The 57,671-nt window shown below is 34.7% G+C and carries 45 protein-coding genes and 1 tRNA gene (1 of these 46 running past the window's edge); 37 read left to right on the forward strand and 9 right to left on the reverse strand.

Annotated features, from left to right (window positions below):
• Window positions 1-721 precede the first annotated feature (721 nt).
• The 3 genes from FKR84_RS08685 (at window position 722) to FKR84_RS08695 (ending at window position 5,296) form a co-directional block, all read left to right on the forward strand.
• Window positions 722-1,945, forward strand: a complete 1,224-nt coding sequence (locus FKR84_RS08685) for a peptidoglycan DD-metalloendopeptidase family protein (protein WP_141421912.1) — start codon at window positions 722-724, stop codon at window positions 1,943-1,945.
• A gap of 150 nt (window positions 1,946-2,095) precedes the next feature.
• Window positions 2,096-4,759 carry a TonB-dependent receptor gene (locus tag FKR84_RS08690; RefSeq protein ID WP_141421913.1) on the forward strand — a complete coding sequence of 888 codons (2,664 nt, stop codon included), beginning with the start codon at window positions 2,096-2,098 and terminating at the stop codon, window positions 4,757-4,759.
• Between the two features lie 96 nt (window positions 4,760-4,855).
• Entirely contained in the window at window positions 4,856-5,296 is a 441-nt protein-coding gene (locus FKR84_RS08695; RefSeq protein ID WP_141421914.1) for a hypothetical protein, read from the forward strand.
• A gap of 300 nt (window positions 5,297-5,596) precedes the next feature.
• Here FKR84_RS08695 and FKR84_RS08700 read toward each other — a convergent pair whose 3' ends face one another.
• Window positions 5,597-6,658 (reverse strand): endonuclease/exonuclease/phosphatase family protein, encoded by a 1,062-nt coding sequence (locus tag FKR84_RS08700; RefSeq protein WP_141421915.1) that lies wholly within the window; start codon window positions 6,656-6,658, stop codon window positions 5,597-5,599.
• A gap of 136 nt (window positions 6,659-6,794) precedes the next feature.
• On the opposite strand from FKR84_RS08700, the gene FKR84_RS08705 reads away from it, so the two are divergent.
• Complete coding sequence (locus FKR84_RS08705; protein WP_141421916.1) at window positions 6,795-9,569, forward strand: carboxypeptidase-like regulatory domain-containing protein; 2,775 nt, start codon at window positions 6,795-6,797, stop codon at window positions 9,567-9,569.
• Window positions 9,570-9,598: 29 nt separating this feature from the next.
• A complete protein-coding gene (locus FKR84_RS08710) occupies window positions 9,599-10,945 on the forward strand; it encodes a DUF5689 domain-containing protein (protein ID WP_141421917.1) in 1,347 nt (448 codons plus the stop codon).
• A gap of 313 nt (window positions 10,946-11,258) precedes the next feature.
• Here FKR84_RS08710 and ahcY read toward each other — a convergent pair whose 3' ends face one another.
• The gene (gene ahcY, locus FKR84_RS08715) at window positions 11,259-12,575 is read right to left on the reverse strand and encodes an adenosylhomocysteinase (protein WP_141421918.1); all 1,317 of its coding nucleotides are present in this window, start codon (window positions 12,573-12,575) and stop codon (window positions 11,259-11,261) included.
• Between the two features lie 63 nt (window positions 12,576-12,638).
• Here ahcY and FKR84_RS08720 point away from each other — a divergent pair, with 63 nt between their 5' ends.
• The 11 genes from FKR84_RS08720 (at window position 12,639) to FKR84_RS08770 (ending at window position 20,651) form a co-directional block, all read left to right on the forward strand.
• A complete protein-coding gene (locus FKR84_RS08720) occupies window positions 12,639-13,271 on the forward strand; it encodes a 4'-phosphopantetheinyl transferase family protein (protein WP_141421919.1) in 633 nt (210 codons plus the stop codon).
• 16 nt (window positions 13,272-13,287) lie between these two features.
• Window positions 13,288-14,046, forward strand: a complete 759-nt coding sequence (locus tag FKR84_RS08725; RefSeq protein ID WP_141421920.1) for a phosphoglycerol geranylgeranyltransferase — start codon at window positions 13,288-13,290, stop codon at window positions 14,044-14,046.
• Window positions 14,003-14,263, forward strand: coding sequence for a thiamine-binding protein (locus FKR84_RS08730; RefSeq protein WP_141421921.1), 261 nt, complete (start codon window positions 14,003-14,005; stop codon window positions 14,261-14,263). The genes FKR84_RS08725 and FKR84_RS08730 overlap by 44 nt, the downstream gene beginning before the upstream one ends.
• Entirely contained in the window at window positions 14,247-14,879 is a 633-nt protein-coding gene (pnuC, locus tag FKR84_RS08735; protein ID WP_141421922.1) for a nicotinamide riboside transporter PnuC, read from the forward strand. The genes FKR84_RS08730 and pnuC overlap by 17 nt, the downstream gene beginning before the upstream one ends.
• Window positions 14,840-15,406: an AAA family ATPase gene (locus FKR84_RS08740; protein WP_141421923.1), complete on the forward strand. Its 567-nt coding sequence runs from the start codon at window positions 14,840-14,842 to the stop codon at window positions 15,404-15,406. The genes pnuC and FKR84_RS08740 overlap by 40 nt, the downstream gene beginning before the upstream one ends.
• Window positions 15,403-16,935: a DUF4301 family protein gene (locus FKR84_RS08745; RefSeq protein WP_141421924.1), complete on the forward strand. Its 1,533-nt coding sequence runs from the start codon at window positions 15,403-15,405 to the stop codon at window positions 16,933-16,935. Before FKR84_RS08740 ends, FKR84_RS08745 begins: the two co-directional genes overlap by 4 nt.
• Before the next feature lie 3 nt (window positions 16,936-16,938).
• On the forward strand, window positions 16,939-17,343 hold the full coding sequence (arfB, locus tag FKR84_RS08750) for an alternative ribosome rescue aminoacyl-tRNA hydrolase ArfB (RefSeq protein ID WP_141421925.1): 405 nt from the start codon (window positions 16,939-16,941) through the stop codon (window positions 17,341-17,343).
• 203 nt (window positions 17,344-17,546) lie between these two features.
• Window positions 17,547-17,867, forward strand: coding sequence for a hypothetical protein (locus FKR84_RS08755; RefSeq protein WP_141421926.1), 321 nt, complete (start codon window positions 17,547-17,549; stop codon window positions 17,865-17,867).
• A 56-nt stretch (window positions 17,868-17,923) separates the two neighbouring features.
• Window positions 17,924-18,247: a hypothetical protein gene (locus tag FKR84_RS08760; protein WP_141421927.1), complete on the forward strand. Its 324-nt coding sequence runs from the start codon at window positions 17,924-17,926 to the stop codon at window positions 18,245-18,247.
• Between the two features lie 142 nt (window positions 18,248-18,389).
• A complete protein-coding gene (locus FKR84_RS08765) occupies window positions 18,390-19,727 on the forward strand; it encodes a sigma-54-dependent transcriptional regulator (protein ID WP_141421928.1) in 1,338 nt (445 codons plus the stop codon).
• A 69-nt stretch (window positions 19,728-19,796) separates the two neighbouring features.
• Window positions 19,797-20,651 (forward strand): T9SS type A sorting domain-containing protein, encoded by an 855-nt coding sequence (locus tag FKR84_RS08770; protein WP_141421929.1) that lies wholly within the window; start codon window positions 19,797-19,799, stop codon window positions 20,649-20,651.
• Here the strand turns inward: FKR84_RS08770 and FKR84_RS08775 are convergent.
• Complete coding sequence (locus tag FKR84_RS08775) at window positions 20,638-23,079, reverse strand: ATP-binding response regulator (RefSeq protein WP_141421930.1); 2,442 nt, start codon at window positions 23,077-23,079, stop codon at window positions 20,638-20,640. The two genes, FKR84_RS08770 and FKR84_RS08775, sit on opposite strands and share 14 nt — an antisense overlap.
• A 292-nt stretch (window positions 23,080-23,371) precedes the next feature.
• On the opposite strand from FKR84_RS08775, the gene FKR84_RS08780 reads away from it, so the two are divergent.
• Complete coding sequence (locus tag FKR84_RS08780) at window positions 23,372-25,774, forward strand: TonB-dependent receptor (RefSeq protein ID WP_141421931.1); 2,403 nt, start codon at window positions 23,372-23,374, stop codon at window positions 25,772-25,774.
• A 43-nt stretch (window positions 25,775-25,817) separates the two neighbouring features.
• Here FKR84_RS08780 and FKR84_RS08785 read toward each other — a convergent pair whose 3' ends face one another.
• A complete protein-coding gene (locus FKR84_RS08785) occupies window positions 25,818-26,252 on the reverse strand; it encodes a hypothetical protein (RefSeq protein ID WP_141421932.1) in 435 nt (144 codons plus the stop codon).
• A gap of 121 nt (window positions 26,253-26,373) precedes the next feature.
• On the opposite strand from FKR84_RS08785, the gene greA reads away from it, so the two are divergent.
• On the forward strand, window positions 26,374-26,850 hold the full coding sequence (gene greA / locus FKR84_RS08790; protein ID WP_141421933.1) for a transcription elongation factor GreA: 477 nt from the start codon (window positions 26,374-26,376) through the stop codon (window positions 26,848-26,850).
• Window positions 26,851-26,966: 116 nt separating this feature from the next.
• On the opposite strand, the gene FKR84_RS08795 is transcribed toward greA, so the two are convergent.
• The 3 genes from FKR84_RS08795 to FKR84_RS08805 all read right to left on the reverse strand — a co-directional run bounded on the left by FKR84_RS08795 (window position 26,967) and on the right by FKR84_RS08805 (window position 34,214).
• Entirely contained in the window at window positions 26,967-31,025 is a 4,059-nt protein-coding gene (locus FKR84_RS08795; protein WP_233357721.1) for a T9SS type B sorting domain-containing protein, read from the reverse strand.
• A gap of 499 nt (window positions 31,026-31,524) precedes the next feature.
• A complete protein-coding gene (locus FKR84_RS08800) occupies window positions 31,525-31,887 on the reverse strand; it encodes a response regulator (protein WP_141421935.1) in 363 nt (120 codons plus the stop codon).
• On the reverse strand, window positions 31,884-34,214 hold the full coding sequence (locus FKR84_RS08805; RefSeq protein WP_141421936.1) for a sensor histidine kinase: 2,331 nt from the start codon (window positions 34,212-34,214) through the stop codon (window positions 31,884-31,886). Before FKR84_RS08805 ends, FKR84_RS08800 begins: the two co-directional genes overlap by 4 nt.
• Window positions 34,215-34,325: 111 nt before the next feature.
• On the opposite strand from FKR84_RS08805, the gene FKR84_RS08810 reads away from it, so the two are divergent.
• The 15 genes from FKR84_RS08810 (at window position 34,326) to FKR84_RS08880 (ending at window position 52,258) form a co-directional block, all read left to right on the forward strand.
• A complete protein-coding gene (locus tag FKR84_RS08810; protein WP_141421937.1) occupies window positions 34,326-34,661 on the forward strand; it encodes an arsenosugar biosynthesis-associated peroxidase-like protein in 336 nt (111 codons plus the stop codon).
• Window positions 34,662-34,708: 47 nt separating this feature from the next.
• On the forward strand, window positions 34,709-35,764 hold the full coding sequence (arsS, locus tag FKR84_RS08815) for an arsenosugar biosynthesis radical SAM (seleno)protein ArsS (RefSeq protein ID WP_141421938.1): 1,056 nt from the start codon (window positions 34,709-34,711) through the stop codon (window positions 35,762-35,764).
• Window positions 35,765-35,946: 182 nt separating this feature from the next.
• Window positions 35,947-36,555, forward strand: a complete 609-nt coding sequence (locus tag FKR84_RS08820) for a TIGR04282 family arsenosugar biosynthesis glycosyltransferase (RefSeq protein ID WP_141421939.1) — start codon at window positions 35,947-35,949, stop codon at window positions 36,553-36,555.
• Complete coding sequence (locus tag FKR84_RS08825; protein ID WP_141421940.1) at window positions 36,552-37,370, forward strand: purine-nucleoside phosphorylase; 819 nt, start codon at window positions 36,552-36,554, stop codon at window positions 37,368-37,370. The genes FKR84_RS08820 and FKR84_RS08825 overlap by 4 nt, the downstream gene beginning before the upstream one ends.
• A gap of 444 nt (window positions 37,371-37,814) precedes the next feature.
• The gene (locus FKR84_RS08830; protein WP_141421941.1) at window positions 37,815-39,125 is read left to right on the forward strand and encodes a tyrosine-type recombinase/integrase; all 1,311 of its coding nucleotides are present in this window, start codon (window positions 37,815-37,817) and stop codon (window positions 39,123-39,125) included.
• A gap of 9 nt (window positions 39,126-39,134) precedes the next feature.
• Window positions 39,135-40,022 (forward strand): hypothetical protein, encoded by an 888-nt coding sequence (locus FKR84_RS08835; protein WP_141421942.1) that lies wholly within the window; start codon window positions 39,135-39,137, stop codon window positions 40,020-40,022.
• 115 nt (window positions 40,023-40,137) lie between these two features.
• A complete protein-coding gene (locus FKR84_RS08840) occupies window positions 40,138-40,434 on the forward strand; it encodes a helix-turn-helix domain-containing protein (RefSeq protein WP_141421943.1) in 297 nt (98 codons plus the stop codon).
• A gap of 4 nt (window positions 40,435-40,438) precedes the next feature.
• Window positions 40,439-40,753: a MerR family transcriptional regulator gene (locus FKR84_RS08845; protein ID WP_141421944.1), complete on the forward strand. Its 315-nt coding sequence runs from the start codon at window positions 40,439-40,441 to the stop codon at window positions 40,751-40,753.
• Between the two features lie 157 nt (window positions 40,754-40,910).
• Complete coding sequence (locus FKR84_RS08850; protein WP_141421945.1) at window positions 40,911-42,272, forward strand: hypothetical protein; 1,362 nt, start codon at window positions 40,911-40,913, stop codon at window positions 42,270-42,272.
• A gap of 74 nt (window positions 42,273-42,346) precedes the next feature.
• Window positions 42,347-45,016, forward strand: a complete 2,670-nt coding sequence (locus tag FKR84_RS08855) for a class I SAM-dependent DNA methyltransferase (protein WP_141421946.1) — start codon at window positions 42,347-42,349, stop codon at window positions 45,014-45,016.
• A gap of 156 nt (window positions 45,017-45,172) precedes the next feature.
• Entirely contained in the window at window positions 45,173-45,352 is a 180-nt protein-coding gene (locus FKR84_RS08860) for a hypothetical protein (protein WP_141421947.1), read from the forward strand.
• A 223-nt stretch (window positions 45,353-45,575) separates the two neighbouring features.
• Window positions 45,576-47,228, forward strand: a complete 1,653-nt coding sequence (locus FKR84_RS08865; RefSeq protein WP_141421948.1) for an ATP-binding protein — start codon at window positions 45,576-45,578, stop codon at window positions 47,226-47,228.
• Window positions 47,229-47,326: 98 nt separating this feature from the next.
• On the forward strand, window positions 47,327-49,297 hold the full coding sequence (locus FKR84_RS08870) for a DEAD/DEAH box helicase (RefSeq protein WP_141421949.1): 1,971 nt from the start codon (window positions 47,327-47,329) through the stop codon (window positions 49,295-49,297).
• Complete coding sequence (locus FKR84_RS08875; protein WP_141421950.1) at window positions 49,290-50,492, forward strand: GIY-YIG nuclease family protein; 1,203 nt, start codon at window positions 49,290-49,292, stop codon at window positions 50,490-50,492. The genes FKR84_RS08870 and FKR84_RS08875 overlap by 8 nt, the downstream gene beginning before the upstream one ends.
• Before the next feature lie 182 nt (window positions 50,493-50,674).
• Window positions 50,675-52,258 (forward strand): hypothetical protein, encoded by a 1,584-nt coding sequence (locus FKR84_RS08880; protein ID WP_141421951.1) that lies wholly within the window; start codon window positions 50,675-50,677, stop codon window positions 52,256-52,258.
• Window positions 52,259-52,359: 101 nt separating this feature from the next.
• Here the strand turns inward: FKR84_RS08880 and FKR84_RS13375 are convergent, their stop codons facing one another.
• Window positions 52,360-52,497 (reverse strand): hypothetical protein, encoded by a 138-nt coding sequence (locus FKR84_RS13375; RefSeq protein WP_233357722.1) that lies wholly within the window; start codon window positions 52,495-52,497, stop codon window positions 52,360-52,362.
• 1,298 nt (window positions 52,498-53,795) lie between these two features.
• On the opposite strand from FKR84_RS13375, the gene FKR84_RS08885 reads away from it, so the two are divergent.
• The gene (locus tag FKR84_RS08885; RefSeq protein WP_141421952.1) at window positions 53,796-54,437 is read left to right on the forward strand and encodes a DUF6266 family protein; all 642 of its coding nucleotides are present in this window, start codon (window positions 53,796-53,798) and stop codon (window positions 54,435-54,437) included.
• 182 nt (window positions 54,438-54,619) lie between these two features.
• On the opposite strand, the gene FKR84_RS08890 is transcribed toward FKR84_RS08885, so the two are convergent.
• A tRNA-Phe gene (locus tag FKR84_RS08890) sits at window positions 54,620-54,692 on the reverse strand.
• 101 nt (window positions 54,693-54,793) lie between these two features.
• On the opposite strand from FKR84_RS08890, the gene FKR84_RS08895 reads away from it, so the two are divergent.
• The 3 genes in view from FKR84_RS08895 to FKR84_RS08905 are tightly spaced (at most 18 nt apart) and all read left to right on the forward strand, a layout consistent with a single transcriptional unit that may run on beyond the window.
• Window positions 54,794-55,528 (forward strand): type III pantothenate kinase, encoded by a 735-nt coding sequence (locus FKR84_RS08895; protein WP_141421953.1) that lies wholly within the window; start codon window positions 54,794-54,796, stop codon window positions 55,526-55,528.
• Window positions 55,528-56,766, forward strand: a complete 1,239-nt coding sequence (locus FKR84_RS08900; protein ID WP_141421954.1) for an outer membrane beta-barrel protein — start codon at window positions 55,528-55,530, stop codon at window positions 56,764-56,766. Before FKR84_RS08895 ends, FKR84_RS08900 begins: the two co-directional genes overlap by 1 nt.
• Window positions 56,767-56,784: 18 nt before the next feature.
• Window positions 56,785-57,671, forward strand: the 5' portion of a protein-coding gene (locus tag FKR84_RS08905) for a tetratricopeptide repeat protein (protein WP_141421955.1). Its footprint extends 487 nt past the window's final position; 887 of the gene's 1,374 nt are visible here — the first part of the coding sequence; the start codon lies at window positions 56,785-56,787; its stop codon lies off the right edge, out of view.

Raw genomic sequence — 57,671 nt, forward strand, 5'->3', positions numbered from 1 at the left:
ATACCGATAGTTTCTTTTGTTTCCATAATTTAGTGGTTTTAAATGGTTGCTTTGACTAACACCTTTACTAGGTAAATTGCTAAAATTCTATTTGGTCCTTGCAACCAGGTTAATAAAGAACGGGGACTAATACGGGACTAAGGCCATTAGCCTAGAGGCTTCGGAAGTTCACCCCGTTCTTTTTTTGTTTATCAACAAATTTAGACTTATCAACAAAGAAAAAAAGAAGCAAAAAAAGAAATTTTCATCATCATTATCATCCTTTTTAAAATAAGTAAATTTATGTATTGCAAACCTAAAGGACGCTTCGGGATTTGTCAATGAAAAAAATGAACAAACAAATTTTATTGAAAATAACTATTGTTGATTTTAAGTGCAAGTTTTTTTAATCGGGCAGTAATCTATTTAAGTATAATTTCTAAATGGTAAAAACGGTATTGTTTTCAATAAAGAAGAATCAATTTTTCTAAACTAAGGATATATTTGCCTCTTTGCTAACTAATGAGCGATCCAATTTAAGGGAATTCAATTAGTATATACTATATTGTAAGAGTCCACATTCAAAAAAACAATATTTTTATCTTAAAATAAATATAATAATTTGCTTTCTTTTTTGTTGTAGGGTAGAAGTATAATGAATACTTTTGCAAAAGTTTTACAGATGGAATTATAGAAATTATATCCTTTGAAAAAAACGCACAACCTAATATTACTACTCCTAATGTCTCTAGCATTCTATGCTTGCAAAGACGATAAAAAGGAGCCGAAACAAATCACCAAAGCGGAGATAGAAAAACCGGCTCCAATCCGCAAAGAATACGGCTTCACGTTAAACCAATACGATATTGTTAAAGATACGGTTAGGCCCGGAGATTTTTTTGGTGGTATTATGGATACCAATGGCGTTTCTCCCGCCCAAGTTTATAAAATTGTACAAAAGGTAAAAGATAGTTTTGATGTTGCCCGCCTTCGTGCCGGGAGACCTTATACTATTTTAAAAGAAAAAGATTCTGCCAAAAGTATAAAAGCTTTTATTTACGAAAACGACCGGGTAAATTATACTGTAATCAATTTAGAAGACTCTATCACTGCATACCGCGCCAAAAAACCCGTAACTATTAAGCGCAAAAAAGCTTCGGGTATTATAACATCTTCGCTTTCTGCGGCTATGGATAATGCCGGGTTAAGTATTTTATTGGCAGATAAACTGGCAGACATTTTTCAGTGGAAAGTAGATTTCTTTAAAATTCAAAAAGGAGACCGTTTTAAATTAATTTATAACGAAAAATATATCAACGATACGGTTTATGCCGGATTGGCCAATATAGAAGCAGCTGTTTTATCGCATTACGGCAACGATTATTATGCTTTTCAATACGGCAACGACAGTATTAGCGGTTTTCCCGAATATTATGATGATGAAGCAGAATCTTTACAAAGTTTCTTTTTAAAAGCTCCGTTAAAATTTAGCCGTATTTCTTCGCGTTATACTAAACGCCGCTTTCACCCCGTACAAAAAAGGTGGAAAGCGCACAAAGGAACAGATTATGCCGCACCCACGGGAACGCCAATTTGGTCTACTGCAGACGGCGTGGTAATAAAATCTAGTTACACGCGCGGAAACGGCAATTATGTAAAAGTAAGACATAGTGAAAAATATACAACGCAATATTTACACATGTCTAAACGCAATGCAAAAGTTGGACAACGCGTTAAACAAGGAGATATAATAGGTTTTGTAGGAAGTACCGGCTTGGCAACCGGTCCGCATGTTTGTTACAGGTTTTGGGTTTACGGAAGACAAGTAGACCCGTATAAACAAAATTTACCTAGTTCTGAGCCTTTAAAAGAATCTTTAAAACCAGATTATTTTATGGCTATAGAACCTTTAAAGAAAGAATTGGATAATATAAAGAGTATAGATAAAAAAGCTTTAGGCGTTTAGTTCCTAAGGCTTTTTTTATAAAAACATTGTTCAGTAAATAAAAAGTAAAGAAATAACTTAAACTTAATTTAATGTTTAGGTAAACAACAAACAGTAAAAAAATATTTTTTTTGCTGTGATAACCAAAAACAAATTTTAACAATTATTGAAATGAAAAAAGCCTTTTTGATGATCTTGTTTTTAACAACAAGTTTCATTTATGCTCAAACTACTATTACCGGAACGGTAAAAGATGCCGATATGGGTACACCTTTACCAGGTGCCAATGTAATGGTAAAAGGAACATCTGCTGGTACAACCACAGATTTTGACGGGAATTTCTCTTTAGAGGTAAACCAATTATCTGGAGAAATTGAGATAACTTATGTTGGCTTTAAAGCCAAAACAGTTGGCTATAGCGTACAGCAAAACCAAACACAAAATTTAGGCAGCATAGACTTAATGCCAGATGCAAGTGCTTTGGGGGAAATTGTTCTAGTAGGTCGTGGGGTAATAGATTTGGAAGATGATCGTAAAACTCCAATTGCCGTTTCTACCATTACTAAAGCTGAAATTCAGCAGCGGGCAGTGGGTAACGTAGAGTTTCCACAAATTATGAAAAATACGCCTTCTGTGTATGTTTCTAATGAGTCAGGAGGTTTTGGAGATTCTCAAATGTACGTTCGTGGTTTTGATCAAACCAATACAGCTTTCTTGTTAAACGGGCAACCAATTAACGGGATGGAAGACGGTAAAATGTACTGGTCTAACTGGGCAGGTTTATCAGATATCGCTAATGCGGTGCAAGTACAAAGAGGTCTAGGTTCTTCTAAATTGGCTATTTCTTCTGTTGGTGGTACCATAAACATTGTTACCAAAGCAACCAACCGTTCAGAAGGTGGTTTTGCAAGATTTTTAGTAGGAAACGATAGCTACTTTAAAGGTACAGTTTCTTACGATACCGGTTTAAGCGAAAGCGGCTGGGGCTTTTCTTTCTTGTTAGATTACTGGCAAGCACACGCCAAATATGCAAAAGGTACCAGAGGCCAAGGGCAAAACTATTTCTTTTCTGTAGGGAAAAAAGCCGGCGATCACAACTTCAACTTCTTGTTGACCGGTGCGCCACAATGGCACGATCAAAACTTCTCTAAAGATCAAGAACTTTATGATAAATACGGTATTAAATACAACAATAACTATGGTTATAACAACGGTGAGTATTTAAGCTTGCGTAGAAACTATTACCACAAACCGGTTATGAACTTAAACTGGGACTGGAATATTTCTGAAAAATCAGACTTATCTACCGTAGTATATGCTTCTTTTGGTAGAGGTGGTGGTACCGGCGATTACGGTAACGGTGTTCGTTACGTAGATTATGCTCCCGCTCCAGAAAATCCGTTACAAGGCGGTGCCTACATTCCGTCTAACGGAGAAATAGATTGGACGTATATTCAAAATGTAGCTAACGCAGCCATAGAGCCAGACGAAAACGGTAACCGTTATAGTAAAGGTTACGACGGTACGCTTTTAAGAGCTTCTGTAAATAACCACGCTTGGTATGGTTCTGTAATTAACTACGAGTACGATACACTTAAAAACCTTACTTTCAACGTAGGTGCAGATGTACGTTTTTACGAAGGTACTCACTTTAGACAATTAACAGATTTATTAGGTCTAGATGGTCGTGTAGAAGAGTTTGGCGGAGATCCAAACCATACAGTAACCAGCACTTTTAATCCAGACCCTTGGGCTGCTTTGTTTAACTACGCAGACGAAGACGAGCGTATAGATTACGATTACTCGGAAAATATTAACTACCAAGGTGGTTTTGGTCAAGTAGAATGGGCAAACGATGAATTTTCTGTATTTTTTCAAGGTGCAATTTCTAACCAATCTTACAAAAGAGAAGATAGGGGGAATTTTGAAGGTACCAAAGAATCTGAAACCGTTAACAAAACAGGCTACAACATAAAAGGTGGAGCTTCTTGGAGATTTGCAGAAGGCCACGCTTTTTATGTAAACTCCGGAAAATATTCTAGACAACCCTTTTTAGATAATGTATTCCCTTCTTATAGCGATAATACAGAATTAGCAGAACCTGCCGTAGATAACGAAGAGATTGTTGGTTTAGAAGCAGGTTATAAATTTGAAATGAATAACCTTCAAGTTAACTTAAACGGTTATTATACCAAGTGGGAAAACAGGTTCCAAAATGTTGGTGGGGAGTACGACCCTAATCCAGATGGCGACGGTGTACCGGAATTTGATAATGTATCTTTCTTATTTACAGATATCGCGCAACTACACAAAGGTTTAGAATTAGATGCGCAATACCGTATTACAGATGACTTGCGATTAAAAGGTTATGTAACTGTAGGCGATTGGGAATACGACGGTACTTCTCCGGTGCGTATAAGAGACAATAACAATTCAGAGTTTATTGATGAGATTAGCGCAGACCTATCAGGAACCAAAGTAGGTGGAGCTCCGCAATTTACAGGAGGTTTAGGTGTTAATTACGATGTGATACCTAAAAAACTTAACTTTGATTTAAACTGGAATTACTACGGAGAGCTTTACGGAATTGTAGACGTAGAAGATGTTGCAGAATCTACTTTAGAAGACGAAACTTACCAATCTGAAAAGTTAAGCCCATATTCTTTATTTGATTTAGGCGCTGCTTATAACTTTAACTTTGGTGATAACCGAATTCAAGTTGTAGGTAACGTATACAACCTTTTAGACTATGAATATGTTGGTCAAAAAGATAACTACGGTTATTACTACGGTAATGGTCTAACTTGGAACTTAGCTGTGAAATACCAGTTCTAAGCACTATAGTTTATTAATTAAGCCAAAAAAAGTCGCTACCATTTAGGTAGCGACTTTTTGTTTTAAAAAAGGTATCTTTGCGCAAAAACTAATATTATGTATACAGCATTTCTTCACTTACATTCTTTTTGGGCCTATTTGGTATTGTTACTTATAATTTTGGCAACCTTTAATGCTATATTTGGTTGGGCCGGTAAACGCTCTTATGCACCAAAAGATTTTAGAATCTCCTTGTTTGCTTTAATCGCAACACATATTCAGCTATTATTGGGTTTAATTTTATTCTTTGTTTCTCCGCAAGTAAGATGGTTTTCGGGAAATGTAGATATGGGAAGCATAATGAGCAATCCTACTTTACGCTTATACAATGTAGAACATCCGTTGTTAATGATTGTTGCAGTTATCTTAATAACAATTGGATACTCGCGTCATAAAAAGAAATTAGCTTCAAATCCTAAGTTTAAAAGCTTAAGTATTTTTTATAGCCTTGCGTTACTAGCTACATTAGCAATGATTCCGTGGGCGGCTTGGTTGTAAAACCATCTGTAAATAAAAACAAAAAAAGGGAGCAATTTTGCTTCCTTTTTTGTTTTTATATCTACTATGAAATCTGTTTTACCATAAGGTTCCCAAAACAAAAGAATTTAATTTTTGAACTGAAAAAAGGTTATTCCTATTGAAGAAATGGTGAATTTTTTTTGTCTTTGAACAGACTTACTTTTTTGGGCGATATAAAATATAACGGCTAATTTAAAGCTTCCGCTGAAGCGTGACAATCACACTGCGAAAAACAGTTTAAATTAGCCGTCTTGGCTGTTAGATTTATAAACCTAAATTTTAATTTACCTCTTTAATCACGTAAATGTAAACCGGAAAGTGGTCGCTATAACCGCCTGTAAAACCGCCGCCACTAAAACTTCTAAAAGGATAACCTTTATACTTACCGCGAGGATTAACCAAATAATTTGGGTTAAAAACACCGGCTTTATAATATTGATAAGTGCTGTAATCTTCTTTTAAGAAAGCTTGAGAAATAATTATTTGGTCAAATAAATCCCAACTGTCGCGATAAGCTATTGTGCCAATACCTTGCTTTTTCTGCATATTTTCCATAGGGTTATACAATTCTTTTACTTTGGTATCTTCTTTTTCGGCTTTTGCGCCCAACACTTCTTTAATGCTTGTGTTATAAGGACCATCATTAAAATCTCCCATTGTAACAATCTTAGAATAAGGATCTATAGCCATTAAAGAATCTATAATTTTTACATTAAGAGCAGCAGCTTTTTCACGTTTAGAACGGCTAGCAGCCTCGCCACCACTTCTAGAAGGCCAGTGGTTTACAATAAAATGCATTTCATCGCCGTCTAAAAGTCCGCTAACCAAGAGTTGATCTCTGGTGTGGTCTCTTTTTTCGGGATTGTTTTTACGGAAAAGTTTTAACGTGTGCGAAGAAACAGATTTTGGTTTAAAAACATCTTTACGGTAAAGCAGCGCAACGTCTATACCACGCTCGTCTGGAGAATCTTCGTGAATAATACCATAATTCTTGTCGCGCAAAACCGGTTCGTTTACTAAGTCTTCCAGCACTTTACGGTTTTCTACCTCGGCCACGCCAATAATTGCGGGAGCGTTCTTGGTAACATCTGCACCAATTTCGGCAATTACCTTGGCCATGTTTTTTAATTTCTTAGGGTAAACCTCTTCGCGCAAAGCCGCAGACATTTCCATCATTGGGCTTGCCTCGTCATATTTGGTAGGATCGTTTTCCGTATCAAAAAGGTTTTCTACATTATAAAAAGCAATGGTGTTTACTTTATAGGTTTTTTTACTTTGAGCAAAACTTAGAGAAGTAATGCAAATAAAAATTAATAATAAGGTGGTGTTTAGTTTATTCATCTTTTTTATGATATGTTAAATAAAGTTTAAAACAAATGCTACGCCAAAAGTAATTATTGTAGAGAAATAATGTAACTTTGCGGGCGGAAATTTAATTTTTCTTAACTCAAATTAAGTAGTAATGAATATTTTAAAAATGAAAAAAAGATTTTTTCTTTTAGCATTTTTACTTTGCTCAGTGGGTAATTTGCTTGCGCAACAAACTCAGGTTAAAGGTAAGGTAATTGATGCTACTACCAATGAAAATCTTCCGGATGTTGAAGTTTCTATAGAAAACTCGGCATTTAGCGTAAAAACCGCCGCAGACGGAAGTTTTAATTTTAATGCTTTTAATCTTCCTTTAGGAGAGCAAGTTATTGCTTTGCAGAAGGCCGGTTTTGTTCAAAAGCGTTTTCCTGTTACTATTAACGAAGGCGAGGTTTTAGATTTAGAAACCTTACCTTTAGAAGTAGACATTAACGAAGAAAATTATCAGATAGGCACAATTAGTCTTTCTGATAACGAGTTAGACAACGAAGAAAGCTCTGCAGATAACCTCTCTGGTTTATTGCAAGCTTCTAAAGACGTTTTCTTAAACGCTGCTGCTTATGATTTTAGCGCAACTTTCTTTAACCCGCGTGGATACGATTCTGAAAACGGAAAAGTATTAATTAACGGTATAGAAATGAACAAAATGTACAACGGTCGCCCACAATGGAGCAACTGGGGTGGTTTAAACGATGCCCAGCGTAACCAGGTTTTTTCTATGGGTTTATCTGCCAACGATTATAACTTTGGAGACTTGGCCGGTACAACCAATATAATAATGCGTGCTACCCAATACCAACAAGGCGGACGTGTTTCTTATGCTTCTTCCAACCGTAGTTACAGAGGTCGTGTTATGGCTTCGTACAATACCGGTATGATGGAAGGCGGCTGGGCATTTAGCTTTTTAGCGTCCAGACGTTTTGGCGAAGAAGGTTACCGCGATGGTTCTTTATACGATGCAAACTCTTTCTTTGCATCTGTAGAAAAGAAACTGGGAGAAAACCACAGTTTAAACCTTACCGCATTCTATACGCCCAACCGAAGAGGGAAAACTTCTGCCAATACGCAAGAGGTTTACGACCTAAAAGATACACAGTATAACTCTTATTGGGGTTATCAAGATGGTGAGATTAGAAATTCGCGCGTACGTACTATAGAAGAGCCGGTTATTATGCTTAACCATTACTGGGATATTAACGATAAAACCCAATTAAACACCAACGTTGGTTACCAATTTGGTGAGATTGGCAACAGTCGTTTAGGCTATGACAATGCGCCAAACCCAGATCCTTCTTACTACCAATCTTTACCAAGTTACCATTTAGCAAATCCGGAAGGACCTAATTATGCAAGTGCTTTCTTGGCAGAACGAGAATTTCGTCAAGACGGCCAAATAGATTGGTACAACCTTTACGAAACCAATGTTTTATATGGTGGTACATCGCGTTATTACTTATATGAAGATCGTAACGATGATAAACAGTTAATGGTTAATACCATTTTAACATCAGATATTAACGATAATATCCGTGTAAACGGAACGCTTAGTTACCGTAACTTAAACTCACACAATTTTGCAAATATGTTAGACTTGTTGGGAGGTAACGGTTATTTAGATGTAGATACATATAACCAAGGAGACGACGCACAAAGTGATTTAAATAATCCTAACCGCGTAGTTGGCGAAGGTGACACTATGAAGTATAACTACGAGTTAGATGCATCAGAATATAATGCGTTTGCACAGGGACAATTCCGTTACAACAAAGTAGATTTTTACGTTGGTGCTAACGTAGGCAAAACTACTTACCAACGAAACGGTTTGTATAAAAACGGAAGCTATCCAGATAACTCTTTAGGCAAAAGTGAAGAATTAAACTTTACTACCTATGGTGCCAAAGTTGGTGCTACCTACAAAATTACCGGAAGACATATGATAGATGTAAATGCGGCATATATGACAGATGCGCCAACTTTACGAAGCTCTTTCTCTAACTCGCGTCAAAATAATATGACGGTAGATGGGTTAACCGAAGAGATTAGTCAAAATATAGATGCAAGTTATATTTACAGATCACCAACTATAAAAGGTAGGTTAACGGGGTATTATACTAAAATGCAAGATGCAACAGAAATTTCTTTCTTTTATGCCGATGGTATTTCTGGGGCAGGAAGAAACCAAACCACTGCTTTTGTGCAAGAAGTTTTAAGCGGAATAGATAAACGTCATGTGGGTGCAGAATTGGGAATAGAAGCTCAAATAACTCCAACTATTAAGTTAAAAGGAGCTGCAGCGTATGGCCAGTATACCTATGATAACAATCCTGACTTATACTTAACATCCGATGATTTTGAACTAGAGGAAGTAGGTCCCGACGGACAAAACGATTTAGGAAAATCGTATTTAAAAGATTATAAAATTGCCGGTGGGCCGCAACAAGCTTACCAGATTGGCTTTGAATATCGTGATCCTGATTACTGGTGGTTTGGCGCAACTAGCAACTTTTTCTCTAATGCGTATGTAGATGTTTCACCAATTACCCGCTCTCAGAACTTTTATTTAGATACAGATGGAATACCATTCGGCGATTATAATGAAGAAACCGCGCGCGAGTTGTTAAAACAAGAAGAATTTGACGACTACATGCTTGTAAATGTGGTGGGTGGTAAATCTTGGAAAGTAGGAGATTACTTTGTAGGTTTCTTTGCAACCATCAATAACATTTTTGATGAAAAATATAAAACCGGTGGTTATGAGCAAGGTAGAAATGCCAACTATCAAAACTTGGTAGAAGACAATAGCCAAGATACCCGGGTTTTTGGACCTAAATACTGGTACGGTTATGGTACCACTTATTACTTAAACGTATACCTTAGATTTTAATAAAATATAAATTAGAATAACACTTAATTATGAAAACAGTAAAGAACCTTAAAATTTTAAGCATCCTTTTTTTAGGATTGTTTGCTACGTCTTGTGTGCAAGACGACGATTTCGATACGCCGCCAATCAATTTTGATGAGCCAGATAAAGACGTGAATTTTACAATTCAGGCAGTAAAAGATTTGGCAGAAGATTCTCCGGTACCGGTAGAAATTGTTGCCGGCGAAGATTCTGACCTAGAATTGTATATAGAAGGTTACGTTATCTCTAACGATGAGCCGGGTAACTTTTATAAAACTTTAATTATTCAAGATGCTCCGGAAAACCCAACAGCAGGAATTGCTATTTCTACAGAAGCGTCAGATTTGTATACACGTTTTGAGCCGGGAAGAAAAATTTACTTCCGCGTAGACGGTTTATATAGTGGCGATTATGCAAACTTGCCAACCATTGGTACACAAGATGGTGACCAAGTTGGTAGAATAAGCGTTACAGAATTTGAAGATAGAATAGCGCGCTCTGGTACAAAAGAAGAATTGGTGCCTACTGTAATTAGTATTGACCAGATTGGTGACGAGTATTTGAACACCTTAGTTAAATTTGAAAATGTACAATTTGTAGAAAGTCTTATTGGTGAATCTTACGGAAACACTAACGATACTTTTAACGTAAACCGTACTGTAGAGAACTGTGATGGCGAAACTGTTATTATGCGAAACAGCGGTTACTCTAATTTTAAAAATATGTTGTTACCAACCAAAAATGGCGAATTAACCGCTGTTATGAGTTTGTTTGGTAGTACTTACCAACTTACTATTAGAGGTCCCGAAGATGTAAACTTTACGGAACCACGTTGTGGCGCTATCTTTAAGCAAAACTTTGAAGGAGACGATGTAAATCCTGGTACAGACATCCAGATAGAAGGGTGGACAAACCTAAACGCAAATGGTGGTAGCAGAGTTTGGCAAACCAGAGAATTTAGTGGTAATAGTTATGCACAAACCAGTGCTTTTGGTTCTGGCGAAGATCCTTACGAAGCTTGGTTAATAACTCCTGCAGTAAGTCTTGCAGATCTTAGTGAAGCTACTTTTAACTTTACTTCTAACGACGGTTATTACAACGGCGATGCGTTGACTGTTTTGGTATCTTCAGATTTTAACGGAGATGTAGATGCTGCTACTTGGACAGACGTAACCGCTCAAGCAACTATTGCCAGCGGCGACGAAAACGGCTACGGAAGCTTTATCCCTTCAGGAGATATAGATATTTCTAGCTTTGTTGGTCAAGACGTTTATATTGCCTTTAAATATTTGGGCAGTGCAAACGGTGTAAGCACTACTTACCAAATAGATAACATTCGTGTGTTAGGCCAATAAGAATTTTGTTTAGAAATAAACAATAATATAAAAACCCGCTTGTAAAAGGCGGGTTTTTGTTTGCCGAAGGTTAGTAAAAGCCTTACAACTTTAGTTTGTTGAAAGAATAGAAAAGCTTTGTTCGTTTTTATTGAAAAAAATTTCTTAGAAAAAATACTTTTATTCAGATAGCTAAGAGACTTGTGTTGCTTGATATAAAATGTTTAAGTCAACTCGAGTTTGCAAATAGTTGTTTGCATAAAAAAATCCTTCCTGAAGTTTCAAGAAGGATTTTTATATTTGGAATAGTTTTTAAGCTTCCGCGGAAGCAATATTAGTAACGGTAATAATCGGGTTTAAACGGCCCTTTTACTTCCACACCAATATATTCTGCTTGGTCTTGATTTAACTCGGTTAATTCTACTCCAATTTTCTTTAAGTGTAATTTTGCAACCTTTTCATCTAAATGTTTAGGTAACATATACACTTCGTTTTTATAATTTTCAGAACGGTTCCATAATTCTATCTGTGCCAAAGTTTGGTTGGTAAACGAGTTACTCATTACAAAACTTGGGTGGCCGGTGGCACATCCTAAATTTACCAATCTACCTTCTGCCAATAAAATAATGTCGTTGCCGTTTACGGTATATTTATCTACCTGTGGCTTTATTTCGTCTTTGGTGTCGCCGTGGTTGTCGTTTAACCAAGCAACAGCAATTTCGTTATCAAAATGCCCTATGTTACAAACAATTGTTTTGTCTTTCATAGCTTCAAAATGCTCGCCGCGTACAATATCTTTATTACCGGTTGTGGTAATTACAATATCTGCTTTTGGCAATACGGTTTCTAATTTCTTTACTTCAAAACCATCCATTGCAGCTTGTAGTGCACAAATAGGATCAATTTCTGTAACGGTAACTATAGAGCCGGCTCCTCTAAAAGAAGCTGCGGTACCTTTACCAACATCTCCGTAACCGCAAACTACAACACGTTTTCCTGCCAACATTACATCTGTGGCTCGCCTTATGGCATCTACAGCGCTTTCTCTACAGCCGTATTTATTATCAAATTTAGATTTGGTAACAGAATCGTTTACGTTAATGGCGGGCATGGGCAAAGTGCCATTTTTCATACGTTCGTATAAACGGTGTACGCCGGTAGTTGTTTCTTCCGAAAGACCTTTAACGTCTTTTGCTAACTCCGGATAGTTATCTAAAACCATATTGGTTAAATCGCCACCATCGTCTAAAATCATATTAAGTGGTTGGCGGTCTTCGCCAAAAAACAAAGTTTGTTCTATACACCAATTAAACTCTTCTTCGGTCATTCCTTTCCAAGCATAAACAGGAATTCCTGCGGCTGCTATTGCTGCAGCTGCGTGATCTTGTGTAGAGAATATATTACAAGAACTCCAGGTTACATCTGCACCTAATTCTACCAAGGTTTCTATCAAAACAGCAGTTTGCACGGTCATATGCAAACACCCGGCAATACGAGCACCTTTTAAAGGTTGTTCGTTTTTGTATTCTTTCCGTAAAGCCATTAAACCCGGCATCTCTGCCTGTGCTAATTCTATTTCTTTTCGTCCCCAATCTGCAAGCGAAATATCTTTCACTTTATAGGCCACATAATTCTCAGTTTTCGTACTCATATGCTTATATTTGTTATATTCTACTTAAGTAAATGCAAAAATAAACATTATCTACCAAAACCTATGGCTCTTTACAAAACAATAACAGTTGATAAAGACACTAAAGTCCTCATTTGGAAAATAGAAGAGACCTACGATTGGTTAGAAAAAGACATGCAACTTACCGAACATTGCCAAAATAGGGTAGGCAGCATGAAGTCAGAAATACATAAACGCGGCTTTATGAGTATCAGACATTTGCTGGCAGAAGCGGGTTATACCGATCATGATTTGTATTATGACGAAACCGGAAAACCGCATTTACGCGATAATAATTATATTTCTATCACGCATTCTTTTGAGTTTAGCGGAATAATTATCAGTAAAAATCCTATAGGTATTGATATTGAAAAACAACGCAATAAAATCTTAAAAATAGCCCATAAATTTACGCCTTTAGAAGAATATTATACGGTGGCCAATGAAGATGCTTTAATACGAAAACTTACCATAGTTTGGGGCGCTAAAGAATCTATTTATAAATTGGTAAACATACCCGGTTTGCTATTTTTGCACCATATTAATGTAAAAGATTTTGATTTTGAAGCTACCACAACCACGGCAAAAGTGCGTTGTCAAGCTACAAAAAAAGAATTCCGTTTGCATTTTTTAGAGTTCGAAGGTTTTACGTGTGTCTACGCGCTTCCTTTAGCTTAAACATTAATTTCTTAATATGGTAAAGCAAAACAACTTTCTAAAAGATCTTAGGTTAAACCGAAATTTATTGGGCATTTTGGTAGATCCCGATAAGTTACCACTAGAAGATGTTGGTTTATTGCTACAAAATTTACCCGAAAACACTACGCATTTATTGGTAGGTGGCAGTACGGTAGAAAACGATAAAACCCAACTTTTGGTAAAGGCCATAAAAGCTGCAAGCATGTTGCCGGTGATAATTTTTCCGGGAGATTATTCTCAAATTGCACCGCAGGCAGATGCCTTGTTGTTTTTATCTTTACTTTCTGGCAGAAACCCCGAATATTTAATTGGTCAACAAATAAAAGCGGTAAAATATTTACAAAAAACCAAGCTGGAAGTAATTCCTACCGGATATATTTTGATAGATGGCGGCAAAACCACAGCGGTAGAAAAAGTAAGCCAAACCAAACCAATGCCACAAGAAAATTGTAAGGCAATTGTAGAAACTGCTTTGACTGCAGAATATCTAGGCAAAACCTTAATTTATTTAGAAGCCGGTAGTGGAGCCAAAAATTGCGTAAACCCAACTATTGTTAAGGCTGTTGCCGAAGCGGTAAAAATTCCTGTAATAGTGGGTGGTGGTATAAAAACCCAAGAACAACTAGCGGCGGTTTATAAAGCCGGTGGAAAAATGGCCGTTATAGGAACGGCTTTCGAAAACGATTTAAAAACTGTAAAAAATAAAAACAATGAAAATATCTGTAGAACTTACACTTACTCCCATCCAAGATGATTATGAGCCGGCTATAAAAACTTTTATAAAAAGGTTGCGGGCTTCTGGTTTAAAGGTAATCGAGAATCCGTTAAGTACACAAGTTTATGGAGACTACGATAGCGTAATGCAATTGCTTACCACAGAGGTAGAATCTGCCTTAGAATCTGTAGAAAGAGGCTTGATACATATAAAGATTGTAAAAACGGACAGAAGTAATTATGAACCAGGTTTTTGATTGGGTTTTTAGTCAGTATTACGAAGTTCCTACTCACTTAATTGTTTTAGAACTCATAGCCGTTTTATTTGGTGTGTTGAGTGTTGTATACGCCAAAAAAGATAATATTTGGGTTTATCCAACAGGCATGATAAGCACAATTATATTTGTTTATATTTTGGCGGTTTACGGCTTGCTGGGAGATATGCTTATAAACGCATATTATTTTGGTATGAGTATTTACGGTTGGTATTTGTGGACGCGAAAAGTAGATGCCAACCATTATACCCCAATAACTAGAACCACAAAAAAAGAGAAAAAACAATCTGTTTATATTTTCTTGGCCACCATAGCTAGTGTAGCACTTATTTATCAGGTTTTTGACAAGTGGGAAAGCTGGATTTCGTATACCGATATCTTGACCACTTCTATATTTTTTGTAGGAATGTGGCTTATGGCGAAGAAAAAATTAGAAAACTGGACGTATTGGATTATTGGCGATATAATCTCTATTCCGCTTTACTTTTTTAAAGGACTTGCTTTTAGCGCGATACTTTATATCTTGCTCACCATTATTGCAATTTATGGTTATATTTCATGGAAAAAACGCTTGAACAAACTCCCGCAAACTGTTTAAAAATAGTGCTTTTTGGTCCGGAGTCTACCGGAAAAACAAGTCTGGCAAAACAACTGGCAGAATATTATAAAACCAATTGGGTGCCGGAGTTTGCCCGAGATTATTTACAGAAAAAATACGACGATTCTGGTATTATCTGTGAGCCACACGATTTGGTTCCTATTGCAAAAGGACAAATAGCTACAGAAAACAAATTGGCCAAAACAGCCAATAAAGTTTTGTTTTGCGATACTAATGTTTTGCAAACTTATGGCTACGGTCAAGTATATTATCTTAATTTTGAAAACGAAATTTTAAAAAAAGCGATAGAAAGACATCATTACGACTTGTATTTGCTAACCAATATAGACATTCCTTGGCAGGAAGACGATTTGCGCGATAAGCCGGACGAAAGAGAAGAAATGTATGCACATTTTAAAAATGTTTTAAAGAAAAGACAACTTCCATTTATTTCCGTAAAGGGAAATAAAGAAGAACGTTTGCAACAAGCCGTAAATGCCATAAACAAATTAATGCCTAATCAATGAAAGAATATAAATTTACCGAAGCAGACTTAGAACAAATTGAAAAACACGGCCTAAAACGTCCGGTAGTAGAAAAACAATTGCAGACCTTTCGGGAAGGTATTCCTTTTGTCGAGTTGGTTGGTGCTGCGGGTATAGATAACGGTATTTTACGATTAGACGAAAAACAAACAGACTTTTACCAACAGATTTTTGATAACACCAAGACTAAAAAACTAAAATTTGTGCCGGCAAGTGGGGCGGCCTCCAGAATGTTTAAGCTGCTATTTGCCTTTGTAAAAGAATACGACTATACAAAGGAAAACTTACAAGACTTTTTAAAGCAAGAGCAATTTCTTCCGCTGCAAGCGTTTACAAAAAACATAAAAACCTATGCTTTCTATCCGGAAGTAGAAAAAGCGGTAAAAGAAGAACATCCCGATTTTGAAAATTTACCCCAAGACCAGCAATTTTATCTTTTGGTAAATACTTTGCTTTTCCATAAAAAATTAAAATATGCTGCCTTGCCAAAAGGCCTGGTGCCGTTTCACAGATATGAAAATATAGCGGTTTCGGCTTTTGAAGAGCATTTATACGAAGCGGCAAATTATGCACGCCAAGACAAAACGGCCTTTTTACATTTTACCGTTGCAAAAGAACATCTTCCGGCTTTTGAGAAAAGATTTACGCAAATAAAAGACAGGGTAGAAAACGAAACCCAAACCACTTTTGAAATAGATTATTCTTTTCAGGAAAAATCTACAGACACTATTGCCGTAAATTTCGATAACTCTCCATTTAGGCAAACAGACAAAAGTTTGCTATTTAGACCGGGTGGTCACGGCGCATTAATCGAAAATTTAAACAACGTAGATGCCGATTTAATTTTTATAAAAAACATAGACAATGTACCCGTTCGTAAACATCTTAACGAGGTTTGTTACTATAAAAAAGTTTTAGGCGGAATTTTGCTGGAAGTGCAAAACGAAATTTTTGATATTCTAACCAGTTTAGACAAACAAGGATTTAGCAACTTCCTTTTAAAGCGCGCCAATAAATTAGTACAAGAAAAATTAAGTTTGCCGGTAAAGTTAACTACAGAAGAAGAAATTAAAAACTATTTAAACAGGCCCATTCGCGTTTGCGGAATGGTAAAAAATCAAGGCGCTCCGGGCGGCGGTCCTTTCTGGGTAAAAGATGGTAAGGGCGAAATTTCTTTGCAAATAGTAGAAGGAGCGCAAATTGACCCAAACAATGCATCGCAACAAAAAATTGTAAAAGACGCAACGCATTTTAATCCGGTAGATATTGTTTGCGGCGTTAAAGATTACAAAGGTCAAAAGTTTGATCTGCACCAATTTATTAATCCCAACAAAGGTTTTATTACCAAAAAATCTAAAAACGGGCAACAACTAAAAGCTTTAGAACTTCCCGGCTTGTGGAACGGTGCAATGGCTTACTGGAATACCATTTTTGTAGAAACGCCTTTGCTTAGTTTTAATCCGGTAAAAACCGTTTTAGATTTGGGCAAATCCAGCCACCAAACCAACTAGATTATGTTTTCTGCAAAGCAGCTTTTACAAGAAGTTACCCACTCGGCTACTTTAAGCGGCGGTCCCGGCGGGCAACATGCTAATAAGGCCAGCACCAAAGTTGTTTTGCAATGGAATTTGGAGACTTCTGCTGTCTTTACGGAAAAGCAAAAAGAGCGTTTACGACAAAAATTACAAAACCGACTTACCAAAAATAACCAACTGCAATTAGCGGCAGATAGTTCTAGAAGTCAGCATAAAAATAAGAAATTGGTTAATAAGCGATTTTTGAAGCTGATAGAAAATGCGCTAAAAGAACCCAAGAAGCGTAAAAAAACCAAACCCTCTAAAGCGCAAAAACTAAAGCGTTTAAAAGCCAAAAAACAACATTCCGAAAAGAAAAATCGCAGAAAAACCCCAGATTTTTAATAATTGGCATAGCGCAATTTGTGGTAATATTCCACAGCTAATGTGTAGAAATTTAAAATTCTCTACACTTTTGTCATTTTCGTAATTTAATCAGCTATATTCTTTAAGACACTGATATGTATATGATTAAGTGGTTATCTGAAGTGTTTTGTAAGGGCTGGCATAGAATTCTCATTACCTTCCGTAAAGAAAACCACTAAACCATGAAAAAGTTTACGATAACCGCCTTTATAGCATTAGCTTTTTTAAGCTTTACGGAAATGAAAGCACAAGAAAACAAGCTTACTAAATCTGTAGCGGCCAAAAGTAGCAATAGTTTAGCGCAAAAAACGTATAAGCCCATTTCTCAAAACGACTTGCCAAAATTTATTAAAGAAAAAGTAGCAAGTAACTATGAAGAAGCCAAAATAAAAGAGGTTTATCAAGACAACCAAAAAAATTATAAAATTGTATTAAGGCTAGAAGATGTAAACGCCAGCAATACAATCTATCTTAACCAAAAAGGAGAAATGCTCCGCAAATAGTCTATTTTCAACCATTAACACAACCAACACTTATTAACCCCAACCAAAAACCAACAATGATGAAGAAGCAAACAATAACCGCCATTTTAGCATGTGCATTAATCGGTTTTCCGCTGGTTAAAGTACAAGGCGGCCAAGCAGAAGTTGCAAAACCACTTAGCATAATTTTAGTTAACGAGTTTCAACCTATTAAAACCACAAAAGTACCTACTGCCGTTAAAAAAGCCATTGCCGAAGATTTTTCTGGCGCAACACTAACCAAAGCTTTTAGTAACGATAGTGAAGAGTATAAATTGGTTTTAAAGTTGAATGGTCAATCGCAGGCCAAAACAGTATTTGCGAACCAAAACGGTAAGTGGATAAGAAGACCCCAAGTCTAAATTTAGTTTTTAAGCTCTAATAAAAAGCTTAGTATTTGGTTAAGATTGGAAAAGACTGTCAAAATTTTTTGACAGTCTTTTTTCTTGTATTATTGTACCTTAGCGAGAAGAGTAATTCGTAAATTTGTAAAAACAGAGTCGGGTGAATAATATTTTGTTAGTGGAAGATGATGTAGCGTTTTGCAAAATGCTCGAGAACTTTTTAACCAAAAAAGGTTATGCAGTAGATTCTTGTTTCTCTACAGAAGAAGCCTTAAACCTATTAGAAGAAAACACCTATCAACTTATTTTAACAGACGTACGCCTTCCCGAAAAAGAAGGAACAGCCGTTTTAGATCTGGTAAACCGCAAAGGTTTAAAAACGCCGGTAATTTTAATGACTAGTTACGCCGAAGTAGACAAAGCTGTTGAGGTAATGAAAAAAGGCGCATTAGATTATATATCTAAACCCATAAACCCGGAAAAACTTTTAAATCTTGTAGAAAAAGCCACGCAAACTACACCAGCAGAACCAAAAAAAAGTTCTGTCTCTCAAAGAGAGAAAACAGCAACTTCTGTACATTTTGTAGAATGTGTGAGCGATGCTTCCAAAAAACTCAACAATTATATCAGGTTGGTGGCGCCAACGCCTATGTCTGTTTTAATTATTGGTGAGAGCGGTACGGGAAAAGAATATGTTGCTAAAAAAATACATAAGCAAAGCAAGCGCAAAGAAGAGGCTTTTATTGCAGTAGATTGTGGCGCAATTCCTAAAGAAATAGCTTCGAGTGAGTTTTTTGGCCATATAAAAGGAAGTTTTACCGGCGCCATTCAGGATAAAATAGGACATTTTAAAGCAGCAGACAAAGGTACTTTGTTTTTAGACGAAATAGGAAACTTAAACTACGATTTGCAAATGCAATTATTGCGCGCTTTGCAAGAGCGAAAAATAAAACCCGTTGGCAGTAACCAAGAAATAGAAGTAGACATTCGGGTGATTACCGCTACCAACGAAGATTTGAAAAAAGCTGTGGAAGCTGGCAATTTTAGGCAAGATTTGTACCACCGCCTTAACGAATTTTCTATAGAAGTACCGGCACTAAAAAACAGAAAAGAAGATTTGCCGCTGTTTGCTAACTATTTTTTAGAAAAAGCAAATGCAGAATTAGATAAAAATATTATTGGCTTTACGGAAGAAGCTCTGGCTGTTTTTAGTACCTATGCTTGGCCGGGCAACTTACGCGAAATGCAAAATAGCATTAAACGAGCCGTTTTACTTACCGAAGAAAAACTTATTAGTAAAGAAAACTTACCACAGGAATTGTTGCAAAACAACGCGCCAAAAGAAAGCTACGGACTTTTTAAAAACAAAAATGAGGAAACCTTAATTTTGCAAGCCTTAGAACAAGCAGATGGTAATAAAAGTAAAGCTGCACGTCTTTTAGAGATAGACAGAAAAACACTCTACAATAAACTTAAGCAATACGATATAGATTTGTAAGAATAAAAGTTTTTTTAATTAAAATAATGCTATTTTTTCACTATTTTTCATTATTAAAAGTCTTTTATTATGCAAAATCTACTTTTTCTTGTCATTTTCTTATTGGTTTCTCTGCACAATCAAGCACAAACCACCGCTATACCCGATCCGTATTTTGAGCAAGCTTTAATCGATTTACAAATAGATTCTGACGGGCAGTTAAACGGGCAGGTATTAACTGCAGATATTAGCACGCTAAGCGTTTTGGAGATTAGCGGCAAAGGCATACAAGATTTAACCGGAATTGCGGCTTTTTCTGCCTTAGAAATTTTAAATTGTACAGACAATAATTTGTCTGCATTAGACCTAAACGCTAACGCGCAGCTTAAAGAATTGTACGCCGGCAATCCCGGAGAACTGCCCGAAAACACCTTTTCTTCTTTAGATCTTAGCAACAATAATTTACTGGAGATTGTAGAGTTAGAAAACATCCCCGCTTTAGAATTTATCAATTTAAAAAACGGGAACAATACTATTTTATCCCAAGTCAAGACAACTTGTTTTATAGAAGGCGCGGCTTGCAATAACGCTCTTTGTATAGAAGTAGATAATGCCCAGGCCGCCAATAATAACCAAGCGCCATATTCTTCTTGGGCAAGTGGTACTGGTGTCGCTTACGCGGAAGATTGTAATCTAAAAGTAACCGGTCAGGCTATAAAAACCATAAAATTTTTTCCCAATCCCACCACGGGAAAAGTTTTTTTGACTACCAAGAAAAACAATATACAAAAACTACAGATTTTTGGTATGGAAGGAAAGTTGCTACAAGAAATTTCGTTTAAAGATGCCTCTGAGTTTTCTCTAGAACAGCATCCGGCCGGTATTTATTTTATTAAATATTGGCAAAGCAATACTTTTAAAATACAAAAAATTATAAAGCGTTAGTTTCGGTTTTTAAGTCTTCTAATAACTTTTCTATTTCTGTAACGCCGGCTTCTACCAATTTAAGTATTTCTTGGTTTTCCAAATTCAGTTCGTGTTGACGTTCTAAAGGTTCTACGTTTTTAATAACATTTTCTGCTTTTAACTGTCTAAACATCGGTAGCATTTTATGAGCGGTAAAAGCAATTTTTTGGTACTCTTTTTTCTTAGCTGCCGCTTTAAGGTTCTTACAGTTATCGCGTGTGTTGTCTATAAAAGTTTGTAATAATAACTTTAAGGCATCGGCATCGTTATCAGTAAAAATTTTTAAATCTTTTAAGGAGTAATTTTGTGCATTGTTTTTACTGAAAGTTTTTCGGTTTATTTTTTCGGTAGTGGTAGGTAAATCTAAAACTTTGGCAATGGTTCTAAGCAATTCATTAGCGTGAAAAGGTTTTATTAAATTGGTTGCAAAGCCTTTTTTAATGTAAATTTTCGCAGGAACTTCAATCCTTCCCGAAAGGGCAATTATCGGAATGTCTTTAGCGTATTTTTTGTCTTTTAACTTCCTAAGCAATTTAAAACCATTTAATCCCGGCATCTGAATATCGGTCAAAATCAAATCGAATTTTTCTTTTTTAACCAGTTTTATAGCTTCTTTTGGGTTTTGTGTGGCTATAAAACTAAAGCCGGCTTGTTTTAAAATTTCACTGTTTAAAGCAAGTTGGGTTTCTTCATCGTCTATTAGCAATAGCTTTTTATTGCGGGTATTGGGAATTTTAATTTTGTTTTCTTCGTTATCTGTATAGGTACGTTTGGCATTTTCTACCGGAATAAAAATGCTAAAAATACTGCCTTCTCCTTCTTTGCTTTCCAACTCTATACTACCGCCCAAAAGGTTTACCAATCTTTTGGTAATGGCCAAACCAAGACCGGAACCGCCATATTTTTTCTCTATAGAAGTGCCGGCTTGCGAAAACTCGTTAAAAATTATTTTTTGTTTTGCTTTGCTAATGCCAATTCCGGTATCTGCAATGCTAATTTTTAGTTTGTCGCCGCTTACAGCGCTGGTATCTAAATTTGCTGTTATGGTTATGGTACCGTTTTCCGTAAACTTATAAGCGTTGCCAATCAGGTTCATCAAGATTTGTTTAATCCTAAACGGATCGCTAAAATAATTCTTATCTAAGGCATCGCTACTGGTAAAATCTACGTGTACGTTTTTTTCGTTTTCAGAAGGAATAACGCCGTCTATGCTGTCTTTAAGTAAGTTTTTAGGATTAAAGGGTAGTTTTTCTATCTGCACCTTGCCAGATTCCAGTTTAGAAAACTCCAATAAATCGTTTACCAAATGCAAGATATAAACAGAAGATTTTTGCAACTGCTGCAAATAATGTTCTTGCTTTTCGGTCAAGCTGGTATTTTTCAGTAAATCTGCATAGCCGCTAAGCGTGTTTAGCGGGGTGCGTAAATCGTGGGTAACGGTTGCCATAAATTGCTCGCGGCGCTTTAAAAGTAATTCCGCGTAAGCTTTTGCTTTTTCTAACTCTTTTCGGTATTGTTGGCTGCGGTTGGTATCTTTTAAAATGAGCAGTACAAATACAAAAACAGTAATTACACAGGCAATGGCCAGAAGAACAATTATGGTAGAGGTTTCTTCAATTATTTTTTGCGATTTGTTGAATTGGGCGACAGACTGTTGTATCTCATCCCGTTCTATTTCTGCCCTAATTTTACGCAGTTGTAACGATAATTCTTGATCGTTTTTAATGAGGTCGTTTATTTTTACCAAAACCTCTTCGCGGTAACGCTCTTCTTCTACTTCCATCTCGCTCAAAACCGTTTTTAATGTATTTACAAGAGAGTCGGCAGATTGTTGAGTAAGGCGTTCTGCATTATCTTTTTTTGCATATTCTAGCCATTTTACCAATGCACGACGTGCATGCGGATTGTAATTTTTAAGTAATTTGTTGTAATCCTGACTTTCAAAAATATAATTTACCTCTTGCAAGCGGTTTAAAACCCGGTCGTAATAATTGTTGCTGGCATTTTTTTCTCTTACTTCCAACAAATCCAACAAGTTTTGTTTTTTTAAGCTTAAAAGTTTTTGCAAACTGTCTAATTCTACTTTAATTTCTCTTTCGGTATAAAGGTTTTTTAAAGAATCCACCAGACTGCCAATAGTATCTAATTGCCGATTGAATTTTGGCAAATTTTCTTTTTCATTATTTTGTATAATGCTGCGCCCAATAGACTCTGTAGTATACAAACTGGTAACCGCTTTACTAATTAAAAGCAGCTTTTGCTGGCTTGTAGTATTAAGACGGTTTGCCTCGTTAAGCGCTAAAGTCTTATTGTAAATAAACCACACCGAAGCTCCGGCAAAAACCGTTAATAAAATATAGCCAATTACCACTTTTAAGGCAATAGATTGTTTGGTGTTTTTAGACATAGAGCAAAAGTAAGTCGTGTAGGTTTAATTGTCTGATTATATGTTGCAAATTACATATTATTTAATAGATTTGCGGCAAATCTCAAAAGGGGTGCCTCAAATTTAGAGGCTGAGATCATACCCAAAGAACCTGGGCAGGTAATGCTGCCAAGGGACAGAAAGCTAGCTAGCGGCTTTCTAACGTATGCACTCCTGGTAAAAACTTAAAGAAGAGTTTTATCAGGATTTTTTATTTTATGTATAAACCAAAAATGAATAATCGCCCCTTTTATTCGTGAAAATTGTATTACGAATGAAAAATGTATTATTTATTGCCACCTTTTTATTGAGTGGTATTTTTAGTTTTGCGCAAAACACTTTTACCCTTTCGGGGAAGGTCACCAGCGGGCAAGAAACTTTGACGGGAGTTAGTGTTCATATAGAAAATTTGGGCAAGGGAACGCTCACCAATATGCAAGGCGAGTACCAATTAGAACTCACAGAAGGTAAACACAACCTGTTATTTACTTACGGAAACACCAAAAAAGTGCCGGTAGAAATCTCTAAAGATACCGTACTCAACGTAGATATGGCCAAGGTTATAGAAAATCTAGAAGAAGTATTTTTATCTTCCATCCGGGTAGACGCAGATTCTCCCATCACGCACAGCAATTTGACCAAAGAAGAAATAGAAGGCCGCAATTTGGGGCAGGATATCCCAACTTTAATGAATTATTTGCCTTCTGTAGTAACTACTTCAGATGCCGGAGCAGGAATTGGATATAGCGGAATGCGTGTCCGCGGAAGCGATGGTACCAGAATAAATGTTACTATAAACGGCGTTCCCTATAACGATGCCGAAAGTCAAGGTGCTTTTTGGGTAAATCTGGGTGATATTGCTTCTTCTGTAGAAAATTTGCAATTGCAACGCGGTGTAGGAACTTCTACCAACGGAGCGGGCGCTTTTGGTGCAAGTCTAAACATATTAACAGACAAGTATAATAAAGAGGCTTACGCCGAAGTTGCTAATAGCTTTGGTTCGTACAACACGCATAAGCATACGGCAAAATTTAGTACTGGTTTGTTTAACCAGCATTGGGAATTTTCCGGAAGAGCTTCTTTAATAGAAAGTGATGGTTATGTAGATCGCGCTGCAACAGAGCTTAAATCGTATTATTTGCACGGCGCTTATGTAAAAGATAACACCTTGATAAAAGCGGTAATGTTTGGCGGCACAGAGCAAACTTATATGGCTTGGGATGGTATTACAAAAAAGCAATTAAAAGAAGACAGAACGTATAACCCTGCCGGGGAATATACCGATGAAGACGGAAATATAAAATACTACGAAAACCAAACCGATAATTACCAACAAGATCATTACCAATTATTGTGGGACCAGCGTTATAACAACTATTGGTCTTCTAATGTGGCTTTGCATTATACCAGAGGTAAAGGTTATTACGAGCAATACCAGGAAGATGCCGCTTTAAGCGATTACGGAATGCAGCCGTTTATTGCCAATGGCGAAGAAATAACCACTTCAGATTTGGTTAACCGAAAATGGTTGGACAATCATTTTTATGGTACCACGTTTAGCTTAAACTATAAAAAAGATAAAGTAGATGCCATTTTAGGCGGCGGCTGGAATAAGTACGAAGGCGATCACTTTGGCGATGTTATTTATACCAGATTTGCACAAAACAACGATCCGTACGAGCCTTATTACTTTAATAGCGCTACCAAAACAGATTTTAATATCTACACTAAATTAACCTATGCCTTGAGTGATAATTTGGCCGCTTATGGCGATTTGCAATTGCGCAATATCAAGTATGATGCTGCCGGACCATTAGAAGAAGGTATTCCTTTTCCTATAGACGATTCGTTTAGTTTTTTTAATCCAAAATTTGGGTTGACATACGAGTTGAATAAACAAAACCAATTGTACGCTTCTTTGGCGGTGGCACACAGAGAACCTTCGCGCGCAGATTATGAAAATGCGCTATTCAGTAACAACGAAAACTTAAAAGAAGAAAAGTTAACAGATTATGAGTTGGGTTACCGCTTAAATTCCGAAAACATACAACTAAATGCCAATTTGTATTATATGGATTATAAAGACCAATTGGTTTTAACCGGAGAAATTGATGCAGAAGGAGCCCAAGTAAGAGAAAACAGTGGCGATTCTTACAGATTAGGTTTAGAGCTGGATGCCACCATAAAAGTAACCGATAAGCTTTTTGTGAAACCCAATGTGGCTTTAAGCCGAAATAAAAACAAAGATTTTACCGCTCGCTATAATGGCGAACAAAAGAACTTTGGGGATACAGAAATTTCTTACTCGCCATCTGTTGTAGCCGGAAATATTATTAGCTATTTGCCGATAAAAAATTTAGAACTTAGCTTGCTTAGCAAATATGTAGGAGAGCAATATATGAGCAATATAGAAGCCGAAGGCTCTAAACTGGAAAGCTATTTTACTACAGATTTAAATTTGCAATACCGCTGGAAAACAGCGCCTTGGTTTAAAGAAATAGTTTTTACCGGCTTAATAAATAATATTTTTGATGAAGAATATATATCAAATGGTTATTTTTACACCTATGAAATAGAAAACCCAAATTTGCCTTCCGGTTTAGAGACCGTTGGCGGCGCAGGTTACTATCCGCAGGCTACAATAAATTTTTTAGCCGGCGTTACCCTGAAATTTTAAGTGTTTAAATGTAAGATAGCCCCGATTGTTCGGGGCTGTTTTTTTAATTGGTAATTACTAATGTTCCTTGACCGGTTTTTTGTACGCGATAAGCATAAAGCGTGTAGCGTAAATCTTCGCCTTCTTCAAAAGTTCCGGTAAATAAATTATAGGTGTTGCCTTCGCAATCGCAAATAAGTTTTATGCCTTCTCGTTGCATAGCAGGACAATTATTATCGCGCGGATGGTTAGGATCTGCACCATCGTAAGCTACATAAGCATCGCCGCCGGTATTCATAACATAAATACCACCATTGCCGTAATTAGCAATATACACGGGGCTTGATACAAAGTTTAAGCTATTATACTGCGGCAAACTTAAGTCTAACTGTAAGTTTACATTTACATCGAGTAGGTTAGGATTACTAATGCGGTTATCGTCACTGCTGCATCCGTAAAGTAAAAGTAAACAAACTGCAAAAGAAAAAAATACTTTCATAAAAAATTAAAATTTGGTTTGCAAGATAACATGATTGTCAAGCTTGGTAAAATTTATTATCTTTGTTTAAAGCCGAATCCCACTTGTTGGGATTCTTTTTGTATATATAAACGACAATGTTATGAGTAAAGTATCTTATTATACCGCAGAAGGTTTGAAAAAACTAAAAAGCGAGTTGTCTCAATTAAAAGACGTAGAACGGCCAAAAGCTTCACAAGCCATTGCCGACGCTAGAGATAAGGGAGATTTAAGTGAGAATGCCGAGTATGATGCGGCGAAAGAAGCCCAAGGTTTGTTAGAGTTAAAAATATCTAAGTTAGAAGAAGTAGTAGCCAACGCCAGAGTAATAGACGAATCGCAATTAGATACTTCTAAAGTGTTAATTCATAGTACGGTAAAAATAAAAAATCTCGCTAACAAAATGGAAGTTACCTATAAATTGGTAGCGCAAAGCGAAGCTAACTTAAAAGCAGGAAAAATATCTGTAGATTCTCCTATAGGAAAAGGACTTTTAGGAAAAAAAGTGGGCGAACAAGCCGAAATTCAAGTGCCAAACGGCACGATGACGTTTGAAGTTTTAGATATAAGTCGCGATTAAAGTAGAAATTTAATTACTAAAATAAATTAAGTCTCTACTTATGAGGCTTTTTTTTATTAAGAGAGGCTGTTGCAATATTTTGCGACAGCCTCTCTTTTTAAGTAGGTAATTTAAGTTTAGCGCTTTAGGGTTATGTGCGAAGTATAGGTTTCTTTATTGCCTTCGTAAATAAACTCTACCCTAAACCAATAATCGTTAGAAGGTAAGTTTTTACTATTTAAGGTGCCGTCCCAACCTCTGGAATTTGGTTTAAGACCGGTTATTAATTTTCCGTAGCGGTCAAAAATATAGATTTTAGCATTTGGATGCTCTTTTAAATCTGTAATATTCCAGGTGTCGTTAATACCGTCGTGGTTTGGCGTAAAATACTTCGGGTGTTTTATAACCGTTACTTTAGTAGTTGTTACGCCACAAGAACCGGTTATTCCGCGCACTTTTACGGTATGTACACCAGCCGGTACGTTGTAAAAATTATTTTCGTATTGCCAAGGACCGTCGTTCAACTGGTATTTGTAATTACCGTAACCTTTGGTAACATTTACCGTAATTTCGGCAATATCTTCAAAAGGTTGGGTTACTTCTGCATCTACAAGAGCTTGCGAAGATTCAAAAACCCTAATTTCTTCTGACGCATAATTACAATGGTTAGCGTTTTCTGCGCTTAGCATTTCGGTTTCTACCGTGTAAACACCGGGCTGCTCGGTTTGTAATTCCGGTCCGCTATGTACCAACTCACCATCGTAATACCAATTTATAACATAAGCATTTGGGTCTACGCCCGAAACTAAAACCGCTGGTGCAATAACTTCTCCGGTTCTTACATCTCTACAAAGTGTTGTATTGTTTATGTTTAATTGCGGACGCTCATAAATATGTAAGCTAAATTGCTGTTTTACCCTGCAAGCCATTTCGGTATCGTCTTGCGCTACTACAAAAAGTGAATAGTCACCAGCCTGCGAAATGTTTAAATTGGTAAGAGGTTCTTGCTCATTAGCGTCCCAATAATAATAAAGTGGGTAACCTTGCGTGTTTTCTTCGGGTAAAGTATAATTGCCGCAGCTTTCTATGCTTTCAAAACTGCTCAAATCTGGCAAACCGTTAATGTTTACCGTAAAACTACGCTCGTTTTCGCATACAAAACGCGTTCCTACAATAGAGTACACAAAGATTTCTTGGGTGCTTGTTATTACATCACCCGCAAAAAGTTGTATTCCTTGTCCGCCACTTTCCGTAAAGTAATTACCTTTTTCCAATTCTGGTAAAGTATATTCTACGCAAGCATCTATATCTTCAAAATCCGGTAGTAAAACTCCGTCAAAATAAACGGTAAATGAATCTTCTTTTACACACGAGCTGAGGTCTTCGTATTGGGCGTAAATATAAATGGTTTGCGTGCTGGAAATTAAATCTCCGGCATATAACTCTGTGCCTTCTGCGTGCGGCTGGGTAAAATACCTGCCGTATTGCAATTGGGGCAATTCGTAAGGTTCGCACACATGCATATCTATAAAGTTTTCTACGTGTGGCAAGGGTCTTATTTCTACTTCAAAAGAAGATTGATTACTACATGCGTTTGCAAAATTATAAATGTAAATAGTTTGCGATTGTTCTATTATATCTCCTGCTTGCAATTGTGTGCCGTTAGCGTTTTCTTCCGTAAAGTAATTACCATTATTTAAGGGTGGTAAAGTATAGGTTTCTGTTTCGCAGAGTAACACATTTTCCAGCTCGTCTACTTCAGGCAAGGGTGTAATAGTTACCGTAAAAGATTTGTCTAGTGTGCAATTAGGTTGCGTGGTGGTTTCGGCATAAAAATATACGGTTTGCGAAGTGGTTAAAATTTCTTGCGGTTCAAAAAGCTCGCCTTGACCGTTTGGCTGCGTATAAAATCCGCCAATTTCTACAGTCGGTAAAGTAAAGTCGCCACAAGCCGTTACGTCTTGATAATCTGGAATAATTATTATATCAAAAGCATGCTCGTTTACGCAAAGGCTGTCGTCGTTGAAAATATAAACGGTTGTGGAAGAAGTAATTTCGTCTCCGGCAGCTAAAGCTTGGCCGCTGGCAAAAGAATCTGAAAAATACTGTCCGTTTTCCAAAGTTGGTAATGTATAACTCTGGCAGGTAACCACATCTTCCGGTTGATCTACTTCCGGTAATGGCAAAATATTTATAGGAAATTCTTCGTCTTTACAAACTTGGCCGTCTATTTCTGCATAATAATGCAAAATGGTATTTTCATAAAAAGCAGTGCCGGGTAAAATCTCTTCTCCGTTACCATTTGGTCCGCCCGGAGCGGTATAAAATGCGCCAGCCGGTGGACTCGGAACATTAAAACCACCGCAATGGTTTTCTTTAATATTAAAATCTTCTATTAAAATAACCGAAAAACTAGATTGGTTGCTACAACCGGTTTCTTCTGAAATGCTGTAAATATAATAAGTGCCCGATTCGTCTATAATATCGCCGGGGAAATAAGCATCTCCCTCTCCGTTAGATTCTGAAAAGTAAGAGCCGTTATTTATTTCCGGAAGAATATACGCACTACATTCTATAACATCCGGAAGGGTGTCTACCAAAGGCGACGGATTTTTATTTATATCGAAACTTTCTATCGCAAAACAAGCCGCATTGGAAGTATTGTCTACGCGTACCCAAATTGTTTGGCTATTTATATTTTCTGGCGGATTGTAATTTTGAGGTGTTTCTATGGCATTTTCCTGGTTTAATGCATCGTTTTCTGCTTCATAAAAACTGAAATTATAGCTGTTTTCATTACTCAGCAATTGACTTATTACTTGGGTAAGGTTTACCGAAGTAGGTTCTTCCGGAAAGGTACAGAAATCTATATTAGAAGGTGCTGTCACACTTATACCTTCGCTTACCAAAAGTTGAAAGCTGCGTGTAGTGGTACAACTGCTTTCGTTTTGACTGTTATTTATCTGAATAAAAACTTCTTGGTTTCCTGCACTTTCATAATTCTCTAATTGGCTCTGCGGAATTACGGTCCCGGCCTGTAAATCTTCTAAAGACGCATAATAATGTAGCTGATACATTTCTGGGTCCAAACCTAATTGTTCTGCATTATTGGCGGTAAGATTGTAGTAATAAGTCTCTGCGCCACTGTTACAAACGCTAAGGTTTTGGGCTTCGCCAATGTTTAACGGACTAATTATAATTTCGTCTGTAAAAGAGCAATTAGTAGAATTTTGAGAAATTTGTACTGAATATTCTCCCGGATTATCTGCAAAAATTTGATTGTTATTCTCGCCATTTATTTCTTGACCGTTATAAAACCAAGTATGTTCGTAAACTTGGGGATTTAAACCGGTTTCTATCAATATAGAACCGCCATCGCAAATACTGGCATCTGGTCCTAAATCTAAACCGGTATCAAAACTGCCACCGGATAAAAAGATAGCCGAATCAAAATTAGCATCTGTTGCATCTGCAATTACCAGCCGTATTTTATAAGGCTTCCCAGATTCTACTGTGGCTGCAGCCGTCATAACCTTTGTATAACCACGCATATTTAATACCGAATTATCTTCGAAAGGTTGGTAGCTGTCAAACAATTCTGCATTATCAGAACCACAAGTAGAATTATAGGTTTGGTCTTTTATTTCCTTTACGGAAATTGGGGTGTTGGTTCCCGGTAGCACGGCAAGGTTGGTAGTTTCGCCGGTGGTTAAATCTGTTAGAAGAAAGGCAAAAACATCGCTAGAGACACATTGCCACTCGCCGTACTCGTTGGAAGCAAAAATAAAATCGAAATTTAAATTGCCGGAAAGCGGTGTAAACTCAAATTCTAAAAATGCAATATCAAGTAGGTCTGTGGGTTGGTCTGCTTGTGCATTAATACTTTCTAAATAAGGGTCTGTGTTGGTATTTAAATGATCGCTTAAATGGTTTCCGGTATAATTTCCGGCACTGTGTAAAGCGTCTCCTGTTCTAATCAACACACCATTTTCTAACGGAAAAGCGCCGTTGTTGTTGGTAAAATGCGCTACCGAATTTCCGGTAGATATGGCCGAATTAGAAATCTCGGCGCAGGCATTATTCAATAAGCTGTAAACTAATTCTTCTGATTGATTGGCGGTCTGGCTTACGCTTACTTGTTGCGCAAAGCCAGAAACACCAATAAATAAAAAAATGAGAAAACACTTAAAACTCATTTGCTTCGTAAAAAATCTCGACATCAATCTCTGTCCTTTTTAAGTTGTTTTGTTGGGACAAATGTAACACTTTATCGATAAAAAAACACTTTTAAACGTTAAAATGTAAAATTTTGTTAAAAATTATGCTAATGAATTTGCCTTACCGAAATCAAGAGCTCCGCAAAAACGGCATTATAGAAGCGATACGAGAGAAAGAATATTTTTATGATTATACAAAAAAATATTTTTTTTAACTTCGAAAAGTGTTTTTAAACGTTGAAAATGAACCAAATACTGGTTGTAATTCTTAAATTTTCCTTAATAAAAGTTCTATAATGACCAAAGTAATTATTTGAAAGACGAGAGTTTTGTATAAACAAGCATTTTTAGAAGTAAATAATTAAAGTTTAAATATTTAGCTTTAACAGCGCAAAAAAAAATCCGTAAAGCAAATACTACCTATATTTTGGAGGTATTGTTATAGTATAAGCTTTTGCCTAGCTGTAGTAAAAATTGATCAAAATATTAATTGTTCTAATTTTTCTTTGGTAATTGGTTTGGTAAGTATGCCTTTTACGATCTCATAATCTTTGGCTTTTTTTTGGTCTTGGTAATCTATAGAAGAGGTGGCAATATAGACGTGTGCATTGGGTAAGATGTTTTTATCCTGCATTTCTTTTAAAAGTTCCCAACCATTTATTCTAGGCATATTAAGGTCTACCAAAACAATATCGTAGGTAGGTTTATCTTCTGTAAAATGCTGAAGCGCTTCTTGGCCGTCTAACAGGCTTTTTAGTTTAACGTGCCCATTAAGCATTTTAAACATTTTTTTTATAAGTAATTGGTAAATTTTATCGTCGTCTATAATGCAAACTCTCATATCTCTTTACTAAAATAAAGTGTAAATGTGCTGCCTTCGCCTAAGCTACTTTCTACTTTTATTGAGCCGCCCATTGCTTCTATTTGGTTTTTGCTTACAAACAAGCCCAGGCCGCGCGCGTCTTTGTGATCTGTAAATTTTTTATACATGCCAAAAATATCTTTACGGTATCTCTGTAAATCTATACCAATGCCATTGTCTTTAATGTAAATAATTTTATAGCTAGCGTCTTCTTCAAATGTGATGTGTATTACTGGGTAACGTTTTGGATGGCGATATTTTATCGCATTAGAAATTAAATTTAAAAAAATACTTTCTAAATAAGCTGGATTAAAATCTATTTTCAAATCTTCTGGTAAGTTTTCTATAATTTTTGCTTTACTAGAAGTTATCTCTTTATGCAAGATTTTTTTTGCTTTAGAAATATACTCTTTTATAGCTAAGGTTTGAATAAATACATTTTTATTATTTTGAATGTTTATAACCTCGTTGAGGTCGTTTAAGGTTTCGTCTAAAGAATTAGTGACCTCGCGCAATAAACCATACATTTCTATACGTTCTGGTTTTTGTAAGTCTTCTTGCAAAAGCGATAATATACCTTGTATATTACTGGTGTGCGAACGTAAATTGTGAGAAACGATATAGGAGAAGTTAAGCAGGCGTTTGTTTTGTGCTAAAACTGTTTGATAGCTGTTTTGTAACTCGCGTTCTACTTTTTTCTCTTGGGTGATGTCCATAGTTATGCCTCGTAATCTTGTGACCTCGCCAATTTGATTTGTACGGCATTCTACACGGGTTAAAAGGTGCTTTATTTCTTTGGCAGAATTAATAATTCGGAACTCAAAGGTGGAGGTGCCCGAGGATTTTATTATTTTATCTAGTTCTTTCTTGTATAGCGCAAGATCGTTAGGATGTATAAACTCGTTAATGAATTCACGATTTAAAACTGTGGAAGAATCTATCCCGAAAATTTCAAATAATCTGTCTGACCAGATAGAAGAATCGCTAGCCAGGTTATATTCCCAAAAACCTAGTTTAGAAATCCTAATGGCCATTCCCATTAATTTCTGTAAATCTATTAGGCGTTGTTCTGCTTTGCGTTTTTCGGTTATGTCTTCAATTATGGCAATGTGTGTTTTTTTGTGTTGTAAAGTGTTTAATGGTGAGTTGGTTATTTTCGCTGTAATGCGCTTTTTCTCACAATTGGTTTTTAAGTCACAAATAAATTTGTTTTTACTTTTATGAATTAATTTTTTATGCGCTATGTCTATGCATAAATCTTGAAGTACGAGATCTTGTAATTCTGTTTTGTTTTTACCCAGCATTTCTGCCAGGCGCTTATTGGCTAGTTTTATTTGCCCGGTACTTGAATTTACTAAAGCAATTCCTAAACCTGCTTGTTCAAAAATAGATTTAAATTTAATTTCAGAATCTAATAATTTACTAGCTTGATCGCTAATACGTTTTTGCAATTTAGCCGGTTTTTTTAATAATTTCTGAACCAAAAATCCGCAAAGTAAAGCCAATAAAAAACCACTTACAAAATAAGGTATAGTTTCTGCCCAAGCAAAATTATAGTTGTTGTGCCATACATATAAACTCCAATTGGTTCGTTTAATGTCTAATTTTTGGGCGTGGTCATAATTTATTTTGGTAGAGGAATCTAAAAGATAAATTGGCTGTTTAGAAACAAGGTGCGGACTCACGATCTGCAAATGCATTTTTTCGCCATTAAAATGCGGAATCCCGGCAGTTTCAATAAGTTTTTCTAAACGTATAACTACTGCGGTAAAGCCCCAAAACTTTCCTTTTCTAGAAATTGGTAATCGCGCTATAATTCCTTTACCGCCTTGTACCAAATCTATAGGACCTACAAAATAAACATCATTTTTCTCTATGGCATTTTCTGCACTTATGCGATCAAATGTTTCATCAAAAAGATTGTAGTTATACGCAGCTTCGTTTTTATGTAACGGATAGATATGTTTAATTACACCATTTGGCACCAATTGGGTTACACTAAGATTTGGATTAGCCTTTAGGAGTTTTTTAGAAATTTCTTCAAACTCTTTTACTTCGCCATTTTCTTCAATACTAATAGATAAAGTTAGCACGGCAGAGTAGGCGGCATTTAAAGATTGTTCTATGTTTTGCTTAATAACTGTAGCTATTTGCTCCTCTTTAGTAAGTCTAAGCGCTTTGGTGTTTTTAAATTTTAAAAAACTAATAATCAAGGCAATAAGTAACATAAATAAAAAGGCAGATAATCCCGCTTTAGCAGGATTTTTTAAAAACCAAGTATTTACCTTTTTAAAAAAAGTTCTCATTTAGATAGATTAGTTGGGTGGAAGTTACATAATTTTTAGCATAGATATTAAAAAGAATTTAACAAGCAACCATTTTTTAATGGCTACATTAGTTTTAAAAATAAACTAAAAATGGCGAAAAATTATTACAATCCTTCAGATTTAAGAAAATTTAGTAAAATAAAAGACTGGAATGAAGACTTAGGCGATAAATTCTTTACTTATTACGAGAAAGTGTTTGAAGAAGGTGCACTCTCTGCTCGAGAAAAATCGTTAATAGCCTTGGCGGTATCGCACGTGGTTAAATGTCCTTATTGTATAGACGCCTATACGCAAGACGGTTTAAAGCGCGGTATAACCAAAGAAGAAATGATGGAAGCAGTACACGCCGGTGCTGCAATAGAAAGTGGTGCGACTCTGGTACATGGTGTACAAATGATGAATAAATACGATAAACTTTCTATGTAAATTAATAATTAAGAAATCTACTACTTTACTAAATCTTTATAACCCCTATGGCTACAAAATCGCTAAAAGCGCGAAAAAACGATTGGTCCAATCCTACAAAACAACTGGAGTTTTTAAGCAACGGTATATTTGCAGAAGGAGAGCTGCCTACTTTTCAACAAAAATTAAAAAAGACCACTACTTTTCCGCTACAGCCTAAAAAGTTAGAAATACTACAAATTAATTTAGGGTATATGTGCAACCAAGTTTGCTCACATTGTCACGTAGATGCCGGTCCAGACAGAAAAGAAATTATGACTGTGGAAACTATGCAATATTGTCTAGATGCAATTAAAAAAAGCGGCGCACATACGCTAGATTTAACCGGTGGCGCGCCAGAGATGAATCCTAACTTTAGATGGTTTGTAAAAGAAGCAGCAAAGATTGGCGTGCAAGATTTTATAGTACGCTCCAATCTTACTATTATAGTTGCTAATAAAAAATACCACGATTTACCGGAATTTTTTAAAGAATATAACGTTCACGTGGTTTCTTCTTTACCGTTTTATAAACGCGAAAAAACAGATAAACAACGCGGAAAAGGGGTTTTTGATGCTTCTATAAAAGCTTTAAAAATGCTAAGTAAAGTTGGCTACGGAAAACCCGATAGCGGTTTGTTGTTAGATCTAGTGTACAACCCGGCAGGAGCATTTTTACCTAGCGGTCAAAAAGCAATGGAGCAAGATTTTAAAAAAGCCTTATGGGAAGATTTTCAAATAGAATTTAACCAACTTTTTGCCATTACCAATTTGCCAATAAGCAGGTTTTTAGAATTTTTAATCGCTTCAGAAAATTACGAAGATTATATGTACGCTTTGGTAGACGCTTACAATCCTAAGGCGGTACAAGATGTTATGTGTCGCAATACGCTTTCTGTAAGTTGGGACGGTTATCTTTATGACTGTGATTTTAACCAAATGTTAGCCTTAAAAGTGGCCAGTAAAGTACAACACATCAAAGAGTATAACGAAACCACTTTACAAAACCGCAATATAATAACTTCGCAACATTGTTACGGCTGTACGGCCGGCGCCGGCAGTAGTTGTCAAGGTAGTTTGGGGTAATCTTACTTTATAACAAGTTTTTTTAAGTTTATAAAATCTTTCCCTTACGGGGGAAATGAATGATGCTAAGTTTCCGTAAAGTTATTATTTTTATAGTGTGTTAGAACATTGCGTTTTTTCAAAAATCATAGAAAACAACAGGGTAAAAATAATTAGTGTTAAGTTAGAAATGTTTGCGATTTATGAAGAATAAAAGATTACTGCTTATTTTTACCAAAAATCCAATATTAGGTAAATGTAAAACCCGCTTGGCAAAAGCTGTAGGAGAAAAATTGGCTTTAGAGATTTACCATTATCTGTTAAAACATACCGCTAATGTGGCGCAAAAAGTAGAAGCAGATAAGTGTGTATATTATTCTGAGAATGTAGAGAAAAACGATTATTTTTCAGAAAGTGAATTTCAGAAAAAAATTCAGTATGGGGGTAATTTGGGAGAGCGTATGCACAATGCTTTTCAAGAGGGCTTTACGGAAAAATATTCGCAAATTATAATCATTGGTAGCGATATGCTAGCTATTTCTGCGCAAGAAATAAACCGTGCTTTTAAGCATTTAGAAAAGTATAAATACGTAATTGGACCAGCGCAAGATGGCGGATATTATTTATTGGGTATGCGGCAATTGCACCCCACAGTTTTTAGAAACAAAAAATGGAGCAGTTCTTCTGTTTTTAAAGAAACTATGCGCAATTTGCCAACAGCAGAAACCGCAGTATTAGAAGTAAAAAACGATATTGATACCATAGAAGACATAGACGAAAATTCTGTCTTACAAAAATTTATAAACGTATGAAATATATTGAACAAACCGTTAGTTATTTACAAAATAAAGGTTTTGAAAACCCCGAAGTAGGAATCATTTTAGGAACCGGCTTGGGTAAATTATTAGATGAGGTTAAAATACTTGCCAACGTAAGTTATAACCATATTCCTAACTTTCCTACCGCAACGGTAGAGTTTCATAAAGGTCATTTAATCTATGGCGAGTTGCAAGGAAAAAAAGTGGTTATCATGCAAGGTCGCTTTCATTTATATGAAGGTTATAACTTTCGCGACGTTACCTTCCCCGTAAGGATAATGAAACGTTTGGGCATAAAAAAATTACTGGTTTCTAACGCGTCCGGTGCGATAAACACCAATTTTAAAAAGGGCGAATTAATGCTTATAGAAGATCATATTAATCTATTGGGTGGCTCGCCTTTAGCCTTTAAAGGTGTTTCGCAATACGGCCAGCGCTTTGTAGATATGAGTTGCCCGTACGATACCAAGATGCGTGAAAAAATAGGAAAGATAGCCAAAGAAAAATCTATTGTTTTGCATAAAGGGGTGTATGTCTCGGTAATTGGACCACAATTAGAAACCCGCGCAGAATATAAGTTTTTAAAGATAATTGGTGCAGACGCTGTAGGAATGAGCACCGTGCCAGAAGTTATTGTAGCCAATCATTTGCAATTACCCGTGGTGGCAGTTTCGGTTCTAACAGACGAGTGCGATCCTGAAAATTTAGAACCGGTAAAAGTAGAAGATATAATGGCAATGGCGGCCAAAGCCGAACCAAATATGATTGCACTTTTTAAAGATTTAATAGCAGAAATTGAAGTAGAATAACGCTAATTTTTTGCTTTACGGAAAATAGGAATACTTGAAATTTTCTTACCTATTAAACACTATTAAAATTTTGCAATAGAATAGGATGTTTTTAAAAAGAATCTTTATTTCTTTTATGTTTTTTAGAATTGCACCCTATGTAGCACCCTTTTCGATTCTAAACTTTCTGCAACACTTATCAAAATAACCCGTCTTTCAAGTATAACAAGGCATAAAACAAAAAACCCCGATCGTAAGATCGAGGTTTCTGGTGGTGCCTCCAGTACTGTTTAAGTCTTAACTAAAATATACTAAATTTACTTATACCTTACTTAAACCCTTTATTTATAAGGGTTTTTTTAATTTCTGTAATAAGAAATAATTAACTAAGTAATGTATAAATAAATACTTATTTGTACCCTAAATTGTACCCTTTTTTGTATCTTTATAGTAAAGGTAATAATTATGATAGCAGTAGATAGAGCAAAGGGTACCGCTAGATTCGCATTCAAAAGTAAGCGAAAAGCAGAAGAAAACAAAAAGGAAAATTTTATTATTTATTTGTTTTTCACTTATGGTAATAAACGACTAAAATACTCTTCGGGTATTAAAGTAGGTTTTAACGATTGGGATTTCAATAAGCAAAGAGTAAAAAACAAGAACACAGTTAAGTTTAAAGACCATTACAACAGTAAACTTAATAAGCTTGAAAACGCTATTACAGAAGTTTATGAAGAGCTTCAAGAAGAAAGTGATAGTATTTCTCCACAGTTTCTTAAAAACCGCTTAGAGCTTAAATTACGAAATGAAGATGCCCCGGGTAAAACTCAAGAAAAACTAACATTTTCAGAATTAATTCAAAAATTTATTGATTATAAAGATGGCAATATTGCAGAGGTCACTTTGCGCTCCTATAAACAAGCTAAGTCTCATATTCTAAGCTTCGAAAAACAATTAGGTAGGAAATTAGAACTAGATGAAATTGACTCTTCATTTCATAAAAAGTTTACCGAATACCTTCAAAAAGAAAAGCAGTTTAGTAAAAATACCATAGGCAAACATTTCAAAACGATTAAGACCTTTATGAACTATGCAGTAAGTGAAGGTTACACCAATAATCAAAAATTCAAATCCTCAGATTTTAAGGTTACTAAAGAAATTACCACCGAGGTTTATTTAACTGAAGAAGAAATTCAAGCCTTTTACGATAAAGACCTTTCAAAATATCCTAAGCTTTCACACGCTAGAGATATATTTCTTATTGGCTGCTATACAGGTCAGCGAGTAAGTGATTTCAACAGCTTTAAAGAAGAGGATATTCAAATTATTGACGGGCAAGAATACTTCGTAATTGTTCAAAAGAAAAATAAAAAGAGAGGTCGTAAAGTGTACTGTCCCATAACTAAGGAGATTAAAAACATAATGAATAGCCGCCATAACGGTAAACCACCAAAAAGAATACCCGATAAAGATTTAAACGACTACATTAAGCAAATAGGGCAGATGCTAGAACTTGATTCTTTAGAGGTAAAAATTAAATGCGAATACACGAAAGCAGGAAAACAAGAGGTAGATTATATTGAAAAATACAATTTAGTAAAATCACATACTGCAAGACGAAGCTTTGCGACTAATAAATATAAAGCAGGTATGCCAGTTTATGATATAATGCATTTTACAGGACATACCACCGAAAAAGAATTTTATAAGTATATTCGAATCAAAGATGAAGAAAGAGCTACTCATATATTAAAGAGCGGTTTTTTTAATGTTTAAAATAATTCTATGAGAGATCAGGAAGTAATTAATAGATTAAAATTAGGTGTTCTTAATACAATTATCAAATCTAAAAATGCTGAGTATGCATACAGAATTTTAAATTCTAACGATAATAGAAAAGGGTCTATAGTTAAAATACCTAGTCACAGTGGTAAAATTTCTATAGATTCTGTAAATGCTATTAATAGAGAACAAAAGAAAAATCGAATTCTAAAAAATAATAAAACTAGAGTTTCTCGAATTTTAGAAAAAATGTATGATTACGAAGAATTTACGTTAGATTATTTCGATTTACGTTTTGATCTATATGCTAAAGAATTAAATGCTAAAAAAGAAAGATTTTTAAAAAAATATCCAGGCTTTGAAGAGAAAGATTTTTTTAAGTCAGAAATTAATTATTTCCAAAACCCAGAATCTAACAGATATTTTTTAGATAGCCAGCAAAATAAAATCTCTTACCATAAATATCTAGAGAATGATACCCATATTCTTGATTTGCACCAAAATAAAAAAATAGAATTTCTTAAAGAAAAACTTCAAAATAAGCCTGAAAGTGATAATGTAAAAACTTCTCAATCCCAATCACAAAAACAAGATTTAGAAAACAATGAGTATCCTCCAATTTTTAAATCCTATGAATGCTATCAAAAATTTATTTCACTTGCTGAGTTTATGGAGATAAAATTAGATAATATCAACGCACGGAATAACCAAGCAAAACTCAATGGTATATGGCAAAGTAATAATGGTCAAAAGCTATTTTTGAAACATACTGAAAAGCCAGAATATTTAGCTTTTTTAAATAAAAATTATAACTCAGAGTTTGAGACACGTTCTATGTCCTCTGGTAAAAAATACACGAATAGAGTTGATGAGTATTTATCTTCTATTTAGTTATTTCTAGAGCGCATACATACCGCATATTTATCCACACATCTCGCATACCTTCCATATTTTCTGCATATAACTAATTTATTTTCTTGCGATAGAATTTAAAAATCATACAACTATGTCGCAGAAAATTATGACAGAAATCCACGGGATCTCTCCCGAAGAATTAAAAGAAAGCATCTTAACAGATGTAAAAAAAGAACTAGTAAACCTAGTCGAAAAACTCAACCTTTTTAACAAGCCTCAGGAAGAATTCTTGACAAGGAAAGAAGCAGCTAAATTGCTTAAAATTTCCTTAGTTACAATTACCGATTGGAATAAAAAAGGAATTCTCAACCCCTACCGTTTAGGAAATTTAATTCGCTATAAGAAAAGTGAGTTAGAAGAAGCTATGGTTCAAATTAATCAAGAGTAATAGTATGGGGAAGTTAGAAGAATTTTCCATCAACGAATGGAAGCAAATTAAAGCAGACTTAGAAAGTGTATTACAAGAACTTAAAAATGCAATACAAAACGACCCTAAGCTTATCATTATTGATAATGCGGACTTAATGAAAATCTTTAAAATAAGTCCAAGAACCGCACAACGATGGCGAGACCTTAACCTTATTGGCTATTCTAAAATTAGCGGTAACATTTTTTACACAATGCAAGATGTAATGAATCTTTACCAAGAAAACTATGAAGAGCCGCGAAGTAAAATGAACCAAATTATAAAGGATAGGAAAAGCTAAATTCTAATGTTTATAAACAGATATCAGTCTAAATTCACTGATATATACACAATCAAGTTAGCCTAGTCAGGCAAGCTAATTCCATTATTTAATATCAATACCGCAAAGCGATTAAAAATCATCGCTAGGCTACGTATTGTCTAAACTCAAATGAAAAATGAAAGAATATTATATAATTAAACCCAGTACTTTAAATTTAGAACAACGATTAGAAAAATTCCCACCCGACTTTAAATTCTGTAAAGACTATGCCTTATGGTTAATTAGTGAAATCATAAAAAAAATAGCCTATAAATTAGAAAATGAAGAGGTAGAAATATGGGTGCCATTATGTTCTATGATCGCTAAAAAGCATCCTTATAGCTATCGAAAACATTTAAGGTATTTATGTAATAACTTCCCTAATGTAGGTAATGTACTTTTTAGAAAAGAGTACACTAAAGGAAGTTGTTATTCTTATAGATTGTCACCTCATTTTTTCGGTCAAGAAGTAGAGACTAAAAAAATAACCGATAAAAAATTGCTTAACCATTTGAGACGTGATAATTACCTGATGAGCAATAACGCATTCAGGAAAAATTACAAATTTCTAGGCAAGTATTTTAACGCAAAGTTGTCTATTCAAACTACCGAAGCGAACGAAAAAAATAAAGCCTTGTTTGGTAATGAGTTTGATTACAGAAAACACTTATTTAATGCAGTACAAATTTGCGATATCGCTAATAAAGAATTTTGTATAAGCTATACTTACAAGACAGATGGTAGATTGCATCATCAATTAACAAGGCTATCAAAACCATTTCGACAGTTTTTAAGATACGACGGTAAAAAACTAGCCGAATGTGATGTGTCAGCTTCAGTACCAACGATATTAAGTTACTTGTTAAGCAATATGGTAATAGGTAGTAATCATCTAGATAATGTAATTAATTCTAATAAGTATTATTATCGTCATTATATGTTCTGTAAAAGGGCGGTAGAGCCTATAAATAGTGAGATTGCTCTTTTCGCTCAACAAGTATTGTCGGGTAAATTTTATGAGCTGTTTATTGAAGATATGCAGAAACTTAATCATTTCAAAGTAACTATAAAAAAAGGTGAATATTGTTTTGAAAAAATAGATGATGATTCTGAAGTAGAAGAGGATAAACAAAATTTAAGAAAAATTGTAAAAAAACAAATTTTGGCTATGTTTAATGCAAGACCCTCATATCATTTAAAAGCAGAAGCTGTTTTTAATCATCATTTTCCAACCATTCTAAAATGGTTAAAAACCTTTAAAAAAAGTAACCATAAATATTTTTCATATCTAACTCTACAGCTAGAAAGCTATTTTATGCTGAATATCGTAGCAAGAAAATTCAATAAAAAGTTCAGAGGTAAGAAGCCGTTATTCACACTTCACGATTGTTTAATTACTACAGAAGATAATATTGATGAGTTACATCACTTTATGAAAGAAACGCTTTCAGAAGCCTTATATTTTACTCCTATACTTAAAGTTGAAGTATGGGAGTAATAAACAAAAAAGGTTTAGCTAATAGAATGATTTAAAAAATCTTAAATTTGAAACAAATACACCATAACTAAAGAATGACCTCTACAGAAATTCAAGAAAAAGTACAGGAATTGGTAAACAACTTTAATCCTGAAACTTTTATATACGACTTATTACGTGCCTATGGCATTTCTAAAGCTTCGATAACACGCTTGCAAAAGGGAGATTTTAACCTTGCTAAAAATGAAGGTGAAATCTTATATAAAAAGAAACTGTTATTTAAAGAAGCGAGTGAAGATGAGTTAATGGCATTGGTAGAAGATTTAAGCCAAGAAGAAAACCTAAAGCATAATCCTAGGTTTGTCATTACTACCAATTACAAAGAGATAGCAGCAAAAGATACGCGTACAGGTAAAAACCTGCACGTTCCTATTGTAGATTTGCCCAAAAACCATAGCTTTTTCTTGCCCTGGGCAGGCCAAGAAGTGTATCAAGCCACGAATGAGAATGAAGCCGACCGTAAAGCTTCTTATCGTATGGCTAAGCTATACGATATTCTTATTGAAGAAAATCCAAACATTCTGGAAAATGGAGTGCACGATCTCAACCTATTCTTTTCACGTTTGCTGTTTTGTTTCTTTGCAGAGGACACCAGTATCTTTCCCGAAGAAGGAATGTTTACCAATACCCTAATGCAGCATACCCAAAACGACGGCAGCGATGTCCACCTTTTTTTAGACGAGCTTTTTCAGGTGTTGAACCTAAAAGAAACCGAACGTAAAAATGTACCTGCACATTTAGACCAATTTCCTTATGTGAATGGAGGCTTATTTAAAGATAATTTAAGTGTGCCTAAATTTAATAAAGAGGCACGCAATATTTTAGAAGAAAGTGGTGATTTAGATTGGAGCCATATTAACCCCGATATTTTTGGCTCTATGATTCAAGCGGTGGTTAACCCAGACCAGCGTGGAAATTTAGGAATGCATTATACCTCTGTGCCTAACATAATGAAGGTCATTAAACCTTTGTTTTTAGATGAATTTTATGACGAATTAGAAAACGCTAGAGGTAACGCCAAAAAGCTAAGAAAATTAGTAGAACGCATTAGCAAGCTAAAAATTTTTGATCCTGCTTGTGGTAGCGGTAACTTTTTAATTATTGCCTATAAAGAACTCCGTAAATTGGAAATAGAAATTTGGCAAGCCATATTAGAAACCGAGAGCCAACAGAGTTTTATTTATTCTGAAATACAACTCACCCAATTTTACGGCATAGAAATAGACGACTTTGCCCACGAAATCGCAAAACTTTCCTTATGGTTAGCAGAACACCAAATGAATAAATATTTCGAAAACCAACTAGAACTCGGGAAGTCTAACCCCATTTTACCTTTAAAAGCTTCTGGTAATATCACTTGTGCCAACGCCACCCGAATAGACTGGGAAGAAGTTTGCCCAAAACAAAAAGATGATGAAATTTATTTGCTAGGAAATCCGCCTTATTTGGGTTATGCTCGCCAAGATAAAGACCAAAAAGAAGATATGAAAGTGGTTTTTTCTTCATATAAAAGCTATAAAAAATTAGATTACATAAGCTGTTGGTTTTTAAAAGGTGCAAATTTTATTTGTCACACTCAAAATAAATTAGCCTTTGTGACGACTAACTCAATTACACAAGGTGAGCAAGTTGCTATTTTATGGCCATCTATTTTTAAAAAAGAAATAGAGATTGGTTTTGCGCATACCTCATTTAAATGGGAAAATAATGCTAAAGGTAATGCAGGAGTTTCCGTGGTTATAATAGGGTTACAAAATGAAAATAGTCCCACAGATAAATTTATCTATACTGGATCAACAAAACTAGAGGCTAAAAGTATAAATCCATACTTAGTTGAAGCAAAAAATGTTTATGTCGAATCTAGAAATAATTCTATTTCATCCTTACCTAAAATGATTAAAGGTTGTTCTCCAGGCGATAACGGTAGTTTACTTTTAAGTACTGAAGAGAAGAATAAATTACTTGCAGATTTTCCAGAAGCTTCAAAATTTATAAAGAAATATATAGGTGCCAGAGAATTTATGAAAGGCTTGGATAGGTATTGTATATTAGTAAATGATGAAGATTACGAAGAAGCTAGTAAAATTAAGGCTTTAAAAGAGCGTTTTCAAAAAGTAAAAGAGTTTAGGCTTTCAAGTAAAAAAGCAGCAACACAAAAAAAAGCAAAAACTCCATATAAGTTTGATGAAGATAAGTACGAACCTTTTGATTCTATTTTAATCCCGCAAACAGGTTCTGAAAGGAGAGAATATCTACCATTGGGTTATCTTAACAAGGATTATGTTATTTCTAATGCAGCCAGAATAATATATAATCCAGCTGTTTGGATATTTGGTGTATTATCTTCTAAAATGCATATGACCTGGGTCAGAGCGGTAGCAGGAAGACTTAAAATGGATATGCAATATAGTAATACTCTTTGCTACAACACTTTCCCTTTCCCTAAGATTAGCAAAGTCAAAAAAGCACAAATAGAAGAAAATGTTTTTGCGGTGTTGGAAGAGCGTGAAAAGCACCCCGAGAAAACAATGGCACAACTCTACGACCCCGATAAAATGCCGGCAGGCTTACGCCAAGCCCATATAGATTTAGATGCCGCCGTAGAACGCTGCTACCGCCTACAACCTTTCGATAACGACACCCAACGTTTAGAATATTTGTTTAAAGAATATGAGAAAATGGTGAAGGAGAATAAAGGGAAATAACTAAAATTATATAAATGGAAACCACACAAACAAAACTATTAAAAACTTTACAGGAAGAAGAAAGGATAAAAAGAGTTTAAAGCAACATTTTATACTGGCAACAAAAAAAGAAGTCTTAAATGATAAGAATATAATCTACTCAAAATTAGTTAGAAGATGAAAATAAGTAGTATTCCAGGAACAAACGATAAAACAATAATAGTAAGCGATATGGTAGAAACAACACTATATTCCTATAATACAAAGGTAACTGAATATGATGAAATGAATTGTGAGATGAAGGTTTTTGGTTGGTTTTCCGAAGAAACAGCACACCATATTAACCTGTTTTTATAAATGTTTGGTTATGATAGAATGAGTAAAGAAGAATTGATTGAGGAGTTTAATTTAACAGAAAATATTTAAAATTGAGCTATAAAAATTAGAATTAGCTTAATGCGAATAGGTTTAGTACTGATTAATTGTTTTATTGCACAAAACAAAGAAAATTTACAATAGTCAATTTCTTATTGCAAAAAAGTGCTATATTTTGCAATAGTGATTTAATAGATGCAAAATAATGCAGCAAGAAGATAAAAATAGAGAATACAAAAGCATCAAAAAAGTTTTTGGTAAGAGTGCAGATTTAAAATCGTTGGCAGAGACCTGTGTGTGTTTGGCAAATGCACAAGGTGGGCAAATATTTATAGGCGTTGAAGACAAAACACTAAATCCACCAGAAAGCCAAAAGATAGATGTTCAAGACATAAATAAAGCATTAAAAAGATTACGCGATTTGACAGATGGTGTAGGAATAGTTAATCAAGAAACAGTTATTGCAGAAAATGGAGGTGAATATTTAATTTTAAAAATATTGCCTTCGATGAAAACTATTGCTACAACTTCTTCAGGTAAAGTTTTTATAAGAGTTTCTGATAATTGTTTTTCAGTAAGTAGTGATGAGTTAACACATTTAGCAGCAGAAAAAAATGCTTTTCAATGGGAATTGGTAGTTTCTCAAAAAATAAGATTGGATGAAGCAGATCCAGAAAAACTCAATTCAGTTCTTCTAGATATTCAAAAATCAGATAAGGTTTCAGATTTCATTAAAAACAAGGAGCATTTTGAAATTTTAGAATTTTATCAATTAATAGATGCAGAGGGTTTTTTGACAAATCTTGGTGTTTTATGGCTTGGTAAACCTTCTCAACGCGCTCGATTGAGTTATCCTGTAACAGTCCAGTATATTGTATATAATGAGAAGGAAGAAAAAATTCGAAAAAAAAGTTGGCATTTCCATCAGTATAATCCTAAAGAATTAGTTTTAGACATTGAAAAAGAGGCAGTAGAATTAGCGTATAGTTCAGAATTACCAGACGGTCTTTTTAGAAAAAATATAAGGCAGTATCCTAAAGAAGTTATTAGAGAGCTTTTGATTAATGCTATTGCTCATAAAAAATATACAATGTCAGGTGATATTTTTATTGAAGTTTATCCTGAAAAATTAGTTATCACCAACCCTGGGGGTTTGCCATTGGGTGTCACGCCAAATAATATTCTACACGAAAGGCATAGAAGAAATCCACATCTAATACAAATATTGTCAGATTTAAACTTAATGGAAGGTGAGGGTTCAGGATATGATTTAGTTTTTGAAAAATTAGCTAGAGATGCTAAACCTTTACCTAATATAGAGAGTTCTTACTCTAAGTTGTCGGTTACTGTATCTTCAATGACAATTAACCCTGATGCAGTATCGGTATTAGATTATATAGATAAACATTTTGATTTATCACAAAAAGAATATATAGCTTTGGGAGTAATAGCAACAGAAAAGAAAATTTTATCTACACAACTTGCTAGTAAATTACAATTGTCAGAAGAAGATAAAATGCGTTCTTGGGTAAATGGTTTATTAAGTAATAAAATAATCATAACGCAAGGCAAAAGAAAAGGTACTTCATATCTCTTAAATCCAGATTTATTTGCACAAGCTAAATTAGATATTACTCCTTCTCTTAAAACCTTAGAGCCTCATAAGATTGAGGCTTTAATTGTGGAAGATTTAAGATATAATGGTGAGAGTAAAATGTCTGAAATAAGATCAAGAATACCAGAAATAGATTCAAAAGAATTACAGAAAACTGTTTACAAGCTAGTTAAAAATGAAATTTTAGATAAAAAGGGGTCAAAAAAAGACAGAACTTATTTTTGTTCAAAAAAAAATAAATGAAAAATAAAATAGAAAATAAAAAAGGCTAAACCCTTGATTTTATTGATGTTGTTTATTTTCGTTTTATTTTCATACTTATTTTCTAATAAAAAAAACAAATGCCAGATTTAGTAAAGGTCTATTATAAACAGACAGGAAAGAGTAAAAAAACCAATGAGTTGGGTATGCGAGAAATGCAAGAAAGAGCATTTGAGGCAAGAACAGCACAATATTTATTGATAAAAGCTCCTCCTGCATCAGGGAAATCTAGAGCATTAATGTTTATTGGCTTAGATAAATTGCGTAACCAAGATATTAAAAAAGTAATTGTAGCGGTTCCTGAACGTTCTATTGGTAGTTCTTTCGCACCAACAGAATTAAAAAAATACGGTTTTTTTGAAGATTGGCAGCCAAATCCTAAATACAACCTTTGTACGCCTGGCGGTGAAAAGTCTAAAGTAGATGCCTTCATTAACTTTATGAATAGTAAGGAAGAAATTCTTATTTGCACACACGCTACACTGCGTTTTGCATTTGATGCTATTGATGAAAAACATTTTAATGATACCTTGATTGCTATAGATGAATTTCATCACGTATCAGCCGAAGGTACAAATAGGCTTGGGAGTGTATTAAGTTCTATTATGGCAAAATCAACCGCTCATATAGTTGCAATGACAGGTTCTTATTTTAGAGGAGATAGCATTCCTATTCTATTGCCCGAAGTAGAAGCACAGTTTATAAAAGTTAAATACGATTATTACGAACAGCTTAATGGTTACGAATATTTAAAATCTTTAGGAATAGGTTATCATTTTTACCAAAGAAAATATACAACTGCCATTCACGAAGTTTTAGATGAAAATAAAAAAACCATTATTCATATTCCTAGTGTAAATTCTGGAGAATCTACCAAAGAGAAATATGAAGAGGTTGGTAAGATAATAGATACACTGGGCGATATAGAATACCAAGACCCTAAAACTGGGGTGATTTACGTAAAATCGCATAAAACAGGCAATCTTATAAAAGTAGCTGATTTAGTAAATGACGATCAAAAATCGAGAGATAAAATTCAAAACTATTTACGCAATGTAAATGCTCCAGAAGATATCGATATTATCATAGCTTTAGGGATGGCAAAAGAAGGTTTTGATTGGCCATATTGCGAGCAAGCCTTAACGGTAGGTTATAGGGGTTCATTAACAGAGATTATTCAAATCATCGGTAGGGCTACAAGAGATAGCGACAATAAAACACACGCTCAATTCACCAATTTAATCGCTCAACCCGATGCCCAAGATGATGAGGTAAAACTTTCAGTCAATAATATGCTAAAAGCAATTACCGCTTCTTTATTAATGGAGCAGGTGTTAGCGCCTAATTTTAAATTTAAAGCGAAATACCCTGAAGTAGAAGATAATGAATATGAAGTAGATCGTGAAGATGGAACACAGGCAAATGAAGAGGAAAACACTATACACATCAGAGGCTTTAAAGAACCTTCAACAGCAAGAGTAGAGCAAATTATCGAATCAGACTTAAACGATTTAAAAGCAAAAATTTTGCAAGATAATGATATGCTCAAAGCAATGCCGAGTGAGACTTTAGAACCAGAGGTAATTAATCAGGTGTTAATACCTAAAATTATTAAAGAAACCTATCCTGAACTTTCAGATGATGAAGTAGAAGAAGTAAGACAACATATTGTAGTAGATTCAGTTATTAAAAATGGAAGTATTGAAGAGCAAGGAGATAGAAGGTTTATCAAAATGGCAGATACCTTTGTGAATATAGATGAAATACATATCGATTTAATAGATAGTGTAAACCCGTTTCAAAAAGCATTTGAAATATTATCCAAATCAGTAACAGCACCTGTTTTAAGAACTATCCAAGAAACCATAGATGCGTCTAGAATTCAAATGACGGAACAGGAAGCTATTATCTTGTGGCCCAAAATAAAAGCCTGGGTGCAAAAAACAGGTAAAAATCCTGATATTAAATCTTTAGAGCCAAAAGAAAAAAGAATGGCTGAAGCAGTGATTTTCTTAAAAGAACTAAAGCGTAAACAAAAACAAAATGTCTAAAGATAAATTAAGCATAGAGGATATTTTTGAAGATGACGATTTAGGTATTTTAAAAGATACTTCAAAGCAGTCGAACGTAAAATCTACAGATCAACGTTTAATTGAATCTTTTGAAGAAATCAATGTTTTTGTAGATGAAAAAGAAAGAGAACCAGAACAAGGTAATGGTATTTCAGAAATGCGTTTGTATTTACGCTTAAAAGGCTTTAGAGAAAATGATAAAAAGAAATTTGCATTAAAAGATGTTGATAGGCATAATTTATTGTTTGAGCCTAAAAAAGTTGAATCTGTAGCCGATATTTTAGAAGATGATGATTTCGGTTTGTTAGCAGATGATGAAGGAGACGCTAGTATTTTTGACTTTAAACATACTCCTAAAGAAAAAAAAGAAGCCGATTTTGTAGCCCAACGTAAAGCAATGTCAGAATCAGAATTCGAAAAATATGACAAGCAGTTTAAAAGAGTACACCAAGAAATCAAATTAGGTTTACGCAGTTTAAAACCCTTTAAAAATGCAGAAAAAAACTTAAAAGAAGGAAAATACTATATTCTTGATGGTGTTTTATTGTACCTAGAAGTAGGCGATATTTCAGAGGCAGTTAGAGAATTAGGAGACAGAGTTAGAAAAGACGTAAGAACAAGAACTGTTTTTGATAATGGCACGTATAGCAATATGCTTTACAGGTCTTTAGCGAAACAATTATATAATAATGGTAAAGTAGTAACTGATTTAGAAAAAGATAGCGAGAAAGAGCTATTTTCAAATGTAGAACAGTTAGAAGATGATGATAAGGAAACTGGTTGGATTTACGTATTGAAATCTAAATCAACTCACTCAGAAATAAGTAAGCTTAAGAACTTATATAAAATAGGTTTCTCGACAGTTCCCGTTCAAAAAAGAGTTCTTAATGCTAGAAATGAAGCAACTTATCTCAATGCAGAAGTAGAAGTAGTAGCAACTTTTAAATGTATAAATGTAAATACTCAAAAGTTTGAAAATTTAATCCACCGCTTTTTTAGTCAAGCACAATTACAAATAGATATTTACGATAAAAATAAAAACAGAATAACCCCAAGAGAATGGTTTGTGGTACCATATCCAATCATCGAAAGAGCAATAGGATTATTTAATACAGGAGAAATTATCAACTATCACTACGATTTTCAAAAAGAAAGGATTATTAAAAACAGCTAATAATTACAATTGTTCGTGACAAAAAATAATTTCAAAGGAGTGATAATTAACAAAAAGCATTTTTACGGAAATTTTATCAAGCTGATTATCAGCGCTTAAAAACATATAGGTGAATGTAGTTAAAAATTTAGGCGAGTGATAAAAAATATAATAAATAATATAAGTGCAGTGTGACAATTACTATGGCTAACTTAAATAAATATGATTCGTTTATTTTAAAAAAACTTGATAATAAAGAGATAAAAGTAAGTAGTGAATTATGCAAGCTTTTAGAAGATCATTTTAAAATTCAAAACAGTTACGCTCGTAAATTAGTACAGCGCGCAACTCAAAAAGGAATAATAATTTCTTCAACACCTTTAACTTTTGGTAAGGGGCAATACGCTTATTGTAAGCCTTCCACAAATTTTACGAAAGATAGAATAAAATCAGTTTGTAGTAATTATAGACCATCATTATATCGTTTACTTGTGGGCTTAGATATAAATGAGGGCATTTTATCATATTACGAAGCATTAAAAATTACTGCCTCACCACTTACCAAAGGATTTTCCAAAGTTGATTATCTAGATGATTTGATATCAGTGTTATTAGATTTTGATATAGTTTATATTAGAGTAGATAAAAATTTAGTAAAGTACATTATTTTAAAAAATAAGAATGATGATGAAGAAAATTTAATGCAACTGCAATTTGCTAAGATGTCTTTGGATACGGCTTTTGTAAGAGATATAATAGATTGGTTGATAAAATCTAATTTGATAGATAATAAGAACATTATTTATAGGAATAAAAATAACCCATCAAAAGGAGCTAAACATAATAACTTAATTTGGGATGCATTTGGGTATACGAAAACAACAGGTTTAAATCCATCGCTAGCTATAGAATCGAATGTGCCAGCTAAACAAACTTTAGTTGTATTAGATATTTTATTAAGTAGAGATTATGAACAAATTGATTTAGATGGTTTCTTAAAACGTATTCAAATAAACCTAAATTCAGTTTCAGAGGGGAAACGAAAAGTAATACCCATAATTGTCTATAGAAATTGCAAAAGCTCAATTCTAAATAAGATTAAAAGTCTCGGTTTTTTGAGTTATGACATTGGTTCAATTTATGGCTCCAATATTTTCAGTGTTTTAGAAAATTTATCTAAACTTCAAATTAATAAGAAGTTGTTGGAGGAAGATGATTTTGAAAGAATCATTAAAGATACTTTAGAAACTATTGATATTTCTGGCCAAGGTATCCAACTAAAAGCATTAAAAGGCACTTTGTTTGAAATTATGATGTATCAAGTTTTAAAACATCAATATCCTAATGCTGAAATACTTCCTAATTTCTATTATTCGAGAATAAATAAAAATTATGTTAAAGAAGGTTATGAATATGATTTTATAATAAAATCTTCAAACCCAAAAGAAATTATAGTGGTTGAGGTTAAAGGGTATAAATCAACTTATGAAATACAAATCGGTGATTACAAAACAAAATATACAACAAATTGGTTCTTCAAGAGAACTTTACCATTCGTCAAAAAAAGATTTGAAACAGAGTTAAGAAACGATTATAAATTCAGGGCTTGTTATATTGCATCTTGTAATTTTAGCGAAGAAGCAATAGAAGATTTAGAGAAATTAAATAGAGGTAGTTTTAAGCCTAAAAAAATGGATATGTATTACGACAGAAAAAAGCTACTTGGTTTTCTCTTAGATAATGACTTTAAAAATTTAGAGTCTATAATAAATAAATTCTACGCTTAATAAACTTTATTCTCCCCAAGCAAATAAGTATAACTTCCATTGCATTACAGCTATACCTATTTTGCTTTCCGCGCAGTAAAAGCTATAATACTTTCATTACATTACAGTATTACAGCCATTACTTTTTGCCTTTGCGCTTTTTCAAATCCGTTTTCAAAAGTATAATTATAACTCAAATCCATAATACGTGGCAGGTAATAAGGTGTGCCTCCGTCATTCTGTTTTGTTTCATAATACATAGCTGCAAGGTCTTTAAATCATCAATAAAACCCACCTTAAAATAGCTTATACAATACATTTTTAGCATACAACATAATAAACCTTGCATCTACCATTCATACGCTTTTTACGCCTTCCGTCCTCAGGCTTCAAAAGCTATTCATTTGTAGTATTACACACACGCCATTCCTACAGCACCCGCAGCTACTCTTGCACCCAAACCCATAAAGATATGCTACGCAAGTATATAAGTTGGGTGCAACCGCTGCTTATTAATGTGCGAGCCTGCGATCACAACGGGCTAATAGGTTTGTCACAGTAATTGAAACATCCATATTTGCATAAAGCTTATTTGTTTTACTCCCGATGCTCGTAAAAAAACAAGCCTTATTGCAAACCGCGCAAAAGAGCTGATTTTACACTTCATTACAAGCACTTCGCCCTGCACTAACCAATAGGTAAATATATCATTATAGTTATGTTTAATAAGGCAAATAAACAGGATAAAAATTCATTTCAAATCGTGCAAGCTCCGATGCTTTTCATTCCGTTGCAAAACAGCCCTTTCCTTCCCCAACAGATTCAATTACTGCGCCAAACCAGTGTAAACATAGCACTAGCGGTATTACATACCTCTAGCTAGTACACCCGTTGTTCAACTCGCAGTCGGCTCGCGCCTTTAGATTACCTGCCGAATGATAATAAGGTCTTATAAAAATTGATGATTATTAATCCAGTTAAATTATATAACAATCTCAAACATAAAGCAAAGGTACAGGCGTGCGGATGCGAGAGCCACAAGGGTACGCTTTCGCCTGTTGAGCAAAAATCTCCACCCTTACGGGTAGTATTTTCACTCACAGCCCTTGCACCAATCGCACCGTTCCTGTGTAAACGGCAATATGTTTAATATTTTATATACAGCTCACATCTGCAACTGGTGGTTGCACGTGGGCACACGTTCAAAAGGCAATCCTTTTGGCATAAATGTAAATTATAAAGGCTATAAAGAGCTTTCAATACGCATTTTTTGGCTAGAAGTTTGCCTTTCAGAGCTCCCATTTTAGGGGGCTCTTTTTTTTAATCTATTAAAAACCTTGAATTAATCAATTTGCATTATTTCTATCTTAACTTCCTCCTAAACTCTAAATAGCAATTTTTAAGTGAAATGACTTCTGATGAGACATAATGCCAATAGCAACCAAGAATAAACGAAAAAGACTCTTTATGCCGATATTTGCAAATAAGTATTCTAAGCCGAATTTTCTCCGTACCAACTCCTAATTAAATGCGTATTAACCTAAAAATTATAAATAAAATGGGAAAAATTAATCAAGGAATTCTAGGTGGATTATCTGGAAAGGTCGGAAATGTAATTGGTGGTAGCTGGAAGGGCATCGATTACTTAAGAATTAAGCCATCTAGTGTAGCAAACCCGCGAACTAAGGGGCAAGTTAATCAACGTACAAAATTTGCGGTTACACTTCAGTTTTTACAAGCGGTAAAACCTTTCATCAAGGTCGGTTATAAAAAATTAGCCATAAAAAAAACAGAATTCAATGCTGCAATGTCATTTATTTTAAATAATGCGATTACAGGGATTGAGCCAAATTTTGAAATTGATTATCAGAATGCTAAATTAAGTAGGGGTGCTTTATCTGAACCACTAAATGCGGCAACAGACCTGACTGTTCCAGGGCAAATTACATTTAACTGGGATGATAACTCGGCTGAAGGTAATGCGAATGAAAACGATAAAGCGATGCTTTTAGCTTATAACCCTTTGAAACGCGAGTCAATTTCGCTCTTAAATGGTGCTCAGAGGGATGCAGGTGCAGAAATAATCACTATACCATCATCTTACTCAGGAGATGATTTGGAGCTGTTTATGGCTTTTATCTCAGAGGATGAAACAGAATTATCCAACAGTATATATTTAGGGTCTGGTACGGCTGCTTAGGAAAAAAATATATACTGCTTTAACCGCTTCAAATTGGAGCGGTTTTTTTTGCTCTTAATTGTACCCTTAATTGTACCTTCATTAAAAAAAGATAGTATAAAATATTCCCAAAAAACCCTCAAAAGTCAAGTATAGTAGGGCTTAAAACAAAAAACCCCGATCAAAAGATCGAGGTTTTGCGGTGGTGCCTCCAGGAATCGAACCAGGGACACAAGGATTTTCAGTCCTTTGCTCTACCAACTGAGCTAAGGCACCAGTGCTTGTAAGCGGAGGCAAATATATATTCATTTTTACAATTGCACAAACAAAATTTAAAAAAATCCTATTTTGTATGTTTGTAAAATTAAAATTAACCTATGAATTTGATTATAGATATTGGTAATACTTTTACCAAAATAGCTGTTTTTCAGGAGGCTACATTGCTCCAAAAACAACAAGCAATTACTGCGGATACAACACGATTAATTAAAGAGGTTTTACAAAACTTCCCAAAAATAGAACGTTCTATTTTGGCAGCGGTGGCAGATGTTTCACAAAGTACACTAGAAGTGCTCCAAAAAAATACCAAATTACTTTTATTGAATGCGCAAACTAAGGTTCCCTTCGCAAACAATTACCACAGCCAAGGTAGTTTGGGTATAGATAGAATTGCATTGGCAGCGGCGAGCGTTGCACAATTTCCGAAAAGAAACGTTTTGGTGATAGATGCCGGTACTTGTATTACATACGATCTAATTGAAAAAGATGCTATTTATCAAGGCGGTTCGATATCGCCAGGAATAAAAATGAGATACCTAGCTTTGCATAATTTTACGGCCAAGTTGCCGTTGTTAAATAAAGAAACTTTTGAGGTAAATAATTTTCCTGCAAAAACTACGGTAGAAAACATTCATCTTGGAGTAGTGCAAGGGGTTATTTTTGAAATTGATGGTTTTATTAATCAGTATAAAAATCAATTTTCTAATTTAACAGTAATTTTTACAGGAGGAGACGCCGAATTTTTGTCTAAGAAGGTAAAAAATAGCATATTTGTGCCGCAAAATTTTCTATTACAAGGCTTAAACCACATTTTAGAATATAACAACATTTAATGGTCAAAAAATTTTTTATAGCGTTATTGCTCTCTATGCCAATGCTATTTCACGGTCAGGAAATTATTTCTTCTCCTTATTCTTATTTTGGAATAGGACTTAAAAGTTTTAAAGGAACCGCAGAAAATCGTTCTATGGGAGGTTTGAGTATAGCCTCAGATAGTATACATATGAACTTGCAAAACCCTGCGGGATACGGTGCTTTAAAACTTACCACCTACACGCTGGGGGCAAGTTATAGCGAAACAAAAGTAGAAAACGATGAGGCTTCAGATAAGGTTTCTAATACTTCTATAGATTATTTAGGAATTGGAATTCCGGCCGGTAAATTAGGTTTTGGCCTTGGTTTGGTGCCTTATTCTGCAGTTGGTTATGAATTACAAAACGAATCTGAAACCAGTTTAAATAGATTTACTGGTCGTGGCGGACTTAATAAATTGTTTTTAGCTGCCGGATATCAGCTAAACAAGCAATTTAGAATTGGAGTAGAAGGAAGTTATAATTTTGGAAATATTCAGAATAAAAGCCTCTTTTTTCAAGAAAACGTACAATTTGGGACACGCGAAATTAATCGCTCAGATTTAAGTGGTTTTAAAGTAAATTTTGGTGTGCAATACGAAAAGATGCTTAGTGATAAACTACAGTTAACCGGATCTTTAAATTATGCTCCGGCAACTAAGTTAACTTCAGAAAATACACGAGAGCTTGCTGCAATAACCGTTGTTAACGATCAAGAATTAGTTTCGGACACCCAAGAAGTTATTTTGGCAGATACTAATTTTGATTTGCCGTCAGAGTTTGGAATAGGGGCAGGAATAGGAGAACCAAAGCATTGGTTTGCCGGTTTAGAATACCAACGTTTAGGAACAAGTAACTTTACCAACCGTTCTTTCACCCTAGATAATGTGCGTTTTGAAGATGCTGCAAGTTATAAATTAGGAGGCTATTATATTCCAGATTTCAATGATATTACCAGTTACTTTAAACGCGTGGTATACAGGGCAGGAGCGCGTTATCAAGAGACCGGCTTAGTAGTTAACAACGAAGCCATAAATGAGTTTGGCATATCTTTTGGAGCTGGATTACCGGCAGGAAATATGTTAACCAATGTAAACCTTGGTTTTGAAATTGGAAAACGAGGAACTAAAACTGCTAACTTGATAGAAGAAAACTTTTTCAATGTTTTTATAAGTTTATCGCTTAACGACAAATGGTTCCAAAAAAGAAAGTTTAATTAATTTACATTATACCTAACTATGAAAACTAAATTTTTAATACTACTTACCGGAGTGTTTTTAAGTGCTGGAGTCTTAAATGCGCAGCAAGTCGACTGTAATACAGAGCTTTCACTTTTTTCGCAAAGCGCTAAGATAAAAGATTATAAAACAGCAAAACCACATTATGATAAGTTAATACAAAATTGCCCAGATTCGCATATGGCAATTTACCAATATGGTGAGCGTATGTTTAAAGGTCTTTTAAAAAAGGGTGACGAAGCTAAAAAAGAAGCTTACGCAAAAGGTCTTATTGAAAATCATAAAAAACGCTTAGAGTATTTTCCTGCAAAAACAAAAAAAGGAGAAACTTACGCAGATATTGCACAGGTAATGTATGATAATAAAATTGGTACAAAAGAAGAGCAATACCAAGCTTTTGATAAAGCCTGGAAAGCAGATAAAGACTCTTTTAACAGTCCAAAAGCTTTGTATACGTACTTTTCTTTGTTGGTAGATTTGCAAGATGAAGGTGAAAAAGACTTAAAAGAGGTTTTCTTAAAATATGACGAATTAATTCAGAAAATAGAAAATCAAGAAATTGTTCGTGCAGAAGAAGCGCAACCTTTAATTGAAAAGCAGGAAATGAACGAAGAGTTAACTTCTGCTGAAAAACGCGTACTTAAAAACTCAGAGATTTACCTTACCAACTTCAGTAAAATTAAAGGAGGTATAAACCAGAAATTAGGTGAGCGTGCAGATTGCGAAAACTTAATTCCGCTTTATAACAAAGACTTTGACGAAAACAAAAACGATGTAGATTGGTTAAAACGTGCTGCGGCGAGACTTTCTGCAAAAGAATGTACAAAAGACCCGTTGTTCTTTAAATTGGTAGAAGCTTTACACCAAAAAGAACCTTCTGCAAAATC

The organism is Haloflavibacter putidus, from assembly GCF_006546625.1.
In the GTDB taxonomy this organism is placed as follows: domain Bacteria; phylum Bacteroidota; class Bacteroidia; order Flavobacteriales; family Flavobacteriaceae; genus Mesonia; species Mesonia putida.

Excerpts from the sequence above, each read along its gene's own strand:
- FKR84_RS08685 (WP_141421912.1), top strand. The coding sequence starts at position 722 with ATGTCTCTAGCATTCTATGCTTGCAAAGACGATAAAAAGGAGCCGAAA.
- FKR84_RS08690 (WP_141421913.1), top strand. The coding sequence starts at position 2,096 with ATGAAAAAAGCCTTTTTGATGATCTTGTTTTTAACAACAAGTTTCATT.
- FKR84_RS08695 (WP_141421914.1), top strand. The coding sequence starts at position 4,856 with ATGTATACAGCATTTCTTCACTTACATTCTTTTTGGGCCTATTTGGTA.
- FKR84_RS08700 (WP_141421915.1), bottom strand. The coding sequence starts at position 6,658 with ATGAATAAACTAAACACCACCTTATTATTAATTTTTATTTGCATTACT.
- FKR84_RS08705 (WP_141421916.1), top strand. The coding sequence starts at position 6,795 with ATGAAAAAAAGATTTTTTCTTTTAGCATTTTTACTTTGCTCAGTGGGT.
- FKR84_RS08710 (WP_141421917.1), top strand. The coding sequence starts at position 9,599 with ATGAAAACAGTAAAGAACCTTAAAATTTTAAGCATCCTTTTTTTAGGA.
- ahcY (WP_141421918.1), bottom strand. The coding sequence starts at position 12,575 with ATGAGTACGAAAACTGAGAATTATGTGGCCTATAAAGTGAAAGATATT.
- FKR84_RS08720 (WP_141421919.1), top strand. The coding sequence starts at position 12,639 with ATGGCTCTTTACAAAACAATAACAGTTGATAAAGACACTAAAGTCCTC.
- FKR84_RS08725 (WP_141421920.1), top strand. The coding sequence starts at position 13,288 with ATGGTAAAGCAAAACAACTTTCTAAAAGATCTTAGGTTAAACCGAAAT.
- FKR84_RS08730 (WP_141421921.1), top strand. The coding sequence starts at position 14,003 with ATGAAAATATCTGTAGAACTTACACTTACTCCCATCCAAGATGATTAT.
- pnuC (WP_141421922.1), top strand. The coding sequence starts at position 14,247 with ATGAACCAGGTTTTTGATTGGGTTTTTAGTCAGTATTACGAAGTTCCT.
- FKR84_RS08740 (WP_141421923.1), top strand. The coding sequence starts at position 14,840 with ATGGAAAAAACGCTTGAACAAACTCCCGCAAACTGTTTAAAAATAGTG.
- FKR84_RS08745 (WP_141421924.1), top strand. The coding sequence starts at position 15,403 with ATGAAAGAATATAAATTTACCGAAGCAGACTTAGAACAAATTGAAAAA.
- arfB (WP_141421925.1), top strand. The coding sequence starts at position 16,939 with ATGTTTTCTGCAAAGCAGCTTTTACAAGAAGTTACCCACTCGGCTACT.
- FKR84_RS08755 (WP_141421926.1), top strand. The coding sequence starts at position 17,547 with ATGAAAAAGTTTACGATAACCGCCTTTATAGCATTAGCTTTTTTAAGC.
- FKR84_RS08760 (WP_141421927.1), top strand. The coding sequence starts at position 17,924 with ATGATGAAGAAGCAAACAATAACCGCCATTTTAGCATGTGCATTAATC.
- FKR84_RS08770 (WP_141421929.1), top strand. The coding sequence starts at position 19,797 with ATGCAAAATCTACTTTTTCTTGTCATTTTCTTATTGGTTTCTCTGCAC.
- FKR84_RS08775 (WP_141421930.1), bottom strand. The coding sequence starts at position 23,079 with ATGTCTAAAAACACCAAACAATCTATTGCCTTAAAAGTGGTAATTGGC.
- FKR84_RS08780 (WP_141421931.1), top strand. The coding sequence starts at position 23,372 with ATGAAAAATGTATTATTTATTGCCACCTTTTTATTGAGTGGTATTTTT.
- FKR84_RS08785 (WP_141421932.1), bottom strand. The coding sequence starts at position 26,252 with ATGAAAGTATTTTTTTCTTTTGCAGTTTGTTTACTTTTACTTTACGGA.
- greA (WP_141421933.1), top strand. The coding sequence starts at position 26,374 with ATGAGTAAAGTATCTTATTATACCGCAGAAGGTTTGAAAAAACTAAAA.
- FKR84_RS08795 (WP_233357721.1), bottom strand. The coding sequence starts at position 31,025 with ATGAGTTTTAAGTGTTTTCTCATTTTTTTATTTATTGGTGTTTCTGGC.
- FKR84_RS08800 (WP_141421935.1), bottom strand. The coding sequence starts at position 31,887 with ATGAGAGTTTGCATTATAGACGACGATAAAATTTACCAATTACTTATA.
- FKR84_RS08805 (WP_141421936.1), bottom strand. The coding sequence starts at position 34,214 with ATGAGAACTTTTTTTAAAAAGGTAAATACTTGGTTTTTAAAAAATCCT.
- FKR84_RS08810 (WP_141421937.1), top strand. The coding sequence starts at position 34,326 with ATGGCGAAAAATTATTACAATCCTTCAGATTTAAGAAAATTTAGTAAA.
- arsS (WP_141421938.1), top strand. The coding sequence starts at position 34,709 with ATGGCTACAAAATCGCTAAAAGCGCGAAAAAACGATTGGTCCAATCCT.
- FKR84_RS08820 (WP_141421939.1), top strand. The coding sequence starts at position 35,947 with ATGAAGAATAAAAGATTACTGCTTATTTTTACCAAAAATCCAATATTA.
- FKR84_RS08825 (WP_141421940.1), top strand. The coding sequence starts at position 36,552 with ATGAAATATATTGAACAAACCGTTAGTTATTTACAAAATAAAGGTTTT.
- FKR84_RS08830 (WP_141421941.1), top strand. The coding sequence starts at position 37,815 with ATGATAGCAGTAGATAGAGCAAAGGGTACCGCTAGATTCGCATTCAAA.
- FKR84_RS08835 (WP_141421942.1), top strand. The coding sequence starts at position 39,135 with ATGAGAGATCAGGAAGTAATTAATAGATTAAAATTAGGTGTTCTTAAT.
- FKR84_RS08840 (WP_141421943.1), top strand. The coding sequence starts at position 40,138 with ATGTCGCAGAAAATTATGACAGAAATCCACGGGATCTCTCCCGAAGAA.
- FKR84_RS08845 (WP_141421944.1), top strand. The coding sequence starts at position 40,439 with ATGGGGAAGTTAGAAGAATTTTCCATCAACGAATGGAAGCAAATTAAA.
- FKR84_RS08850 (WP_141421945.1), top strand. The coding sequence starts at position 40,911 with ATGAAAGAATATTATATAATTAAACCCAGTACTTTAAATTTAGAACAA.
- FKR84_RS08855 (WP_141421946.1), top strand. The coding sequence starts at position 42,347 with ATGACCTCTACAGAAATTCAAGAAAAAGTACAGGAATTGGTAAACAAC.
- FKR84_RS08860 (WP_141421947.1), top strand. The coding sequence starts at position 45,173 with ATGAAAATAAGTAGTATTCCAGGAACAAACGATAAAACAATAATAGTA.
- FKR84_RS08865 (WP_141421948.1), top strand. The coding sequence starts at position 45,576 with ATGCAGCAAGAAGATAAAAATAGAGAATACAAAAGCATCAAAAAAGTT.
- FKR84_RS08870 (WP_141421949.1), top strand. The coding sequence starts at position 47,327 with ATGCCAGATTTAGTAAAGGTCTATTATAAACAGACAGGAAAGAGTAAA.
- FKR84_RS08875 (WP_141421950.1), top strand. The coding sequence starts at position 49,290 with ATGTCTAAAGATAAATTAAGCATAGAGGATATTTTTGAAGATGACGAT.
- FKR84_RS08880 (WP_141421951.1), top strand. The coding sequence starts at position 50,675 with ATGGCTAACTTAAATAAATATGATTCGTTTATTTTAAAAAAACTTGAT.
- FKR84_RS13375 (WP_233357722.1), bottom strand. The coding sequence starts at position 52,497 with ATGTATTATGAAACAAAACAGAATGACGGAGGCACACCTTATTACCTG.
- FKR84_RS08885 (WP_141421952.1), top strand. The coding sequence starts at position 53,796 with ATGGGAAAAATTAATCAAGGAATTCTAGGTGGATTATCTGGAAAGGTC.
- FKR84_RS08895 (WP_141421953.1), top strand. The coding sequence starts at position 54,794 with ATGAATTTGATTATAGATATTGGTAATACTTTTACCAAAATAGCTGTT.
- FKR84_RS08900 (WP_141421954.1), top strand. The coding sequence starts at position 55,528 with ATGGTCAAAAAATTTTTTATAGCGTTATTGCTCTCTATGCCAATGCTA.